The 57,233-nt window shown below is 63.7% G+C and carries 51 protein-coding genes (1 of these 51 running past the window's edge); 37 read left to right on the top strand and 14 right to left on the bottom strand.

What is annotated here, in order from left to right:
- Nucleotides 1–468, top strand: partial view of a 2-amino-4-hydroxy-6-hydroxymethyldihydropteridine diphosphokinase gene (gene folK / locus AKG11_RS05440; protein ID WP_023512199.1) — the 3' portion only. 51 nt of this gene lie to the left of the window's left edge; only the last 468 of its 519 coding nucleotides appear in the window; its start codon lies off the left edge, out of view; it ends in the stop codon at nt 466–468.
- Here folK and AKG11_RS05435 read toward each other — a convergent pair.
- From AKG11_RS05435 to AKG11_RS05415, 5 genes are all read right to left on the bottom strand, one after another.
- The gene (locus AKG11_RS05435; protein ID WP_037408409.1) at nt 461–1,009 is read right to left on the bottom strand and encodes a hypothetical protein; all 549 of its coding nucleotides are present in this window, start codon (nt 1,007–1,009) and stop codon (nt 461–463) included. The genes folK and AKG11_RS05435 overlap by 8 nt on opposite strands.
- 200 nt (nt 1,010–1,209) lie before the next feature.
- Nucleotides 1,210–2,271 carry a YcjF family protein gene (locus AKG11_RS05430; RefSeq protein ID WP_050743196.1) on the bottom strand — a complete coding sequence of 354 codons (1,062 nt, stop codon included), beginning with the start codon at nt 2,269–2,271 and terminating at the stop codon, nt 1,210–1,212.
- Entirely contained in the window at nt 2,268–3,743 is a 1,476-nt protein-coding gene (locus tag AKG11_RS05425; RefSeq protein ID WP_050743195.1) for a YcjX family GTP-binding protein, read from the bottom strand. The genes AKG11_RS05430 and AKG11_RS05425 overlap by 4 nt, the downstream gene beginning before the upstream one ends.
- A 157-nt stretch (nt 3,744–3,900) precedes the next feature.
- The gene (locus AKG11_RS05420) at nt 3,901–4,425 is read right to left on the bottom strand and encodes a SixA phosphatase family protein (RefSeq protein WP_157255822.1); all 525 of its coding nucleotides are present in this window, start codon (nt 4,423–4,425) and stop codon (nt 3,901–3,903) included.
- Between the two features lie 73 nt (nt 4,426–4,498).
- Nucleotides 4,499–6,469, bottom strand: coding sequence for a putative bifunctional diguanylate cyclase/phosphodiesterase (locus AKG11_RS05415; protein WP_050743194.1), 1,971 nt, complete (start codon nt 6,467–6,469; stop codon nt 4,499–4,501).
- A 362-nt stretch (nt 6,470–6,831) separates the two neighbouring features.
- Between AKG11_RS05415 and dksA the strand changes: the two genes are divergently transcribed.
- Nucleotides 6,832–7,251: an RNA polymerase-binding protein DksA gene (gene dksA, locus AKG11_RS05410; protein WP_024271077.1), complete on the top strand. Its 420-nt coding sequence runs from the start codon at nt 6,832–6,834 to the stop codon at nt 7,249–7,251.
- A gap of 173 nt (nt 7,252–7,424) precedes the next feature.
- On the opposite strand, the gene AKG11_RS05405 is transcribed toward dksA, so the two are convergent.
- On the bottom strand, nt 7,425–8,411 hold the full coding sequence (locus AKG11_RS05405; RefSeq protein WP_023516819.1) for a flagellar biosynthetic protein FliO: 987 nt from the start codon (nt 8,409–8,411) through the stop codon (nt 7,425–7,427).
- 313 nt (nt 8,412–8,724) lie between these two features.
- On the opposite strand from AKG11_RS05405, the gene cckA reads away from it, so the two are divergent.
- The 13 genes from cckA to AKG11_RS05340 all read left to right on the top strand — a co-directional run bounded on the left by cckA (nt 8,725) and on the right by AKG11_RS05340 (nt 22,144).
- The gene (cckA, locus tag AKG11_RS05400; protein WP_050743193.1) at nt 8,725–11,343 is read left to right on the top strand and encodes a cell cycle histidine kinase CckA; all 2,619 of its coding nucleotides are present in this window, start codon (nt 8,725–8,727) and stop codon (nt 11,341–11,343) included.
- A gap of 352 nt (nt 11,344–11,695) precedes the next feature.
- Nucleotides 11,696–12,004: an FtsB family cell division protein gene (locus AKG11_RS05395; protein ID WP_023516821.1), complete on the top strand. Its 309-nt coding sequence runs from the start codon at nt 11,696–11,698 to the stop codon at nt 12,002–12,004.
- Between the two features lie 149 nt (nt 12,005–12,153).
- Nucleotides 12,154–13,200 carry a pyruvate dehydrogenase (acetyl-transferring) E1 component subunit alpha gene (pdhA, locus tag AKG11_RS05390; protein WP_023517283.1) on the top strand — a complete coding sequence of 349 codons (1,047 nt, stop codon included), beginning with the start codon at nt 12,154–12,156 and terminating at the stop codon, nt 13,198–13,200.
- Between the two features lie 17 nt (nt 13,201–13,217).
- Nucleotides 13,218–14,603 carry a pyruvate dehydrogenase complex E1 component subunit beta gene (locus AKG11_RS05385; RefSeq protein ID WP_050743192.1) on the top strand — a complete coding sequence of 462 codons (1,386 nt, stop codon included), beginning with the start codon at nt 13,218–13,220 and terminating at the stop codon, nt 14,601–14,603.
- A gap of 15 nt (nt 14,604–14,618) precedes the next feature.
- Nucleotides 14,619–15,968 (top strand): pyruvate dehydrogenase complex dihydrolipoamide acetyltransferase, encoded by a 1,350-nt coding sequence (locus AKG11_RS05380; protein ID WP_024271075.1) that lies wholly within the window; start codon nt 14,619–14,621, stop codon nt 15,966–15,968.
- A gap of 15 nt (nt 15,969–15,983) precedes the next feature.
- The gene (locus tag AKG11_RS05375) at nt 15,984–16,625 is read left to right on the top strand and encodes an SGNH/GDSL hydrolase family protein (protein ID WP_023513283.1); all 642 of its coding nucleotides are present in this window, start codon (nt 15,984–15,986) and stop codon (nt 16,623–16,625) included.
- A 66-nt stretch (nt 16,626–16,691) separates the two neighbouring features.
- Nucleotides 16,692–16,952 (top strand): YdcH family protein, encoded by a 261-nt coding sequence (locus tag AKG11_RS05370; RefSeq protein ID WP_023513282.1) that lies wholly within the window; start codon nt 16,692–16,694, stop codon nt 16,950–16,952.
- Between the two features lie 88 nt (nt 16,953–17,040).
- The gene (gene lpdA, locus AKG11_RS05365) at nt 17,041–18,486 is read left to right on the top strand and encodes a dihydrolipoyl dehydrogenase (protein ID WP_050743191.1); all 1,446 of its coding nucleotides are present in this window, start codon (nt 17,041–17,043) and stop codon (nt 18,484–18,486) included.
- A 90-nt stretch (nt 18,487–18,576) separates the two neighbouring features.
- Nucleotides 18,577–19,554: a lipoyl synthase gene (gene lipA / locus AKG11_RS05360; RefSeq protein ID WP_050743190.1), complete on the top strand. Its 978-nt coding sequence runs from the start codon at nt 18,577–18,579 to the stop codon at nt 19,552–19,554.
- Nucleotides 19,555–19,625: 71 nt separating this feature from the next.
- Nucleotides 19,626–20,189, top strand: a complete 564-nt coding sequence (locus AKG11_RS05355) for a P-loop NTPase family protein (protein WP_050743189.1) — start codon at nt 19,626–19,628, stop codon at nt 20,187–20,189.
- Between the two features lie 10 nt (nt 20,190–20,199).
- The gene (locus AKG11_RS05350; protein ID WP_050743188.1) at nt 20,200–20,763 is read left to right on the top strand and encodes a P-loop NTPase family protein; all 564 of its coding nucleotides are present in this window, start codon (nt 20,200–20,202) and stop codon (nt 20,761–20,763) included.
- Between the two features lie 9 nt (nt 20,764–20,772).
- The gene (locus AKG11_RS05345; protein WP_023513277.1) at nt 20,773–21,222 is read left to right on the top strand and encodes a type II toxin-antitoxin system RatA family toxin; all 450 of its coding nucleotides are present in this window, start codon (nt 20,773–20,775) and stop codon (nt 21,220–21,222) included.
- 58 nt (nt 21,223–21,280) lie between these two features.
- Nucleotides 21,281–22,144, top strand: a complete 864-nt coding sequence (locus AKG11_RS05340; protein WP_050743187.1) for a hypothetical protein — start codon at nt 21,281–21,283, stop codon at nt 22,142–22,144.
- 1 nt (nt 22,145) lies between these two features.
- Here AKG11_RS05340 and AKG11_RS05335 read toward each other — a convergent pair whose 3' ends face one another.
- Together AKG11_RS05335 and AKG11_RS05330 are read right to left on the bottom strand one after the other, a co-directional pair.
- Entirely contained in the window at nt 22,146–22,643 is a 498-nt protein-coding gene (locus AKG11_RS05335) for a CinA family protein (protein WP_088016470.1), read from the bottom strand.
- Between the two features lie 2 nt (nt 22,644–22,645).
- Nucleotides 22,646–23,857 (bottom strand): bifunctional 2-C-methyl-D-erythritol 4-phosphate cytidylyltransferase/2-C-methyl-D-erythritol 2,4-cyclodiphosphate synthase, encoded by a 1,212-nt coding sequence (locus AKG11_RS05330; protein ID WP_050743185.1) that lies wholly within the window; start codon nt 23,855–23,857, stop codon nt 22,646–22,648.
- Between the two features lie 145 nt (nt 23,858–24,002).
- Between AKG11_RS05330 and dusB the strand changes: the two genes are divergently transcribed.
- From dusB to hflX, 9 genes are all read left to right on the top strand, one after another.
- On the top strand, nt 24,003–25,028 hold the full coding sequence (dusB, locus tag AKG11_RS05325; protein ID WP_050743184.1) for a tRNA dihydrouridine synthase DusB: 1,026 nt from the start codon (nt 24,003–24,005) through the stop codon (nt 25,026–25,028).
- On the top strand, nt 25,025–26,173 hold the full coding sequence (locus AKG11_RS05320) for a two-component system sensor histidine kinase NtrB (protein ID WP_050743183.1): 1,149 nt from the start codon (nt 25,025–25,027) through the stop codon (nt 26,171–26,173). Before dusB ends, AKG11_RS05320 begins: the two co-directional genes overlap by 4 nt.
- Nucleotides 26,173–27,627 (top strand): nitrogen regulation protein NR(I), encoded by a 1,455-nt coding sequence (ntrC, locus tag AKG11_RS05315; RefSeq protein WP_023513271.1) that lies wholly within the window; start codon nt 26,173–26,175, stop codon nt 27,625–27,627. The genes AKG11_RS05320 and ntrC overlap by 1 nt, the downstream gene beginning before the upstream one ends.
- A 207-nt stretch (nt 27,628–27,834) precedes the next feature.
- Nucleotides 27,835–30,105 (top strand): sensor histidine kinase NtrY-like, encoded by a 2,271-nt coding sequence (locus tag AKG11_RS05310; RefSeq protein WP_050743373.1) that lies wholly within the window; start codon nt 27,835–27,837, stop codon nt 30,103–30,105.
- On the top strand, nt 30,095–31,459 hold the full coding sequence (locus AKG11_RS05305) for a nitrogen assimilation response regulator NtrX (RefSeq protein ID WP_023513269.1): 1,365 nt from the start codon (nt 30,095–30,097) through the stop codon (nt 31,457–31,459). Before AKG11_RS05310 ends, AKG11_RS05305 begins: the two co-directional genes overlap by 11 nt.
- Nucleotides 31,460–31,489: 30 nt before the next feature.
- Nucleotides 31,490–32,866 carry a Trk system potassium transporter TrkA gene (gene trkA, locus AKG11_RS05300; RefSeq protein ID WP_050743182.1) on the top strand — a complete coding sequence of 459 codons (1,377 nt, stop codon included), beginning with the start codon at nt 31,490–31,492 and terminating at the stop codon, nt 32,864–32,866.
- A gap of 37 nt (nt 32,867–32,903) precedes the next feature.
- Entirely contained in the window at nt 32,904–33,767 is an 864-nt protein-coding gene (locus AKG11_RS05295) for a D-amino-acid transaminase (protein ID WP_050743181.1), read from the top strand.
- 96 nt (nt 33,768–33,863) lie between these two features.
- A complete protein-coding gene (gene hfq / locus AKG11_RS05290; protein ID WP_023514954.1) occupies nt 33,864–34,106 on the top strand; it encodes an RNA chaperone Hfq in 243 nt (80 codons plus the stop codon).
- A 77-nt stretch (nt 34,107–34,183) separates the two neighbouring features.
- The gene (hflX, locus tag AKG11_RS05285; RefSeq protein ID WP_023514953.1) at nt 34,184–35,506 is read left to right on the top strand and encodes a GTPase HflX; all 1,323 of its coding nucleotides are present in this window, start codon (nt 34,184–34,186) and stop codon (nt 35,504–35,506) included.
- Between the two features lie 188 nt (nt 35,507–35,694).
- Here hflX and mazG read toward each other — a convergent pair whose 3' ends face one another.
- Together mazG and AKG11_RS05275 are read right to left on the bottom strand one after the other, a co-directional pair.
- Complete coding sequence (gene mazG, locus AKG11_RS05280) at nt 35,695–36,528, bottom strand: nucleoside triphosphate pyrophosphohydrolase (protein WP_050743180.1); 834 nt, start codon at nt 36,526–36,528, stop codon at nt 35,695–35,697.
- Nucleotides 36,529–36,536: 8 nt separating this feature from the next.
- Nucleotides 36,537–37,124 carry a deaminase gene (locus AKG11_RS05275; RefSeq protein WP_050743179.1) on the bottom strand — a complete coding sequence of 196 codons (588 nt, stop codon included), beginning with the start codon at nt 37,122–37,124 and terminating at the stop codon, nt 36,537–36,539.
- A gap of 197 nt (nt 37,125–37,321) precedes the next feature.
- On the opposite strand from AKG11_RS05275, the gene cysG reads away from it, so the two are divergent.
- The 5 genes from cysG to AKG11_RS05250 all read left to right on the top strand — a co-directional run bounded on the left by cysG (nt 37,322) and on the right by AKG11_RS05250 (nt 42,302).
- On the top strand, nt 37,322–38,761 hold the full coding sequence (gene cysG / locus AKG11_RS05270) for a siroheme synthase CysG (protein ID WP_050743178.1): 1,440 nt from the start codon (nt 37,322–37,324) through the stop codon (nt 38,759–38,761).
- A gap of 1 nt (nt 38,762) precedes the next feature.
- Nucleotides 38,763–39,080 carry a DUF2849 domain-containing protein gene (locus AKG11_RS05265; RefSeq protein ID WP_023512811.1) on the top strand — a complete coding sequence of 106 codons (318 nt, stop codon included), beginning with the start codon at nt 38,763–38,765 and terminating at the stop codon, nt 39,078–39,080.
- 9 nt (nt 39,081–39,089) lie between these two features.
- Nucleotides 39,090–40,763, top strand: coding sequence for a nitrite/sulfite reductase (locus tag AKG11_RS05260; protein ID WP_023512812.1), 1,674 nt, complete (start codon nt 39,090–39,092; stop codon nt 40,761–40,763).
- A gap of 11 nt (nt 40,764–40,774) precedes the next feature.
- Complete coding sequence (locus AKG11_RS05255) at nt 40,775–41,275, top strand: DUF934 domain-containing protein (RefSeq protein WP_050743177.1); 501 nt, start codon at nt 40,775–40,777, stop codon at nt 41,273–41,275.
- A 211-nt stretch (nt 41,276–41,486) separates the two neighbouring features.
- Nucleotides 41,487–42,302: a ferredoxin--NADP reductase gene (locus AKG11_RS05250; RefSeq protein ID WP_023512814.1), complete on the top strand. Its 816-nt coding sequence runs from the start codon at nt 41,487–41,489 to the stop codon at nt 42,300–42,302.
- Nucleotides 42,303–42,355: 53 nt separating this feature from the next.
- Here AKG11_RS05250 and AKG11_RS05245 read toward each other — a convergent pair whose 3' ends face one another.
- Nucleotides 42,356–42,976, bottom strand: a complete 621-nt coding sequence (locus AKG11_RS05245; RefSeq protein ID WP_050743176.1) for a GntR family transcriptional regulator — start codon at nt 42,974–42,976, stop codon at nt 42,356–42,358.
- A 162-nt stretch (nt 42,977–43,138) separates the two neighbouring features.
- Nucleotides 43,139–44,494 (bottom strand): M10 family metallopeptidase, encoded by a 1,356-nt coding sequence (locus AKG11_RS05240; protein ID WP_050743175.1) that lies wholly within the window; start codon nt 44,492–44,494, stop codon nt 43,139–43,141.
- A 186-nt stretch (nt 44,495–44,680) separates the two neighbouring features.
- Between AKG11_RS05240 and AKG11_RS05235 the strand changes: the two genes are divergently transcribed.
- The 6 genes from AKG11_RS05235 to AKG11_RS05210 all read left to right on the top strand — a co-directional run bounded on the left by AKG11_RS05235 (nt 44,681) and on the right by AKG11_RS05210 (nt 53,998).
- Nucleotides 44,681–44,902 (top strand): hypothetical protein, encoded by a 222-nt coding sequence (locus AKG11_RS05235; RefSeq protein ID WP_037408405.1) that lies wholly within the window; start codon nt 44,681–44,683, stop codon nt 44,900–44,902.
- Nucleotides 44,903–45,067: 165 nt separating this feature from the next.
- Nucleotides 45,068–46,402, top strand: a complete 1,335-nt coding sequence (locus tag AKG11_RS05230) for a ferredoxin reductase family protein (RefSeq protein ID WP_245290148.1) — start codon at nt 45,068–45,070, stop codon at nt 46,400–46,402.
- Between the two features lie 106 nt (nt 46,403–46,508).
- Nucleotides 46,509–49,820 (top strand): c-type cytochrome, encoded by a 3,312-nt coding sequence (locus AKG11_RS05225; RefSeq protein ID WP_050743174.1) that lies wholly within the window; start codon nt 46,509–46,511, stop codon nt 49,818–49,820.
- Nucleotides 49,821–49,887: 67 nt separating this feature from the next.
- Nucleotides 49,888–50,781, top strand: coding sequence for an OmpA family protein (locus AKG11_RS05220; protein ID WP_023514239.1), 894 nt, complete (start codon nt 49,888–49,890; stop codon nt 50,779–50,781).
- On the top strand, nt 50,781–52,445 hold the full coding sequence (locus AKG11_RS05215) for a caspase family protein (RefSeq protein ID WP_050743173.1): 1,665 nt from the start codon (nt 50,781–50,783) through the stop codon (nt 52,443–52,445). Before AKG11_RS05220 ends, AKG11_RS05215 begins: the two co-directional genes overlap by 1 nt.
- Complete coding sequence (locus tag AKG11_RS05210; RefSeq protein WP_050743172.1) at nt 52,445–53,998, top strand: caspase family protein; 1,554 nt, start codon at nt 52,445–52,447, stop codon at nt 53,996–53,998. Before AKG11_RS05215 ends, AKG11_RS05210 begins: the two co-directional genes overlap by 1 nt.
- A 46-nt stretch (nt 53,999–54,044) precedes the next feature.
- Here the strand turns inward: AKG11_RS05210 and AKG11_RS05205 are convergent, their stop codons facing one another.
- A complete protein-coding gene (locus AKG11_RS05205) occupies nt 54,045–54,842 on the bottom strand; it encodes a M10 family metallopeptidase C-terminal domain-containing protein (RefSeq protein WP_156334067.1) in 798 nt (265 codons plus the stop codon).
- A 379-nt stretch (nt 54,843–55,221) separates the two neighbouring features.
- Nucleotides 55,222–56,397: a tyrosine-type recombinase/integrase gene (locus AKG11_RS05200; protein ID WP_245290149.1), complete on the bottom strand. Its 1,176-nt coding sequence runs from the start codon at nt 56,395–56,397 to the stop codon at nt 55,222–55,224.
- Nucleotides 56,398–56,679: 282 nt separating this feature from the next.
- On the opposite strand from AKG11_RS05200, the gene AKG11_RS05195 reads away from it, so the two are divergent.
- Nucleotides 56,680–56,889 carry a helix-turn-helix domain-containing protein gene (locus tag AKG11_RS05195; RefSeq protein ID WP_050743170.1) on the top strand — a complete coding sequence of 70 codons (210 nt, stop codon included), beginning with the start codon at nt 56,680–56,682 and terminating at the stop codon, nt 56,887–56,889.
- The gene (locus AKG11_RS05190) at nt 56,886–57,158 is read left to right on the top strand and encodes a hypothetical protein (RefSeq protein ID WP_050743169.1); all 273 of its coding nucleotides are present in this window, start codon (nt 56,886–56,888) and stop codon (nt 57,156–57,158) included. Before AKG11_RS05195 ends, AKG11_RS05190 begins: the two co-directional genes overlap by 4 nt.
- The last annotated feature ends 75 nt before the right edge of the window (nt 57,159–57,233 follow it).

Genomic DNA, 57,233 nt, shown 5'->3' with positions numbered 1-57,233 from the left:
GGCGATCCCGTGCGCTCCATGGCCGAGGCGTTGCAGGCGCTCGACGCGCGGGAGGACTGCCGCGTGACGGCCGTCTCGCGGCTCTACCGCACGCCGCCCTGGGGCAAGACCGACCAGGACTGGTTCTTCAATGCCTGTGCGCTGGTGGAGACGACGCTTGCGCCCGAGCCGCTGCTCGACACCTGCCTTTCCATCGAGCGTGACATGAAGCGCGAGCGCAAGGAGCGCTGGGGTCCGCGCACCATCGATATCGATGTTCTGACCTATGAGGGCGTGGCGCAATCCGGCGGGCGGCTGGAGCTGCCGCATCCGCGCATGACGGGGCGCGGCTTCGTGCTGATGCCGCTTGCCGACGTTGCGCCCGACCTTGCGGTCGGGGGGCGCACGGTGAGGTCCTGGCTGGAGGATGCGGATGTCGCGGGCATCGAGCCGGCGAGCGTCGGCCCGGAATGGTGGAAGGTTACTTGATCGAACCGACGGCGATGTCGTCGAGATTGCGGTCGAGCGAGACGCCGATGACCGGCACCATCTTGTTCTCGACCTTCACCGAGATGGTGATGTTCATCTTGTTGTCGCCTTCGAGACGCGCGATCATCGCGCCGTTCAGCTTCTGGCGGTTGATGCCGACGACCACCTTGTCGCCGTTGACCTGGCCGGAGGTGATGTCGAGGCCCTTGCCGGAAGCGCCGTCGAGGAACTTGCCCTTGTAGGTGCTGCCCGACTTGGTAATGAGCGCGGACATCGGCTGCTTGAAGACGCCGACGCGGCAGAAGCCCTCGAGCTGGATGCCGGCGCCCTTGGCGGGTGCGGTGTCGCCCGTCAGGTCGCAGGCGAACTTGGTGCCCTTGTACTTGCCGGCGACGATCTCGCCCTTGCCCTGCCAGCTGCCGGTGACCTGCTCGAAGAACGCCTTGTCGCGCGAGCCGGCCGAGGCGGGAAGCGCGATGACGGTGGCTGCGAGGAAGGCCGCTACGGAGACGCGGGCGATCAAAGAGGTGCGCGAGTACATGAACGATCCTTGATGGGCGACGGCCATCTGGCCTGCTTGTGTGCTACGAGATTTGCGCGAAAATGGTTAATGGACGGTTTCCGGGCGTCTTGCCCTTCGTCATTTACCGGTCATGCAGGCCCTGAAAACCGGGGTGTTGCAACGAGCCCACAGTTCCAGGACCCCGCCTGCGCGTCGCGAATGATGCACGGTGCCGGGGGTCAGGCGTCGTCGCGCCGGCCGTTCGTCATGCTCGGTGTAAGGTCGCCGATGAAATCGCCGATGCCGGGCCGTTTCAGCGCGCGGAAGGGCATGGGCCGGCAGAGATCCATGGCGGCAATGCCGATTCGCGCCGTCATCAGGCCGTTGATGACGCCTTCGCCGAGCCGGGCGGAAAGTTTCGAGGCGAGCCCGTGGCCCAGCACCTGCTGCACCAGGCTGTCGCCCATGGCAATGGAGCCGGTAACGGCGAGATGGGCGATGACATCACGCATCAGGCGCAGCATGCCGATCTTGCCGGGACGGCCGCCGTACAGTTCCGCCATGCCGCGCACCAGCCGACTGCTCTCGTAAATGACATAGCCGAGATCGACCAGCGCCCGCGGGCTGACGGCGGTGACGATGGAGACCCGCTTGGCCGCGCCGAGGATCAGCGCACGCGCCTCGCGGTCGAGCGGCGCCATCAATTCGCGTTCGGCAAGGTCGACGAGGTGGGCCGCGTCGATGATCTCGCCTTCGGTCTCGGCGAGACGCGCGCGCCCGCGCGCCGTCTGCGGCCGGGCGGCCACGAGATGCACGAGGCGGGCGAGGATGGCGCGGCCGACCGACGGGCTTGGCGACAGGGCGGCTTCGGCGACGTCGTGCTTGAGGTCCTGCACGGCGGCGAGACGGCGCAGGCCGATCAGTTCGCGCGCGACAAGGCCGAAGACGGCGAGAACCGCGATCGCGGCAGCGGCGATCGCGAGATAGCCGAGCCAGTCGTTGCGGCTGAAGAGATCGCGGATCAGCGAATCGACCCAGAGCCCGACGGCGAGCGAGACGAGGAGGCCGAGCGCGCCGAGGGCTATGCGGCCGAGGGTGAGGCGGCGCTTGCGCGGGGTGGCGATCGGCGGTGCCAGATCCGGCAGGTCGGCGGTGGTGGCGATGAAGGGATCCTCGGCATCCGGCGTCAGCGTGACGGCGTCGTCGAAGGCGGCGGGCGCACGGGGCTTTGCATGCTCGGATGGCTGCGGGGAGCCGGCGGGCAAAGCGAAGGCGGCGGGCTTGCGCGGACGGTCGTTCATGCGAGCCGGTCTCCGATCAGGTATTGCAGTGCGCGGTCGAGGCGGATGTGCGGCACGGACAGTTTCAGGCCGCCGCCCGTCTCCTCGATATGCGGCGGGCGGAAGCGCACGAAGTTCAGGAGATGCGGCGCCTCGCCTTCAGGAACGGATTCAAGTTCCTTGAAAAGTGAATCCGGATCCTTCGGCAAGTCCCCGGGAAATATAGCTGTTTTTCGTTCGCCGTCGAAGGTCTCGCCGTTGATCCGCTCGCCGGCCATGGGCACGCCGACGATGACCGGCAGGTCCTCGCCATCGTGCTTGACGGTCGCCTCGCGGGTGGCGCGCACGGAGGCGAGCGCCATCACCTCGATGCCGGCGCCGCTCATGCCGATGCGCTCGATGGCGCGCTCGACGAGGCGGCGGGTGACGGCCTCCAGCCGCGCATGGCTTTCGTGGTGCAGATGGTCCGCCTTGGTGGCGGCAATCACGATGCGGTCGATGCGGCGTGTCACGAAGGAGGACAGAAAGCTGTTCGTGCCGGCGCGGAAACAATCGAGCACGTCGCCGAGCGCGCGCTCCAGGTCGTGTACGGCCTCGGCGCCGCGGTTGATGGCCTGAAGGGCGTCGATCAGCACGATCTGCCGGTCGAGCCGGGCAAAATGTTCGCGGAAGAACGGGCGCACCACATGCGTCTTGTAGGCCTCGTAGCGGCGCTCCATCATGGCATGCAGCGATCCCCTGTCCGGGCGGCCTTCCGGCAGGTTCGGCAGGGGGGCGAAGGTGAGGGCGGGCGAACCTTCGAGGTCGCCGGGCATCAGGAAACGGCCGGGCGGCAGGGTGGAGAGCGAACGTTCGTCGGATTTGCAGGCCCTCAGATAGGCGGTGAAGGCTTCTGCCAGCGTGCGTGCGGTCGCTTCCTCGGCTGAAGCTGCCGGGTCGATGGTGGCCGACAGCGCCAGCCAGTCGCGCGCGAGCTCCGCGCGGATGCCGGACTGTGCGAGCGCCACGGTGTTTGCGCTGAAGGTGCGGAAATCCTGCGCGAGCAGCGGCAGGTCGAGCAGCCATTCGCCGGGATAGTCGACGATGTCGATCGACAGTTTTCCGGGTGACAGCAGGCGACCCCAGCCGGAGGCGCTTTCATAATCGAGTGTCAGGCGAAGCTGCGAGATGGCCCGGGTCGAATCTGGCCAGAGCCGGTCGGCGACCAGCGCGCGGATATGGTCCTCGTACTGGAAGCGCGGCACGGCGTCGTCCGGCTGTGGCTCCAGCCGGATTTTTGACACACGTCCCGAGCGCCCTGCCTCGAACAGCGGCAGGCGGCCGCCATTCAGCAGGTTGTGGACGAGCGAGGAGATGAAGACGGTCTTGCCGGCGCGCGACAGGCCCGTCACGCCGAGGCGGATCGACGGGTTGACGAGGTTGGTGGCGCGGCCGGTCAGCGCGTCGAGCGCGAGCAGGGCTTCGTCGGTGAAGGTGGTCAGGCTAGGGGGCAAGGTCTCTTTCCAGCATCGAAGGCGATATAGGAAACGAAATCCGGCGGAAAAAGAGGCCGCCTTTTCACGCAAACCATGTCACGCAGGAATCTGCAGCGGTTTTGCGCCAGCGCGATGCCGAAAATCAAGAGGCGGCCCCGAGGGATCGCGCTGCGCCTCAATGCGCCGGGCGCGGTGTCATGAAGCCGGCAAGGCAGGCACCGGCATAGTTGTCTTCGGTCGGGCGCTCGTCGAAATCCAGGATGGCAAGGCCTGCTGTCGGATAGCCGAAGGGGGCGGCGGTCTCGGCGATCTCCTTGCCGACGAGACGGTGGAAGAATTCCTCGATCATCGGATTGTGGCCGACGATCATCACGGCGGTCTCCTGCCGGTTCGCGAAGGCGAGTTCGGCATAGGTGTCGACCGTGCCGGAATAAAGGGAATCGACATAATCGATGGTCAGCTCCTCGCTCACCGAGCGATGGAAAGGCTCGGCAGTCTGGCGGCAACGAACCGCGGTGGAGGAGATGATGAGGTCCGGCCTGTAGCCCTGGTCGGCGGCTTCCTCGGCGATCACCTCGGCTTCGGCAAAGCCATCGTCGTCGAGGGCGCGGTCGAAATCCGACTGGCCGGGCTCGGCCCAGGCGGCGCGGGCGTGACGAAGGATGTAGAGCCGGAAGGCCGGCGTGCCGAGAGATGCCAAGTGTGTCCTCCATCCGCCTGCAGCAAACGATCCGTGCCGCATTCCGACTTCATGTCTGTCCTTGCGGGAAAGATCAACCGGTTTTGCGCACGGGCGCGTTCACGATCGTGTCGGATGGCGCCTGATAGGCCAGCGTGTGTTCCAGCCGCTCTGGCCGTGCGAAGTAGTAGCCCTGCATCATGCGGCAGCCGAGGCCGCGTAGCGCAGCGACCTGCTCATGGGTCTCCATGCCTTCGACAACGCAGACGCAGCCGACGTTGCGGGAGAGGTCGACGATCGTCTTGACGATGCTGCGGCTGCGTTCGTTCGTGGCGATATCGACGATGAAGCTGCGGTCGATCTTGATCTTGGTGAGCGGCAGTTTGTGCACGTAGTTGAGGCTCGAATGGCCCGTGCCGAAATCGTCGAGCGCAATGCCGATGCCGCGCTCGGCGAAACGGCGGATGTTGTCGGCGGCGAGCGTGAAGTTGCGCATGACGGCCGTCTCCGTCACCTCGATGTCGAGGCGGGCCGGGTCGACACCGCTTTGCGCGATGATCTCGAGCAGGGCATCGACGGTCTTGTTGGAGACGACGTCGCGGGTCGACAGGTTGACGGAGAGGCGGATGTGATCCGGCCAGCTCCGTGTGGCCGCCAGCGCCTTCTGCACCAGGATCTCCGTCAGCCGGCCGATGATGCCGGCCCGCTCGGCTGCACGGATGAAGATACCGGGCGGCACGTTGCCGAGGGTCGGGCTCTGCCAGCGGGCAAGTGCCTCATAGGCGGAGATGCCGTTCGTGTCCGCATCGACCATGGGCTGGAAGACGAGGTACATCTCCTTCTCGAAATCGGCGGCGCGCAGCGCCTGCTGGATGCGGCCCTGCTCGTTGATCTCGGCCTCGTGCTCGGCGGAGAAGACGACCGTCGTTCCGCGAAAATTCTGCTTGGCGAGATAAAGGGCAAAGTCGGCGCGATCGAAGAGCCTGTCGGCCGTGGTGCCGGCATCACCGAGGATCGAGATGCCGAGCGAGCCGGAAACGCGTGCTGTCTGTCCGTTGAAGACATAGGGTTCCTGGAGGGCCGCGCAGATTTCGTCGCCGATTGCATGGAGCCGCTCTGCGCAGGCCTTGCCCTCGAAGATGATGCCGAACTCGTCGCCGCCGAGGCGGGTCGGGAACAGACCCTGGCCGGCAAAGGCGAGGAGCCGTTCGCCGACCTCGACGAGCAGCTTGTCGCCGATGCCGTGGCCGAAGGTGTCGTTGACGGGCTTGAAACCGTCGAGGTCGATAAGGCCGAGGGCGAGGCCGGTGCGGTTCTTCTCTGCCCGCGCGATCCTCGTTTCGAGCTCGGCACGGAACTGGCGGCGGTTGGGCAGGTTGGTCAGGCTGTCGAGATTGGCGAGGCGATGGTTCTCGTCGCTGAGGCGTTGGGTTTCCGCCTGGCGCGCCTCCAGCTCCTTCTGCGACTGGATGAGGGCGCCGAAATCCCGGTAGTAGGTGAAGAGAATGAACACCATGGCGACGGTGACGAGTGCGACATTGAGAGCGAGCGCGGTGAAGACCGGATTGCCCGAAGTGCCGAAAAAGATGGTGAACGGGCCGAGCACGATGGCCGTCAGCGCGAGCGCGGCCGCCCGCAGGTGCATCAGGCAGAAGATGCAGCCGACGACCGTGTTGGCGATGTAGAAGGCGACATGGGACTGCTGGTAGGCGTTGCCATAGGGATAGAGGCTGAGCGACCAGGCGCAGAAGCCGGCGCCGAGCAGTGCGGTCAGGCGATAGGTCGAGCGCAGCCGGCCGACCGCCTCCGCATGGGTGTAGCGCCGGTTGCGGCTGAACCACCAGTGGACGAGGCGGAACAGGCTGATGGCATAGAGCGCGGAGGGAATGTAGAGGGTGAGAGAGACGGGAGCGGTGCCGAAATGGGTGACGGTGATGGCGACAGTATTCGTCACCAGCATGAAGTAGAGCAGCGGCACCTGCTTGGTAAAGGCGGCAAGCTGCGCCTGGACGAGCTCCGGATTGCCGGATTCGATCGAAAGAATGGCCTTTGCCCTGCTGAACATCAATGCGTGCTCCTGCCCTTACGGCAAGAGAAAAGCATGAGTTGCTAAAATAAGTCTGAATCCAGGGCGCTACAGGTTCGCGAAAGAAAATCGTCCTACCCTTATCCCGGATCGGCAATCGCGTGCCTATATTTGGTGCAGGACGATGCGACAGACAGGCGATAGAGCGCCCTTTGGGCGAGGCGACGGGGATGTTTGGCGGCCGATTTTGCCATCCCGTTGTAATCTTGATGAAATATTAGTCTGGCAAGGTTCAAAACAGAGGCAGACGCGAAAAACCGTGGGTAAGTTTCTACAGGCTTGAAACACGTTACCCGTGGGGATATACAGCGCGCCTTGAGATGTTCTTCAGGAGAATCGCGTTGAGTGAGAAGATCGATCTTAGCAATTTCGTCCTCGATGAGGGCGATGAATTCATGAACGCAAACCAGCGGGCTTACTTTCGAGCAAAGCTGAACGCCTGGAAAAACGACATCCTGCGCGAAGCGCGCGAAACCCTCGACCATCTGGCAGAAGAAAGCGCCAATCATCCGGATCTTGCGGACCGGGCGTCTTCGGAAACCGACCGTGCCATCGAACTTCGGGCACGTGACCGCCAGCGCAAGCTGATCTCCAAGATCGATGCGGCGCTGCAACGTCTCGACGAAGGCACTTACGGTTACTGCGAGGAAACAGGCGAACCGATCGGCCTCAAGCGTCTCGACGCCCGCCCGATCGCCACGCTTTCGATCGAGGCGCAGGAGCGCCATGAGCGTCGGGAGAAGGTGTATCGCGACGAGTAGACCTTTCCTGCGGATCTGAGGAGGTCCGAGGGCAGGCTTCGCGGTAATCGAACACCGGATGTTTCCGGTGCCGGCAGGTTTCGTGTTGTTCGGTGCTGGCAAGACCAAAATTAAAGCCGCCGGAAACCTCGTGTTTCCAGCGGCTTTTTTCTGTGCGGTTCGGACCGGTTGTCTTACGCCTTGCGATTGGCGGCAATTTCACCGAGCAGGCGCGCCATCTCCGCCTCCGTTTCCTCGCGGCTCTTTGCGACGGGCTGTCCATGACCGATCGTGGCGGCGGTCTGCGTCGGGTTGAGCGTCGGCTGGGCGGCTGTGTGAGCGGTCGTGCCGGCGGCGGCACTGCTGGCCATCTCGGCCTCCAGGATCTTTTCGAACTCGCTGACCAGCGCCGGGTTGTCGGCAAGCTGGGGCGTCGGCTTGGCGAGCGTCGGCGTCGCCATCGGGCGCTGCACCGTCTGGCCGGCGGTCGCCTGTGTCGTGTGCGTTACCGTGGACTGGGGCAGGACGCGCTGGCGGTTCTGTTCGAGGACGTCCTCGATGCGGCGCTCCGGCGTACGCTGCTGCATGGCCGTCTGCGCCTGCTGGGTCGTCTGGACCGGCTGGCTCACCGCCTGCGCCGGAGTGGTGCGGGGAGCGGTGTCGTCCTCACCGGCATAGAGCACCCTGGTCATCGCCGAGACGCCCTCCGGCGTTGCCGCCGGGCGGCGCTCCACCGTGCCGTTGGTCGATGCGACAGCACCGGCCGAGGCGGTGGTGCGGGCGGCGATCGCGGGTTCGGCCGCCTTCGCCACTGTTTCCTGCAGCACCGGTGCGGGCTCGGCACGCTCGGTCCTCTGGTTGGTCTTTTCCGTTGGCTGGGTATGGTCAGCCGACGGGAGGGCGATGCGCGTTTCGATGACGATGTCGGTCGGGCCGCCGATCATCAGGAGGTGTTCCACGTCGTCCCGGCGTATCAGGACGAGGCGGCGGCGCGTGTCGATTGCCGCGGCATCGAGCACGGCAAGGCGCGGCGCACGGTTGCGCCCGCCGCGGATGAAGGGCGAGGAGGGGCGGCCCCGGATGATCCAGAGCACCAGCGCGAGGCAGAGAAGGCCGAGCAGCACCACCACCGCGGCGATGACGAACTTCGTGCCGTTCTCTGCGAGAATCTCCTGGAACATGGCGCGGTCACTCCTTCTCAGCAGTTTTGGCCCAGCAGTTCGGCCTTTCGGGCCGATTGGCTGCATTTGACGGCTTTTCCCGGGGTCCTACAAGCGCGGTATACCGGTTGTCCAGCACGGATTGCCGTCGTCATCGTCGCGTAAGTATGGCAGGTTAGGGAAATTGCGATGTTTGAGCCGGGAATATTCCCTGTGAATTCGCGGCCTTGCTTCCCCTCGACGGCTTTTTGCGCTTCCCTCGTGCGGATAAACATGATTCTGGCATCGGGTTCGGGTCAAGCGCAAGACCCGGACTGTTGCAGACGAGGGACTGATGACGACGATGAAGCGGCCGGACGGGGATAATGTGCCGATCGTGGACCGCGGCGTGCGGTCGGCGGTGGCGCTGCGTGTGGTGCTGCTCGCGGTCGTGCTGGCGGCTTCGGCGGGGGCGTTCATCGTCTTCAAGAACCAGCTCGACAACGAGCTCGTGCTCGGAGTTCTCGGCGTTCTCGCGATGGCCGGCATCTTCTTCGTCGTTTCCGCGCTGATCGGCTTCATCGAGGTCATGCCGCAGGCGGCGCGCTCGGATGATCTGGCACGCGCCTTTCTCGATGCGCATCCCGATGGCACGGTCGTCACCGACCGCAAGGGCCGCATCGTCTACGCCAATGCGGCCTATGGCGCGCTGACGGGGGCGAACGGCGCTGCCGAGGTGCAGACGCTCGAGACCCTGCTGTCGCGCAATCGCGACGCGACCGAAGCCGTCTATCGCCTGACCAACGGACTGCACGAAGGCAAGGAAGGCGCCGAGGAGTTCCGCGTCCAGAAGCCGCTCAACCCGGCCGGCTCCGGCGGCTCGGGCGCGCAGTGGTATCGCCTTAAGGCGCGTATCCTGCCGAACCGCGACAAGCCGAAGCAGCCGCTCTATATCTGGCAGATTTCCAACATCACCTCCGAGCGGGACGACCAGGAGCGCTTCTTCAAGGAATTGCAGAACGCCATCGACTATCTGGACCATGCACCGGCTGGTTTCTTCTCCGCGGGCCGCAAGGGCGAGATCGTCTACCTGAACGCGACGCTTGCCGAATGGCTCGGCATCGATCTTGCGAAGTTCCATCCCGGCTCGCTGTCGATCGCCGAGATGGTGGCGGGCGAGGGGCTGGCGCTTATCCAGTCCGTGCAGGCCGAGCCTGGCCTGAAGCGCACCGAATTGCTCGATCTCGACCTGCGCAAGACGAACGGCCAGAGCCTTCCGGTGCGCATCGTGCACCGCGTTTCCACGACGCGCGACGGGGCGCCCGGCGAAAGCCGCACCATCGTTCTTGCGCGCGAGGAGGGGAGCGCGAACGATCAGTCCGCCTCGATTGCCTCCATGCGCTTCACGCGCTTCTTCAACAACACGCCGATGGCCATCGCCTCGGTCGATGGCGGCGGCCGGATCCTGCGCACCAACGCGCCATTCCTGAAGCTGTTCTCGGGCGTCGTCTCGCGCGACGATATCGACCGCGGCGCCAAGCTCGAGACCATCGTGCACGAGACGGATCGCTTGCGCCTGCAATCGGCGCTCGATGCCGCGAAGGACCGGCAGGGCGACATCGCGCCGATCGACTCGCTGCATCCGGCCGACGACGGCCGGCATTTCCGCTTCTATGTGAACGCCGTCATCGACCAGAGCGACGAGGCGCCGGAGGAGGCGGCCATCGTCTATGCCGTCGAGATCACCGAGCAGAAGGCGCTCGAGACGCAGATGGCGCAGACGCAGAAGATGAATGCGGTCGGCACGCTCGCCGGCGGCATCGCGCACGACTTCAACAACGTGCTGACGGCGATCCTGCTTTCCTCCGACCACCTGCTTCTGTCCGCGCGCCCGTCCGATGCGAGCTTTGCCGATCTCATGGAGATCAAGCGCAACGCCAACCGGGCGGCGGTGCTGGTGCGCCAGCTGCTTGCCTTCTCGCGCAAGCAGACGATGCGCCCGACCGTGCTCAACCTCACCGACGTCATCGGTGACCTGCGCATGCTCGTCGATCGCATGACCGGCACCAACGTCAAGATCGATGTCGAATATGGCCGCGACCTCTGGTCGGTGAAGACCGATCTCGGCCAGTTCGAGCAGGTGCTGATCAATCTTGCGGTCAATGCGCGCGACGCCATGCCGGAGGGCGGCACCATCACCTTCCGCACCCGCAATGTGGAGGCCGACGAGGCGGCGGCACGGAACCTGCGCGATCTGCCGCCGGGTGACTATGTGGAAGTGGACGTGGCCGACCAGGGCACCGGCATCCCGCCCGAAATCATCGACAAGATCTTCGAGCCCTTCTTCACCACCAAGGAAGTCGGCAAGGGCACAGGGCTGGGCCTTTCGATGGTCTATGGCATCGTCAAGCAGTCCGGCGGCTACATCTATCTCGATTCCGAAGTCGGCAGTGGCACGACCTTCCGCATCCTCATGCCGCGCCATATCGAAGAGGTGGTGCCGGCGGAAGCGGCGGGCGCGGTGCAGGCACTGTCGCAGGCCGGCGGTCAATCGACGGCCGTGGCCGCGCGGGAAGCGGACAAGGAGCCGCGCGACCTTACCGGCGGTTCGGCCGTGGTGCTGCTCGTGGAGGACGAGGAAGCGGTGCGGCGCGGCGGCAAGCGCATGCTGGAGACCCGCGGCTACACCGTCCACGAGGCCGGGTCCGGTGTCGAGGCGCTCGACATCATGGAAGAGCTGAACGGTGCCGTCGATATCGTCGTCTCCGACGTGGTCATGCCCGAGATGGACGGTCCGTCGCTGCTGCGCGAGCTGCGGAAAACCTATCCGGACCTCAAGTTCATCTTCGTCTCGGGCTATGCCGAGGACGCCTTTGCCCGCAACCTGCCGGCGGACGCCAAGTTCGGCTTCCTGCCGAAGCCGTTCTCTCTGAAGCAGCTTGCCGAGGCCGTGCGGGAAATGCTCGACGCCTGAGCCTTCAGGCAATCGCATAGGGAATTCGACAGTGCCTTTCTTTCCTTCTCCCGGTGGGGAGAAGGTGGCCCGAAGGGGTCGATGAGGGGGGGGACGGATCATTTGCGCCTTTGCCATCCCCTTCATCCGCCTGCCGGCACTTTCCCCCCGTGGGGAGAAGGGGAATGAGGCAGCGGCTTCCTTCCAAATGCGATTGCTCTGTCTCGGCTCCTGACGGCACCGGCCTTTCAACGGAAAAACCGGGGCCGCATCGGCAGATGCGGTTTTTTCTTTGCCCAACCATCATGGTCAATGGTCGGTTAACCGCTTGCCGCTAGTGTCGTACCCGTATTGCGTATCGGGACTGCTGTGCATGTGGACCAAACACCATAAGAAGCGGAAATTCGGCCGGCTGGCGTTGCCGGTGATTACAGTCGCATTCCTTTCCTACTTCGGCTATCATTCCGTCCATGGCGATTTCGGCCTCAGGGGGATGGAGGAGCTCGAACGGCAGAGAGTAGAGCGTCAGGCGCGCCTGGACGTCCTCGTGCGGCAGCGTCAGATCCTGGAAAAAGAGGTGGCCCTGATGAGCGATGGCTCGCTCGAGCGTGACATGCTCGACGAAAAAGCACGCTCCTATCTCAACATGTCCAGAGCCGACGAAATCGTTATTTTCCATTGAAGAAGTCGATTAACCGAAATCTGGTTAATCGTAAATATGCCTTACTAATCAATGGGTTGGGAAGAATATAAGCCATGCATTTATGGCATTGCTGAGGCGGGCTTTCTCCCCTATGGTTTCCTCCAAGAGGCAAACATAGGGAGGAACGAATGGCTCCGCGTAAAACCGCGTCCACGTCCAGCCGCAAAACCGCGGCAAAGCCTGCAAAGAAAGACTTCACCGGCGGCACGATTGCCGAGTTCTCCAAGGAAGACGATCTTCACGCCTATCGCGAAATGCTGCTCATCCGGCGTTTCGAGGAAAAGGCTGGCCAGCTCTATGGCATGGGCTTCATCGGCGGCTTCTGTCACCTCTATATCGGCCAGGAAGCGGTCGTCGTCGGCATGCAGCTGGCGCTGAAGGAAGGTGACCAGGTCATCACGGGTTATCGTGACCACGGCCATATGCTCGCCTGCGGCATGAGCCCGCGCGGCGTGATGGCGGAACTGACCGGACGTCGTGGCGGCCTTTCCAAGGGCAAGGGCGGCTCCATGCACATGTTCTCCAAGGAAAAGAACTTTTATGGCGGCCACGGCATCGTCGGCGGGCAGGTTTCGCTCGGCACGGGCCTTGCCTTCGCCAACCGCTACCGCGGCAACGATAATGTCTCGCTCGCCTATTTCGGCGACGGCGCTGCCAACCAGGGCCAGGTCTACGAGAGCTTCAACATGGCCGCTCTCTGGAAGCTGCCGGTCGTCTACGTGATCGAGAACAACCGCTACGCCATGGGCACGTCCGTTTCGCGCGCCTCCGCCCAGACCGATTTCTCGCATCGCGGCGCATCCTTCAACATCCCCGGTTACCAGGTGGATGGCATGGATGTGCGTGCCGTAAAGGCCGCTGCCGATGAAGCCGTCGAACATTGCCGCTCGGGCAAGGGGCCGGTCATCCTCGAGATGCAGACCTACCGCTATCGCGGTCACTCGATGTCCGACCCGGCGAAGTACCGTTCGAAGGACGAAGTGCAGAAGATGCGTTCCGAGCACGACCCGATCGAGCAGGTGCGCGCCCGCCTTCTGGAAAACAAGTGGGCAAGCGAGGACGATCTCAAGCAGATCGACAAGGACGTCCGTGACATCGTCGCCGACAGCGCCGATTTCGCGCAGGCCGATCCGGAGCCGGATGCATCCGAACTCTACACCGACATCCTGCTGTAATCCGGGGAGGGACACCAATGCCAATCGAGATTCTCATGCCCGCCCTGTCTCCGACCATGGAGGAGGGTACGCTCTCCAAATGGGTGAAGAACGAGGGTGACACCGTCAAGTCCGGCGACGTGATTGCCGAAATCGAAACCGACAAGGCGACGATGGAAGTCGAGGCCGTCGATGAAGGCGTGATCGGCAAGATCCTGATCGCCGCCGGCACCGAGGGCGTCAAGGTGAACACGGCGATCGCCGTGCTGCTGCAGGACGGCGAGAGCGCCGACGCGGTCGCCGCGCCGAAGGCAGCCGCCAAGCCCGCTGAAGCCGAGGCGCCGAAGGCCGTCGAGCCGGCACCTGCCGCCGCTGCCGCGCCCGTTCCGGCGCAGCCGAAGGGCGAAGTTGCCGCTGATCCGGATATTCCGGCCGGCACCGAAATGGTGGCGACGACGGTGCGCGAAGCGCTGCGCGACGCCATGGCGGAAGAGATGCGCCGCGACGACGACGTCTTCGTCATGGGCGAGGAAGTCGCCGAATACCAGGGTGCCTACAAGATCACGCAGGGCCTGCTGCAGGAATTCGGCGCCCGCCGCGTTATCGACACCCCGATCACCGAGCATGGCTTTGCCGGCGTCGGCGTCGGTGCGGCGATGACCGGCCTGAAGCCGATCGTTGAGTTCATGACCTTCAACTTCGCCATGCAGGCGATCGACCAGATCATCAACTCCGCGGCCAAGACGCTCTACATGTCCGGCGGCCAGATGGGCGCGCCGATCGTCTTCCGCGGCCCGAATGGCGCTGCAGCGCGCGTCGCGGCCCAGCACTCGCAGTGCTATGCCGCCTGGTACAGTCACATTCCGGGCCTCAAGGTGGTCATGCCCTACACGGCGGCCGACGCGAAGGGTCTCCTGAAGGCGGCGATCCGCGACCCGAACCCGGTCATCTTCCTCGAAAACGAAATCCTCTACGGCCAGAGCTTCGATGTGCCGAAGATGGACGATTTCGTGTTGCCGATCGGCAAGGCGCGCATCCACAAGAAGGGCAACGACGTCACCGTCGTCTCCTTCGGCATCGGCATGACCTACGCGCTGAAGGCGATTGCGGAACTGGAGAAGGACGGCATCGACGTCGAGCTGATCGACCTTCGCACCATCCGCCCGATGGATCTGCCGACGGTCATCGAATCCGTCAAGAAGACGGGCCGCCTCGTCGTCGTCGAAGAGGGTTATCCGCAGTCCTCCGTCGGCACCGAGATCGCGACCCGCGTCATGCAGCAGGCCTTCGACTATCTCGATGCGCCGATCCTGACGATTGCCGGCAAGGACGTTCCGATGCCCTACGCCGCGAACCTCGAAAAGCTGGCGCTGCCGAATGTCGGCGAAGTCGTCCAGGCGGTCAAAACCGTCTGCTACAAATAAGGGGAGGGCGCCGAAATGCCGATCAACATTACGATGCCCGCCCTCTCGCCCACCATGGAAGAGGGCAACCTCGCCAAGTGGCTGGTCAAGGAAGGCGACACCGTGAAATCCGGTGACGTCATCGCCGAGATCGAGACCGACAAGGCGACGATGGAAGTCGAGGCCGTCGACGAGGGCGTTGTCGCCAAGATCGTCGTGCCCGCCGGTACTGAAGGCGTCAAGGTCAACAGCCTGATCGCCGTCCTTGCCGCCGACGGTGAAGATGTGTCGGCAGCCGCTGCCGGCGGTGGTTCCGCGCCGAAGGCGGAAGCCAAGCCTGCCGAGGCCAAGGCCGAAGCGCCGAAGGAAGCAGAGAAGCCCGCGGCCGCAGCCGCGCCGGCTGCTGTCGCTGCCAGCACCGGCAACGGTCATTTCGTCGGCAACGGCCTCTTCTCTTCGCCGCTCGCCCGGCGTATCGCCAGGGATGCCGGCGTCGACATCAAGTCGGTCTCCGGCTCCGGCCCGCACGGCCGCGTGGTGAAGAGCGATGTCGAGAAGGCGATCGCCTCCGGCGGTGCCAAGCCCGCCGCCGCCGCAGCAGCCCCGGCTGCCGCCGCCTCCGCAGCGCCCGCCGCGGCCCCCAAGGGCATGTCGGAAGAGGCCGTGCTCAAGCTGTTCGAGCAGGGCTCGTACGAGCTCGTGCCGCATGACGGCATGCGCAAGACCATTGCCAAGCGCCTGCAGGAATCCAAGCAGACGATCCCGCACTTCTACGTCTCCGTTGACGTCGAGCTCGATGCGCTGCTGGCGCTGCGCGCCCAGATCAACGGTTCCGCGCCGGAGAAGGACGGCAAGCCGGCCTACAAGCTCTCGGTCAACGACATGGTCATCAAGGCGATGGCACTCGCCCTGCGTGACGTGCCGGATGCCAACGTCTCCTGGACCGACACGAACATGGTCAAGCACAAGCACGCGGATGTCGGTGTCGCCGTTTCCATCCCGGGCGGCCTGATCACGCCGATCATCCGCAAGGCGGAGCTGAAGAGCCTGTCGGCCATCTCCAACGAGATGAAGGATCTCGGCAAGCGGGCCAAGGAACGCAAGCTGAAGCCCGAGGAATACCAGGGCGGCACGACCGCGGTCTCCAACATGGGCATGATGGGCGTCTCGAACTTCGCTGCGGTCGTCAACCCGCCGCATGCGACGATCCTGGCTGTCGGCGCGGGCACGGAGCGGGTGGTGGTCAAGAAGGGCCAGATGGTCATCGTCAACGCGATGACGGTCACGCTCTCCACCGACCACCGCTGCGTCGATGGCGCGCTGGGTGCCGAACTGCTCGGCGCCTTCAAGCGCTACATCGAGAGCCCGATGGGGATGCTCGTCTGATAGCGGAGTGCGGCCATGAAGACGGTTCTCTGCTACGGCGACAGCCTGACCTGGGGTTACAAAGCGGAAACGCTCGACCGGCACGCCTTCGAGGATCGCTGGCCGAGCGTGCTCGCCAAGGCCCTCGGACCGGGTGTCACCGTGATCGCGGAGGGCCTCAACGGCCGCACCACCGCCTATGACGACCACATGGCGGACTGCGACCGCAACGGCGCGCGCATCCTGCCGACCATCCTGCACAGCCACGATCCGATTGACCTCGTCATCCTGTTGCTCGGCGCCAATGACATGAAGCCGGTCGTTTGCGGCACCGCCTTCGGCGCCGTGCAGGGCATGGAGCGGCTGGTGTCGCTCGTGCGCCACCATGCCTGGTCGTTCGGTGACCAGGAGGGGCCGGAGGTGCTGATCGTCTCCCCGCCGCCGCTGTGCGAAACCGCGAACACCGCCTTTGCGGCGATGTTCGCCGGCGGCGTGGAACAATCGGCGATGCTGGCGACGCTCTATGCGGACCTGGCGGACGAAGCCGGCTGCGGCTTCTTCGATGCGGGCGCGGTGGCCGAGACCACGCCGCTCGACGGCGTGCATCTCGATGCGAAGAACACGCGGGCGATCGGCAAGGGTCTCGAGCCGGTCGTGCGCATGATGCTCGGGCTTTGATCGGGATCAAGGAGTGAAGGCGCGGGCGCGCTAGGCTGGCACCATCATCAGAAGAAGGAGATGGACATGCCGAATACCCCGCACCAGCTGGCAGAGGAATTTCCGGAGCACCTGGCCAAGATCCGCCACCTGCGCGAGGTCGATGGTCATTTCCACCGGATTTCCGAGGAGTATCAAGCGGTGAATCTCGCGATCCACCGCGCCGAGACGGATATCGAGCCCGTCGCCGACTTCCACATGGCCGACATGCGGAAGGAGAGGATGCGGCTCAAGGATGAAATCTACGGGATGCTGATGCGGCCGGAAAAGGTCGAGCAGCTTCCCTGAGGGGCGGAGTGCTTCCGCTTCTCGTCAAGGCCGTGGCGGCGGTTGGCCGACTGTGGCGCAGAAGAACAACAGAGGAGTGGAAGCGCTCATGTCGAATGCCTACGACGTCATCGTTATCGGTTCGGGTCCGGGCGGCTACATCGCCGCGATCCGCGCGGCGCAATTGGGCCTGAAGACGGCCATCGTCGAGCGCGAGCATCTCGCCGGCATCTGCTCCAACTGGGGCTGCATTCCCACCAAGGCGCTGCTGCGCTCGGCCGAGATATTCCACTACGCCCAGCATCCGGGCGACTATGGCATCAAGATCGAAGGCTCGGTGACGCCGGACCTGAAGGCGATCGTTGCCCGCTCGCGCGGCATCGCCCAGCGCATGAACGGCGGCGTCGGCTTCCTGATGAAGAAGAACAAGGTCGATATCATCTGGGGTGAAGCCAAGATCACCAAGCCGGGCGAGATCGTCGTGTCCAAGACGACCAAGGCGATCCAGCAGCCGCAGGCGCCGCTGCCGAAGAATGTTCTTCCCGAAGGCACGTACACCGCAAAGCATATCGTCATCGCCACTGGCGCGCGTCCGCGCGCACTGCCCGGCATCGAGCCGGATGGCAAGCTGATCTGGACCTATTTCGAGGCGATGAAGCCGGAAGAGATGCCGAAGTCGCTGCTCGTCATGGGCTCGGGCGCCATCGGCATCGAATTCGCCTCCTTCTACCGCACGCTCGGCGTCGATGTGACGGTTGTCGAGGTGATGAAGACGGTGATGCCGGTCGAGGATGCGGAAATCTCCGCACTCGCCAAGAAGCAGTTCGAAAAGCAGGGCATGAAGATCCATCTGGAGGCGAAGGTCACCAAGGTGGAGAAGGGTGCGAACTCGATCACCGCCCATGTCGAGATGAAGGACGGCAAGGTCGAGAAGATCACCGCCGACCGGATGATCTCCGCCGTCGGCGTTCAGGCCAATGTGGAAAACATCGGCCTTGAAGCCGTCGGCGTGAAGACCGACCGCGGCTTCATCGCCATCGACGGTTACGGCAAGACGAACGTACCGGGCATCTACGCGATCGGCGACGTCGCCGGTCCGCCGATGCTGGCCCACAAGGCGGAGCATGAGGCCGTCATCTGCATCGAGAAGATCGCGGGCCTGCCGAACGTGCATCCGATGGACAAGTCGAAGATCCCGGGCTGCACCTATTGCCATCCGCAGGTCGCCTCGGTCGGCCTGACGGAAGCCAAGGCCAAGGAACAGGGTCGCGACATCCGCGTCGGCCGCTTCCCCTTCGTCGCCAACGGCAAGGCGATCGCGCTCGGCGAAGACCAGGGTCTCGTCAAGACGATCTTCGACAAGAAGACCGGTGAACTGCTCGGCGCGCACCTCGTCGGCGCGGAAGTGACCGAGCTCATCCAGGGTTTCGTCATCGCCATGAATCTGGAGACGACCGAGGAAGAACTGATGCACACGATCTTCCCGCATCCGACCATTTCGGAAACGCTGAAGGAAAGCGTGCTCGATGCCTATGGGCGTGCACTGAACGCTTGAACGTGCTAAAGCCCGCCTCCACATGGAGGCGGGCCCGCTAATTTCCGGTCCGCAAGGGGTGTTGGCGCCCCACAGGAAAGTGGAATCGACATGGTCACCATTCTCGACCGCACCAATCTTGATCCCAACGCCCCGCGCGTTCGCCACCCGGAAAAGGCCCATCGGCCCGACACGGAAGTGCTGCGCAAGCCGGAATGGATCCGCGTCAAGGCGCCAGTGTCCAAGGGCTATCAGGAAACGCGCGATCTCGTGCGCTCCCACAAGCTGGTGACAGTGTGCGAAGAGGCCGGCTGCCCGAACATCGGCGAGTGCTGGGACAAGAAGCACGCGACGTTCATGATCATGGGCGAGATCTGTACCCGCGCCTGCGCCTTCTGCAACGTGGCGACGGGCAAGCCGAATGCACTCGACATGGCGGAGCCGGAGAACGTCGCCAAGGCCGTCAAGCAGATGGGTCTTTCCCACGTCGTCATCACCTCCGTCGACCGCGACGACCTCGCCGATGGCGGGGCGGAGCATTTCGAGAAGGTGATCTGGGCGATCCGCGAAGCCTCGCCGCTGACGACGATTGAAATCCTGACGCCGGACTTCCTGAAGAAGCCGGGCGCGCTGGAGCGTGTCGTTGCGGCCAAGCCTGACGTCTTCAACCACAACATGGAGACCGTGCCGGGCAATTACCTGACGGTTCGTCCGGGTGCACGCTACTTCCACTCCGTCCGCCTCCTGCAGCGCGTGAAGGAGCTGGACCCGACCATGTTCACCAAGTCGGGCATCATGGTGGGCCTCGGCGAGGAGCGCAACGAAGTGCTCCAGCTCATGGACGACCTGCGCACGGCGGATGTCGATTTCCTCACCATCGGCCAGTATCTCCAGCCGACCCGCAAGCACCATGCCGTCATGAGCTTCGTGACGCCGGAGGAGTTCAAGTCCTACGAGACCGTCGCCTATTCCAAGGGCTTCCTGATGGTCTCTTCCAGCCCGCTGACGCGCTCCTCGCACCATGCCGGCGACGATTTCGCACGGCTTCGGGCCGCGCGCGAACGCAAGGTTCTTGCCGCCGCGGAATAGACTTTTCCTCAGCCTTCCTTTAAGCCCCGCCGTCCCGCCCGACGGCGGGGTTTTGCGTTTCGGGGGTGGCGATGACGGTTTCGATCACGATCGACGAAGCGGCCGAGCGACTGGAGACGGCGAACCGTGTGCTGGTTATCGGCTGCTCGGGCGGCGGCAAGTCGACGCTGTCAAAGGCGCTCGCCGCGCGGTTCGGCCTGGAGTACCAGTCGATCGACCGGGACGTGCGCTGGCTGCCCGGCTGGCGCGAGCGCGATCCGGCCGCGCGGCTCGATATCCTGAAAATGCTGGTGGCGCGGGAGCGCTGGATCATGGACGGCAGCAATCCGTCCACCTTCGACCTGCGCGTGCCGCGCTCGGATCTCGTCATCTGGGTGCGCATGCCGCGGCTCACCTGCCTTCTCGGCGTCGCGCGTCGTGTCTGGCGCTACCACGGCACGGTGCGGCCGGAAATGGCGGCGGACTGCCCGGAACCGCTTCCGGACCGCACCTTCCTCGACTACATCTGGAATTTCGAGAGAAAATCTGCACCGGTCTTCATCCGCAAGCTGGAGCAGCATGGCGAAGGCGTACCGCTCGTCACCCTGTCTTCGCGACGTGAGGCGCGCCGCCTGCTGACGCGCGTCGGCGCATAGGAGAACCACCATGATCGCCATCACGAAAGAGACCGCCGCCGCGCGGCTGAACACGGCGGAGCGCGTGCTGGTCATGGGCTGCTCGGGCAGCGGAAAATCGACGCTGGCGCGAAAGCTGAGCGAGCGGCTCGGCCTACCCTATGTCTCCATGGACCGCGAGATATTCTGGCTGCCGGGCTGGATCGTGCGACCGCGTGCGGAGGCCTTGATGCGCCTTCAGGCGATCGTGGCGGAGGAGCGCTGGATCATCGACGGCACCAGCCCTGGCACCCTACCGGTGCGCCTGCCGCGCACGCATCTCGTCCTCTGGCTTCGCCCGCCGCGCTGGGCGTCGCTCTACGGCGTCCTGTCGCGCTGGCTGAAATTCCGCGGCCGGTCGCGGCCGGAAATGGCCGATGGCTGCCCGGAGCGGATGACACGCGAGTTCCTCGCTTACATCTGGAACTTCGAGAAGACGGAGAGCCCGGAAATCAAGGAGAAGCTTGCGGCATATGGACCGGATGTGCCGGTTTGCGTGTTGAAATCGAAGGCCGAGAACCGGGAGCTACTTGCCATCCTCGCGCGGCAATATTAGCTCTCGGCCATGCCACAGTTCGAAACCCGCCGTCCGGTTCCCCATACGCCCGAGCAGATGTACGACCTCGTCGCCGATGTCGAGCGCTATCCGGAATTCCTGCCGCTCTGCGAAGGGCTTACGGTGCGCTCGCGCAAGGAACGCGACGGCAAGGAACTTCTGATCGCCGACATGACCGTCGGCTACAAGGCGATCCGCGAGACGTTCACGACGCAGGTTCTTCTCAACCGCGCCGAACGGGCGATCGACGTCAAGTATATCGACGGGCCGTTCCGCTATCTCGACAATCGCTGGCGCTTCGAGCCGCTGCCGGACGGCGGATGCTCCGTGCATTTCTTCATCGACTACGAATTCAAGAGCCGGATTCTCGGCGCGCTGATGGGCTCGATGTTCGACCGCGCCTTCCGTATGTTCACCGAGGCTTTTGAAAAGCGCGCGGCCACGATCTACGGCGGCTGAACAAAACCGGCCGATCATCCGTCATTCACCCTAGATATCAACGGCCGGGAGGCGGACGATGGGTGCTGTGACGATGGGACGTTTGCGCTGTTTTCTGCTGGCTGCTGCGATCTTCGCGGCCGATGCGGCATCCGCCGAGCCCGATCTGGCACTCCTGCGCAAACCCGGAAGCTATGTGCTGCTGCTCGATGCGGACAAACGTCCGATCGCCGGCAATTACTGGCTGTCCGAAGGGCTGAAGGTGAGCACGCACTCACGCAATCCCGGCTCCTATCCCCAGCCGCTGCTCTACACCGACCGGGATTTTCCGCCCGGCCGCATCGCCAATATGTATCTCTTCCTCAACGGCAAGGAGACGGTGACGCCGGATATCCGCGCGGTGCCGGTCGGGGAGACGGTGACGGTGACGCGCAAGCACGAACCGATGGGCCTGCTTGCCGGAAAGGTCGAGGCGCGAAACCTTACCTACACGCTGACGACCGTCGCCGTTGCCTCGGACATCATAGGGGGCGCAAAACTCCTCAGCCGGATTTACGAGATCGCGCCGGTGGATCCGGCGAACAAGGAGATGGATTGGGGGCGGAGGGTCTATATCGAGACCCTCGATCTCGACATTTCCCGCGAGCAGGCGGCGCGCGTCGCCGATATCGAGACCGGCAAGGCCGGCAGCACGGGCGATTTCGAGGGCATCTATGCCAGCCGTTTGCTGAGCAGCGACGACTACACGAAATGCATGACGGAAAAGCGGGCCGGCAAGGCGTATCAGGACGCCGTTCGCCGCGAAAAGGAGACGAACGACGCCTGGATGGCCAAGGAGTATCTCGCGACCGGCGTTCCCTGGTGGGAAGCGACCGACGCGAAGGTCCGCATGGAGGCCTTGCTCGACGTCACCGGCCTCTGTCTGCCGGGGTCGACGAAATAGCTCAATCGGCCTTCGACAGCTCGATCAGCATGTCGAGGGCGGTCCGCACCGTCGCAAGCCGCACGGCGCTGCGGCCGATATCGCCGTAGCGCATCTCCCGGTGCAGCGTCGCATGGCCCCGGCGGGCGGCGGCGAGATGTACGAGGCCGACGGGCTTTTCCTCCGAACCGCCGCCGGGGCCGGCAATGCCCGTCACCGCCACGGAAATGTTTGCGCCGGAATTGCCGATGGCGCCTTCGGCCATCTCGATCGCGGTCGGGCGGGAGACGGCACCGTGCGCCTTCAGCGTCGCATTGGCGACGCCGATCATCTCGCGCTTCGCCTCGTTGGAATAGGTGACGAAGCCGCGGTCGAAGACGTTGGAGGAGCCGGATATTTCGGTGATCGCGCCGGCGATGAGGCCGGCGGTGCAGGATTCGGCGGTGGCGATCAAAAGGCCGCGCGCCGCAAAATCGGTGACGATCGTCTGTGCGGCCTCTTCGATGTCCTTTGGCCAGATGCTCATGCGTCGGTCCCCTTATAGACGACGGTCGCGGTGGCGATGGCGGCGATGCCTTCGCGGCGGCCGATAAAGCCGATCTTCTCGTTGGTCGTCGCCTTGACCGAGCAGCGATCGATGGAGATGCCGAGGAAATCGGCAAGGTTTTGGCGCATCGCCTCGCGATGCGGGCCGACCTTCGGCGCTTCGGCGATCAGCGAGACATCGGCATTCATGATGACGCCGCCCCTGGCGCGCACGATGCCGGCGGCATGTTCGAGGAAGATGCGGGACGCCGCGCCCTTCCACTGCGGGTCGGAGGGCGGGAAATGATCGCCGATATCGCCCGCGCCGCAGGTGGCGAGCAGGGCATCGGTCAGCGCATGCAGCGCGACGTCGGCGTCGGAATGGCCGGAGAGTTTCTGGTCGTGCGCAATGAAGAGGCCGCAGAGCGTGACGCCGTCGCCTTCCACGAGTTGATGCACGTCGTAGCCGTTGCCGGTGCGAACGTCGGGCAGGGCGGTGGCGAGGCGCTGGTCGGCCATGGCGATGTCCTTCTGTAGGGTAAGCTTGACGTTGCCGGCGCCGCCTTCGACGAGGTGGACGCGCACGCCCGCCCATTCGGCGATCGAGGCATCGTCGGTAAAGTCCGTGCGGCCGGAGGCGCTGGCGCGGCGATGGGCTTCCAGGATCGTCTGAAAATGGAAGGACTGCGGCGTCTGGGCAGCGAAGAGGCCGGAGCGGGAGACGGTTTCGGCGACATTGCCGTTGGCGTCCGCGCGCTTCAGCGTATCGGCGACGGCGACGGCCGGCAGCACGGCGCGGGCGCCATGTTGGAAGGCGGTCAGCGTGCGCTCCAGGATGGCGGGCTCGACGAAGGGGCGCACGGCATCCTGGATGAGGACATGCGTGATGTCGCCTTCCGCAAGCACTTCGAGGCCGGCGAGAACGGACTGCTGGCGCGTCGCGCCGCCGGTGACGACCGTCAGGCGGTCGCCGGCGGGCAAGGATTGCGCGCGTGCATTCTCGAAAAGGGCTACGTCATCGGGATGTATCACGACCACGATACGCCGGGCGGGCAGCCAATTGACAAAGAGATCGAGCGTATGGGAGATGACCGGCCTTCCGCCGATGCGGCGGTACTGCTTGGGGCCTTCGGCATGGCTGCCCGCCCGTTCGCCGCGACCGGCGGCGACGATCACCACACCGCAGGATAGCGCATTTTCCGCCAGCATCTGGTCTCGTAGCTCCCGTTTCAAAGCGATTTGAGGTGGTTTAGCCGGAAGGGTGCCGCAATTCCAGCGCTGTAAGGAAAATTGCGGGCATGCAGGATTGCAGCTTGGCAAGAACGAGAACAATGGCTAAAAATAGTGCAGAGAGATGACTTGCTTGAAAGATGAGCATTTGACGATCCCCAGCCTGTCAGCGCCGCTCGACGTCGGCGGCCGGACCCTGCGCAACCGGGTGGTCCTCGCGCCGATGTCCGGCGTCACGGACCTGCCGTTCCGCGATCTCGCCTGGCGTTTCGGCGCGGGGCTGGTCGTTACGGAGATGGTGGCGAGCCGGGAGTTGGCGCTGAACGCGCGGGAAAGCTGGTCGCGCATTCGCAATTGCGGCATCCGGCCGCATATGGTGCAGCTCGCCGGGCGCGAGGCGCACTGGATGGCCGAGGCGGCGCGGATCGCCGAGGGCGAGGGCGCCGATATCATCGACATCAATATGGGCTGCCCTGCCAAGAAGGTGATCGGCGGTTATTCCGGTTCGGCGCTGATGCGCGATCCCGACCATGCGCTCGGGCTGATCGAGGCGACGGTCGGCGCAGTGAAGGTGCCGGTCACGGTGAAGATGCGGCTCGGTTGGGACCACGATTCGCTGAACGCGCCGCATATCGCCGCGCGCGCCGAGACGGCGGGGGCGGCGATGATCACCGTGCACGGGCGCACGCGCATGCAGTTCTATGAAGGCAAGGCGGACTGGGACGCGATCCGCGCGGTGCGCGACGTGCTGACCATCCCGCTGGTGGCCAACGGCGACGTCGACACGGCCGAGGACGCGCGCGAGGTCCTGCGGCGCTCGGGCGCGGACGCGGTGATGGTCGGGCGCGGGGCGCAGGGCCGGCCATGGCATCCGGCGGTGCTGGCGGGCGCGGCGGCGCATCCTTCGACGGAGGAGATCGCGGCGGTTGCGGTGGAGCACTATCGCATGATGCTCGACTTCTACGGCGTCGAGGCCGGGCTGCGCCACGCGCGCAAACATGTCGGCTGGTATCTGGAGCGTTTTGCACCCGGCTTTACGGGGCCGGCCAAGGCGGAGATCATGACGGCGCGCGACAGCGATGCCGTCGCCGACAGGCTCGCGACGGCGCTGCTTGCGGGTGGCGCAGCAAGGCTCGGAGAGGCGGCATGACGGACAGGCCCTTCGACCAGAATGCCGCGAAGGCGCCGGACCTGGCGCTCGCCGTGCTCAACGCCATCCAGAATCCTGTCATCCTCGTCGATGCGCGCGGGCTGATCGCCTTCGCCAATTGGGAAGCCGAATCCTTCTTCGGGTCGAGCGCCGGCTATCTCTCGCGGCACGACATCTCCAATTTCATTCCCTTCGGCAGCCCGCTGCTGACGCTGATCGATCAGGTGCGCGAGCGCAAGGCCCCGGTCAGTGAATACCGCGTCGACCTGAGTTCACCGCGGCTCGGGGCGGAAAAACTGGTCGATATCTATGTGGCGCCTGTCACGACCGAGCCGGGTTCGGTGGTGGTCGTCATCCAGGAACGCTCGATGGCCGACAAGATCGACCGGCAGCTGACCCATCGCGGGGCGGCGCGTTCGGTGACGGGCCTCGCCTCCATGCTGGCGCATGAGATCAAGAATCCGCTTTCCGGCATCCGCGGCGCCGCGCAGCTTCTCGAAACCTCCGTCATCGACGAGGACCGTACGCTGACCCGGCTCATCCGTGACGAGACGGACCGCATCGTCTCGCTGGTCGACCGCATGGAGGTGTTTTCCGACGAGCGGCCGGTCGATCGTGTGCCGCTCAATATCCATTCGGTGCTCGACCATGTGAAGGTGGTCGCCAAGGCGGGTTTTGCGCGCAACATCAAGATCACGGAACTCTACGATCCGTCGCTGCCGCCGGTCTTTGCCAACCGAGACCAGCTCGTGCAGGTGTTCCTCAACCTGATCAAGAACGCTTCCGAGGCGATCGGCGACCGGCCGGACGGCGAGATCCAGCTTACGACCGCCTATCGTCCGGGCATCCGCCTTTCCGTTGCCGGCACGCGGGAAAAGATCTCGCTGCCGCTGGAATTCTGCGTGCACGACAACGGGCCGGGCGTGCCGGCGGATCTCCTGCCGCACCTCTTCGATCCCTTCATCACCACCAAGACCAATGGTTCGGGCCTCGGGCTCGCGCTGGTCGCCAAGATCATCGGGGGGCATGGCGGCATTGTCGAATGCGACAGCCAGGCCTCCCGGACCACCTTCCGCGTGCTGATGCCGGCCTCCCGCGGCGTCAGCGAAGACGACGACTTTTCCAAGACCAAAGGACATGATTGATGACAGGCGCCACAGTCCTCGTTGCCGATGACGATGCCGCGATCCGCACGGTTCTCAACCAAGCTCTCAGCCGCGCGGGTTATGACGTGCGCATCACCTCCAACGCGGCGACGCTGTGGCGCTGGATCGCCGCCGGCGAGGGCGACATCGTCGTCACCGACGTCGTGATGCCCGACGAGAACGCCTTCGACCTCCTGCCGCGCATCAAGAAGGCGCGGCCGGACCTGCCGGTGCTCGTGATGAGCGCCCAAAACACCTTCATGACGGCGATCAAGGCCTCGGAAAAGGGTGCCTACGACTACCTGCCGAAACCCTTCGACCTCACCGAGCTGATCGCCATCATCGGCCGGGCCCTCTCGGAGCCGAAGCGCAAGCCGGCGCGGCTCGACGACGACACGCAGGACGGCATGCCGCTCGTCGGCCGCTCGGCGGCGATGCAGGAAATCTACCGCGTGCTCGCCCGTCTCATGCAGACGGACCTGACGCTGATGATCACCGGCGAATCGGGCACCGGCAAGGAACTGGTCGCCCGCGCGCTGCATGACTACGGCAAGCGCCGCAATGGACCGTTCGTCGCGATCAACATGGCGGCGATCCCGCGCGACCTCATCGAATCGGAACTGTTCGGCCACGAGAAGGGCGCCTTTACGGGCGCGCAGAACCGCTCCACCGGCCGCTTCGAGCAGGCCGAGGGCGGCACGCTGTTCCTCGACGAGATCGGCGACATGCCGATGGATGCACAGACGCGGTTGCTGCGCGTACTGCAGCAGGGCGAATACACCACCGTCGGCGGGCGCACGCCAATCCGCACCGACGTGCGCATCGTCGCAGCGACCAACAAGGACCTGAAACAGTCGATCAACCAGGGGCTTTTCCGCGAGGACCTTTACTATCGCCTCAACGTCGTGCCGCTGCGCCTGCCGCCGCTGCGCGACCGGGCGGAGGATATTCCCGATCTCGTGCGCCACTTCGTGCAGCAGGCCGAGAAGGAAGGGCTCGACGCCAAGCGCTTCGACCAGGAGGCGCTGGAACTGATGAAGGCGCATCCCTGGCCGGGCAACGTGCGCGAACTCGAAAACGTCGTGCGCCGCCTCACCGCGCTCTACCCGCAGGACGTCATCTCCCGCGAGATCATCGAGGCGGAGCTGCGTGCCGACATTCCCGACAGCCCGATCGAGAAGGCAGCGGTCCGAAGCGGCTCGCTCTCCATCTCGCAGGCCGTCGAGGAGAACATGCGGCAGTATTTTGCAAGCTTCGGCGACGGCCTGCCGCCGGCCGGGCTCTATGAGCGCGTGCTGGCCGAGGTGGAGTATCCGCTGATTCTCGCCGCGCTGACAGCGACGCGCGGCAACCAGATCAAGGCGGCCGACCTGCTCGGCCTCAACCGCAACACGCTGCGCAAGAAAATTCGCGAACTGGGTGTATCTGTATACAGAAGCTCGCGTTCTGCTTGACTTAACGGCAGGGGGCGTTGCATTTTGGCCACAATCTGTTGCTTGAGGGTAACAGAGGGGTTTGCGGCCGAATAGGCTTGCGTGCCTGATCGTCATGGATGCGGGTACGAATGTGGCCGGTCCCTCATGCGGTCGGCGCTACTCCGGAAAACACGAGAAGAACGCCGGCGCCCTTCGGGATGCCCGGCCGGGGAAGCGATGCGGCAGATGACGGAAGGCGTGAGCCTGCTTTCGAACGAGAATGGAAAGGGAGCGACCGGCGATCGACGGGCCTCTTTTGCCCTGCCTGGTCTGGTGCTGGCTGGCGGTGCCCTCGTTGCCGCGACCATCTCGCTGTTCATCCTGCTCGGCCTGACGCCGATCAAGCCGGAGGCGAACGTCGTCATCGCCTCGGCGGCGATCAACGCGGTCTTCATCGTCGGCCTGATGGTCCTGATCGGCCGAGAGATCCTGCGTCTCCTGCGCGCGCGCCGCCGCGGACGCGCCGCTGCCCGCCTGCATGTGCGCATCGTGGCGCTCTTCTCCATCGTCGCGATCACGCCCGCCGTGCTCGTTGCCATCTTCGCCTCCATCACGCTCGATGTCGGCCTTGACCGCTGGTTCTCCATCCGCACCCAGTCGATCGTCAGTTCCTCGCTCAATGTGGCGCAGGCCTACGTCCTGGAAAACGCAAGCTATCTGCAGGGCCAGACGGCGTCGATGGCGAACGATCTCGATCGCAACCGCCAGCTCTACAGCCTCGACCGCACGGGCTTCGTCGATCTGATGACGCGGCAGGCGCGCGGGCGCGGCATGCTCGGCGCCTTTCTGCTGCGGGCCGACGGTTCGACCATCCTGCAGGCCAATATCCAGATCGAGAACCCGCTGCCGGCCGTGCCGGAAGATGCGCTGAAGGCGTCTGCGGCCGGCCAGCCGACGCTCATTCCGCCGGGTGCCACCAATCTCGTCGGTGCCATCATCAAGCTCGACAATATTTCCGACGCCTTCCTCTACACGATCCGCACCGTCGACCCCGAAGTGATGCGCTCCATGCGGCTGATGGAGGAGAACACGGCGGAGTACCGGGCGCTCGAGGCCGGGCGCACGACGCTGCAGATCGCCTTCGGCGTGCTCTATCTCGGCTTCGCCCTCATCGTGCTGCTCGCGGCGATCTGGACGGCGATCGCCGTCGCCGACCGCATCGTGCGGCCGATCCGCCAGCTGATCGGCGCGGCGGACAGTGTTGCCTCGGGCAATCTCGATGTCAGCGTACCGGTGCGTACCGTCGATGGCGACGTCGGCAACCTCTCGCGCACTTTCAACAAGATGATCGCGGAAATCCGCGCGCAGCAGGAGCAGATCCTTGACGCGAAGGACGAGGTCGACCACCGCCGCCGCTTCATCGAGGCGGTGCTTTCGGGCGTGACGGCGGCGGTCATCGGCGTGGAAGACGACGGGCGCATGACGATCGCCAACCTTTCGGCCGAAATCCTGCTCGGGCGAAACGCCAACGACCTGATCGGCCAGCCGCTGACCGCGGTGGCGCCGGAAATCGCGGCGGTGCTGGCCGAGGGGGCTACCCGCCACCGCAACAACTACCGCAAGCAGATCAACATCATGCACGGCGGCAAGGAGCGGACGCTCAACGTGCAGGTGACGCGCGAGGAGGCGAAGGACGCCAAGGAATCCTACGTCATCACTATCGACGACATCACCGATCTCGTCATCGCGCAGCGTTCGACCGCCTGGGCGGACGTGGCGCGGCGCATTGCGCACGAGATCAAGAACCCGCTGACGCCGATCCAGCTTTCGGCCGAACGTATCCGTCGCCGCTACGGCAAGCAGATCGATCCGGAGGACCGCGCGGTCTTCGACCAGTGTACGGACACCATCGTGCGCCAGGTCGAGGATATCGGCCGCATGGTCGATGAGTTCTCCGCCTTTGCACGCATGCCGAAGCCGACGAAGGAGCGGTCGGACCTGCGCAACATCCTCAAGGATGCTGTCTTCCTGCGCGAGATGGGCAATACCCATGTCGATTTCCGCAAGGATCTCGGCGAGGTTCCGCTCGAAGGCCTGTTCGATACGCGCATGCTTGGCCAGGCCTTCGGCAATCTCATCAAGAATGCGGTGGAGGCCATCGAGGCCCTGCCGCCAGAAGTGACGCGCGAGGAGCGGAAAATCCTCGTGCGCGCGACGCCCGACGACGCAGGACGGCGGTTCGTCGTTGATGTCATTGACAACGGCAAGGGGTTGCCGACGGAGAACCGGCACCGGATTCTCGAACCCTACATGACGATGCGCGAGAAGGGCACGGGGCTCGGCCTCGCCATCGTGAAGAAAATCATCGAAGACCACGGCGGGCAGCTGGAACTGCATGATGCCCCGGCGGATTTCGACAACGGCCATGGGGCGATGATCCGTGTGATCCTGCCCTACGAGGAAACGGCGGCCGTCGATGCGGACAAGAAGAGCAAGGAAGTGAGCCATGGCGTCTGATATTCTTGTGGTGGATGACGAAGAGGACATCCGCGAGATCGTTTCCGGCATTCTTTCGGACGAAGGGCACGAGACGCGCACGGCCTATGACAGCGACAGCGCGCTGGCCGCGATCAGCGACCGCGTGCCGCGCCTCGTCTTCCTCGATATCTGGATGCAGGGCAGCAAGCTCGACGGCCTCGCGCTGCTCGACGAGATCAAGAGCCGCCATCCGGACCTGCCGGTCGTGATGATTTCGGGCCACGGCAATATCGAGACGGCCGTCTCGGCGATCCGCCGCGGCGCCTATGATTTCATCGAGAAACCGTTCAAGGCGGACCGGCTGATCCTGATCGCCGAACGGGCGCTGGAGAACTCCAAGCTGCGCCGTGAGGTGACGGAGCTGAAGAAGCGCTCCGGCGACCCGGTTGAGCTGATCGGCACTTCGGTCGCCGTCTCCCAGCTGCGCCAGAACATCGAAAAGGTCTCGCCGACCAACAGCCGAATCATGATTCTCGGCCCCTCCGGCTCCGGCAAGGAGCTGGTGGCGCGCATGATTCATCGCAAGTCGAGCCGGGCGAGCGGGCCGTTCGTCGTGCTCAACGCGGCGGCGATCACGCCCGAGCGCATGGAGATCGCGCTGTTCGGCACCGAGGGCACACCCGGCCAACCGCGCAGGACAGGGGCGCTTGAGGAGGCGCATGGCGGTATCCTCTATCTCGACGAGATCGGCGAGATGCCGCGCGAGACGCAGAACAAGATCCTTCGCGTGCTCGTGGATCAGCAGTTCGAGCGCGTCGGCGGTTCGAAGCGGGTGAAGGTGGATGTGCGCATCATCTCCTCCACCGCCTACAATCTCGAAAGCCTGATCGCCGAAGGCGGTTTCCGGGAAGACCTCTACCACCGGCTTGCCGTCGTGCCCGTGCGCGTGCCGCCGCTTGCCGAACGGCGCGAGGACATTCCCTTCCTCGTCGACATGTTCATGCGCCAGATCAGCGAGCAGGCGGGTATCCGCGCCCGCAAGATCGGCGACGACGCGCTGGCGGTGCTCCAGGCGCACGACTGGCCCGGCAACATCCGCCAGCTCCGGAACAATATCGAGCGGCTGATGATTCTCGCGCGCAGCGACGGTCCGGATACACCGATCACCGCCGACATGCTGCCGACGGAAGTGGGCGACATGCTGCCGAAGATTTCCACGCAGGGCGACCAGCACATCATGACGCTGCCGCTGCGCGAGGCGCGCGAAATGTTCGAGCGGGACTATCTCATCGCCCAGATCAACCGTTTTGGCGGCAACATTTCCCGTACGGCGGAATTCGTCGGCATGGAACGCTCCGCGCTCCATCGCAAACTGAAGTCGCTTGGCGTATAAGGCGCCAAGCGACTTGAGGGATTCTTGGGCATGAAGGTCATCATCTGCGGCGCCGGGCGCGTCGGCTACGGTATTGCGGAACGGCTCTCGGAAGAGGGCAACGACGTTTCGGTGATCGACACGCAGCCCTCGCTGATATCGGCCATAACGGAAACGCTCGACGTCAGCGGCGTCGTCGGTCACGGCGCGCATCCGGAAGTGCTGGCCAAGGCCGGCGCGGACCAGGCGGACATGCTGATCGCCGTCACGCTGTTCGACGAGATCAACATGGTCGCCTGTCAGGTGGCGCATTCCCTGTTCAACGTGCCGACGAAGATCGCGCGTATCCGCTCACAGAGCTACCTTGCGCCCGAGTATTCCGATCTCTATTCGCGCGACGACATGCCGATCGACGTCACCATCTCGCCGGAAATCGAGGTCGGCAAGATGGTGCTGCGGCGCATCTCCTTCCCGGGCGCGACTGATGTCGTGCGCTTTGCCGACGACCGCATCGTCATGGTGGCGATCGAATGCATGGAGGATTGCCCGGTCGTCGAGACCCCGCTGAAGCAGCTCAGCGAGCTTTTCCCGGATCTCAACGCCACCGTCACCGGCATCTTCTCCAATGGCAAGCTGTTCGTGCCGAATTCCTCCGACCAGCTGCATTCGGGCGACCTTGCCTATGTGGTCTGCGACAAGGAGCACGTCCGGCGCACGCTGGCGCTGTTCGGTCACGAGGAGCAGGAGGCGGCGCGTATCGTCATCGCCGGCGGCGGCAATATCGGCTATTTCGTCGCCAAGGCGATCGAGGACTATCAGTCGAAGACGCGGTTGAAGATCATCGAGAGCGACCGCGAGCGGGCGGTCGTCATTGCCGACAAGCTGCGCAACGCCGTCGTGCTGCACGGTTCGGCGCTCGACCAGAAGATGCTGCTGCAGGCGGATATCCAGGATGCGGACCTGATCGTTGCGCTGACCAACAACGACCAGATCAACATTCTCGGCAGCGTGATGGCCAAGCGCCTCGGCTGCAAGCAGAACCTCGTCCTGATCAACGACCCGATGTATCAGGATTTTACCAAGACGCTCGGCATCGATGCGCACATCAATCCGCGTGCAGTAACGATATCGGGCATCCTCCAGCACGTCCGCAAGGGGCGTATCCGCTCGGTCTATGCGGTGCAGAAGGGGTCTGCCGAGGTGATCGAGGCCGAAGCGCTGGAGACCTCGCCGCTCGTCGGCAAGCCGCTGCGCGAGATCGAACTGCCGCCCGGTATCCGCATCGGCGCGATCTATCGCGACAAGACGGTGATCCGGCCGGATGGCAACACCAAGATCAAGGCGAAGGATCGCGTCGTGCTGTTCGCGGCCGCTGCGGCCGTGCGCCATGTCGAGCAGCTTTTCCGGGTCAGCATCCAGTATTTCTGAGCGTTTGCATCCGCAAACGCCTATAACGGGAACATCCATGCCGCGCATCGCCTATGTCAACGGCCGATATGTCCGCCATGCCGATGCGGCGGTGCATATCCTGGACCGCGGTTTCGTCTTTGCCGATGCGGTCTATGAGGTCTGCCAGATCCAGCAGGGTTTTATCGTCGATCTCGGCCGCCATCTCGACCGGCTCGACCGGTCGCTGGCGGAAATCCGTATTCGCCAGCCGATGCCGCGCGCGGCGCTGACCGGCATCCTGCGGCAGGTGTTGCGGCGCAATCTGGTGACGAACGGCATGGTCTATCTCCAGGTGACGCGCGGCGTCGCGAAGCGGGATCATGTCTTTCCGGCGCCAGAGGTGCGCCCGACGCTGGTCGTCACGGCAAAAAGCCTGGATCCGGCGGTGAACGCTGCCAAATACGCCTCGGGCATCAAGGCTGCCACGGTGGCCGACAATCGCTGGGGGCGGGTGGACATCAAGACCGTCGGCCTGCTGCCGAATGTGCTGGCTCGCCAGCAGGCGAAGGAGGCCGGCGCGCAGGAAGCGATTTTTGTGGATGCGGAGGGCCATGTGACGGAGGGCGGCGCGACGAATCTCTGGATCGTCAACCGGGCCGGTACGCTGGTCACGCGGCCGGCCGACCACGGCATCCTCAAGGGCATTACCCGCACGACGCTGATGGATGTCGCTGAAAAGCTGGGCCTTGCCGTCGAAGAGCGCCGCTTTTCCGTGGCGGAGATGCTGGACGCGCGGGAAGTGTTCGTAACCGGGGCGACCACCATCTGTCTGCCGGTCGTTTCGATCGACGGGCGTACGATCGCCAACGGCCATCCCGGCATGACCGCACAGAAAATCCGCGAGGCCTTTTTCGCCGTTGCGGAGAAGACCGCGATTTGATACCAAAATCGGCGGTCCGTCACGTCGTGTCGGGCCTGGGGACATTTATTTTAGTCAACCGGTCTCAAGGGCCGGCAATCAGAAAGAAGCGGCGCGATGGCGGAACGTTCTCAGAACCTGCAGGATCTTTTTCTTAATACCGTTCGCAAGCAAAAGATTTCCCTGACGATCTTTCTCATCAACGGGGTCAAGCTGACCGGGGTTGTCACTTCCTTCGACAACTTCTGCGTGCTGCTCCGTCGCGACGGTCACTCGCAGCTCGTGTACAAGCACGCGATCTCGACCATCATGCCCGGCCAGCCGTTGCAGATGTTCGAGACCGAGGAAAGCGGCTCCTGACAGGACCCAAGACCATTAAGAAATCCGATACAAGCAAGGATTCCATCGTTCCGGAGGCTGAAAAGCACCGGGACGATATGCGCGCCGTCGTCATCGTGCCGGTCCTCAAGGCAGCACGTGGAAAACCGGATCCGACCGTGACCATGCGGTCCGACGAGGCGCGGCTGGAAGAGGCCGTCGGCCTTGCCCGGGCTATCGACCTGACCATCGCTTCCTCTGCCGTAGTGCCCGTCAGCCAGCCGAAGCCCGGTACGCTGCTCGGCACCGGCAAGATCGCGGAGATCAAGGCGTTGCTCGATGAACACGATGCCGGTCTCGTCATCGTCGATCACCCGCTGACCCCGGTACAGCAGCGTAATCTCGAAAAGGAATGGGGTGCCAAGGTCATCGACCGCACCGGCCTCATCCTCGAAATCTTCGGCCGGCGCGCCTCCACCAAGGAAGGCACGCTGCAGGTCGAGCTTGCCCATCTCAACTACCAGAAGGGCCGCTTGGTCCGCAGCTGGACCCACCTTGAACGCCAGCGCGGTGGCGCCGGCTTCATGGGCGGTCCGGGCGAAACCCAGATAGAGGCCGACCGCCGGCTGCTGCAGGACAAGATCGTCAAGCTGGAGCGCGAGCTGGAGCAGGTGCGCCGCACCCGCCAGCTGCACCGTTCCAAGCGCAAGAAGGTGCCGCATCCGATCGTCGCGCTCGTCGGCTATACCAACGCCGGAAAGTCGACGCTGTTCAACCGCATCACCGGGGCAGGGGTTCTGGCGGAAGACATGCTCTTCGCCACGCTCGACCCGACGCTGCGCCGCATGAAGCTGCCGCAGGGCCGCACCGTTATCCTTTCCGACACCGTGGGCTTCATCTCGGACCTGCCGACCCACCTCGTCGCCGCCTTTCGCGCGACGCTGGAAGAGGTGCTGGAGGCGGATTTGATTCTCCATGTGCGCGACATGTCCGATCCCGACAACGGCGCGCAGTCCTCGGACGTGCTGCGCATCCTCGCCGATCTCGGTATCGACGAGAAGGACGGGGCGGAGCGCATCCTCGAGGTCTGGAACAAGATCGACCGGCTGGAGCCCGAAGCGCGCGAGGCGCTGGTGCAGAAAGCCGAGAGCCAGCCGACCGTCATTGCCGTCTCCGCCATCTCCGGCGAGGGCGTCGACAAGCTGCTTTCCGAGATCAACCAGCGGCTTTCCGGCGTGCTGGTCGATCGCGACGTCATCCTGCCGGTCACGCAGCTTCAGCTTCTGCCCTGGGTCTACGATCATTCGATCGTCGATGCGCGCGAGGACCTGGAAGACGGCAATGTACGGCTGGAACTGCGGCTGACCGAAACGGAAGCTGCCGAACTCGACCGCCGGCTCGGCATTGGCGGCAAGAGAGTGGTCGAGGACTGGGAGCGCTGAGGGCGCCGGGCTGAGTGCCCCTCATCCCGCTGCCGCGACCTTCTCCCCGCAGGCGGGGAGAAGGGGGTGTCGCACCGGTTTCCTAAAAACCGAAACGTCCCGGATGAAGAGAAGGCCTTGCATCCTGCCCCTTCGCCCCGCTTGCGGGGAGAAGGTGCCGGCAGGCGGATGAGGGGCCTTTCAGCCCCTTACGTCAACTGCCGCTCGATCCGCTTTGCCGCCTGCCACAACTCTTCCATCCGCTCCAGCGTCGCCGCTTCGAGGCTTTCGCCGTTGGCAGCAAGGTTGTCCTCGATATGCGAGAAGCGGTTGCGGAACTTCGTGTTCGTGCCGCGCAGCGCCATTTCCGGATCGGCGCCGACATGACGGCCGATATTGACCAGCGCGAAGATGAGGTCGCCGAGTTCGTCGGCGACGGCCTTCTTGTCATCGTTCCGCAGCGCTTCCCGCAGTTCGTCGACCTCTTCCTCGATCTTGTCGAGGATCGGCGCCGGTTCGGACCAGTCGAAGCCCACCTTGGCGGCGCGTTCCTGAAGCTTCAGCGCCTCGACAAGGGCGGGGAACGAACGTTGCACGGAGCCGAGATGGCCGCGGAGCGGGTCGTCCGGCAGGCCGCGTCTGGCCCGGCGCTCCTTGCGCTCCCGCTTCTCCGCCTGCTTGATCGCATCCCACTGCAGCTTCACCGCTTCGGGCGTGTCCGCGTCCGAGCGGGCGAAGACATGCGGATGGCGGCGGATCATCTTGCGCGTGACGGCTTCGACGACGTTGCCGAAGTCGAATTCGCTGCGCTCCTCTGCCATGCGGGCATGGAAGACCACCTGAAGGAGGAGGTCGCCCAGCTCCTCGCACAGGTCGCCCATGTCGTTCCGCTCGATGGCGTCGGCGACCTCGTACGCCTCCTCGATCGTATAGGGCTTGATCGTCTCGAAGGTCTGGACGACGTCCCAGGGGCAGCCTGTCTCAGGCTGGCGCAGGGCCGCCATGATCTCGATCAGGCGTTCGATGTCGCGGCTCGGTTCCATCGCGGTTCTCAGTTGAGGGGGATGTTGTTACCGGTCTTGCCGGACTGGTAGGCGTCCGACAGGTCGTCATAGGTGGCGCGGATCTTTGCGTCCTGTGCTTTCAAGGCTGCCTTCGCGGTCTCGTCGGAAGTGGTGATGAGATCGGCGATGGCGGCGGAATGCCAGAAGGCGTTCGTCTTTGCATAACCGCCGGGATCGAGCCGGAAAACTTCCTTGAGGATGCGCAGATCGTGCGGGATCGCAAAGCTGTCGCGCGAATCCTCATGGCTGAAGAAATAGTAGAAATTGTCGAAGCCTGCCCAGGTGATGGCCGAAAGGCACATGGAACAGGGCTCGTGCGTGGAGAGGAAGATGTAGTCCTTCGTGTCCGGCTTCTCGATGCGCTCGTAGAGGCGCTTCAGCGTGTGCACTTCGCCGTGCCAGAGCGGGTTTTCCGTCTCGTTGTTCGTTTCGGCGATCACGAGCGAGAGATCGGCCTTGTTGAGGATAGCCGCGCCGAAAACCTTGTTGCCGGCGGCAACGCCGTCGCGCGTCAACGGCAGAATATCGAATTCGATGACATCGAGGAGGCGCTTTGCAAGGGCGGACTGGTCCATGATGGGAATCCCCGTTGGCGTGACAGTGCCTCCATAGCGGCCGGTGCGGTGGGCAGGCAAGGGTGGCCGGTGACTTATGCTCAAAATGCGGGAGGTGCGAGCAAAACAATACGCGCCCCCGGAGCCATTGGAATTTCTGTTTCTTTTGTTTGTGGCCATTTTTCGCGATAGTGCGCAGACTTCAACCGGACCACACCATGACCGCAGCACACCAGAAGCTTTCGACATTCCCGGCGTTCTTCCGCGTCAGCGGCCGGACGGTCGTTGTCGTGGGTGGGGGTGACGAGGCGTTTGCCAAGGCGCGGCTGCTGTTCAACACGGATGCCCGGATCGTCGTGCTCGCCGAGACGCCGGAGGCCGACTTCGCCCGCTTCATCGCCGACAAGGGGCTGGAGCTGGTGCGTGCATCCTTTTCCAGTGACGCCATTGCCGATGCGACGCTCGTTTTCGCCGCGACGGGCGACGCTGCCACCGACCGGGCGATTTCCACCGCGGCCCGCGCGCTGCGCATTCCGGTCAATGCCGTCGATCAGCCGGACTACTGCGATTTCTTCACGCCGGCGCTGGTCAACCGGGCACCCGTCGCCGTCGCCATCGGCACGGAGGGGGCAGGCCCCGTCCTGGCGCAGATGATTCGCGCGCAGGTCGACCAGATCCTGTCGCCTTCGCTCGGCCGCCTTGCCAGCCTCGCCAACGGCTACCGCGAAGCCGTCGATCGTATCCTGCCGCGCGGCGTGACGCGGCGCGTCTTCTGGCGCCGCTTCTTTCAGGGCGCCGTGGCCGATGCCGTCAACAATGGCGATATCGAACTCGCGCAGCGTACTGCCGATTCCCTCCTGACCTCGCAGGGCAGGGCCGCCGGTCATGTCTGGCTCGTCGGCGCCGGTCCGGGCGCAGAGGATCTCCTGACGCTGCGCGCCCAGCGCGTGATGATGGAAGCCGACGTCATCGTCTTCGATGCGTTGGTGCCGCAGGCCATCGTCGACATGGGGCGCCGCGATGCCGAGCGCCTTTCCGTCGGCAAGCGCAAGGGCTGTCATTCCAAGTCGCAGGAAGAGATCAACGACCTGCTTGTCGAACTCGGCAAGGCGGGAAAACGTGTCGTGCGCCTGAAATCCGGCGATCCCCTGGTCTATGGCCGTGCCGGCGAGGAAATGGCGGCGCTCCGCCAGGCGGGCGTCACCTATGAGGTCGTGCCCGGCATCACCTCCGCCTTCGCCGCGGCTGCCGATTTCGAACTGCCGCTGACGCTGCGCGGCGTCGCGTCCTCGCTCGTCTTCACGACAGGCCACGACCTGACGGGCTCTGTCCTTCCGGATTGGGCGCGGCTTGCGATCTCCGGCGCCACCGTGGCCGTCTATATGGGCCGCACGGTCGCCGCCTCCGTCGCCGCCCGGCTGATGGAAGCGGGCCTGCCGGCCGAGACGACGGTCGCTGTCATTGAGAATGCCAGCCGGCGGGAAAAGCGGCTGCTGCACGGCACGTTGAAGGACCTGCCGGGCCTTGAGCACCGCGACGAGCTGACCGGTCCCGTCATGGTGATCATCGGCGACGCCGTTGCCGGCGCCAATTTCGAACATTCCGAGTCGCTCGCTGTCCGCGAGCCGGTTCGCACCACAGCAGTATTGGGAGCATGACATGGCCGACAAGGTTCTGACAGCCAACCGCCTTTCCGACGGTATTTCCGTCTGGCTGGATGCGAGCGGCACCTGGAACGAGCAGCTCCAGGCTGCCTTCGTCGCGCGCCACAAGGAGGCCGTCGACGCGCTGGAAGCGACCGGCAAGCAGGCCTTCGCCGACAACAAGGTGGTTGACGTGAATGTCGTCGATGTCGAAGAGATCGACGGCGTGCTGCGGCCGCTGCGCATGCGCGAGCGCATCCGTGCCGCCGGCCCGACCATTCCCTATGCCGCCGGCTATGCCGGCTTGACTGCGACGGCCGCTTCGGCCGCCTGAGGAACGCCTATGTATCGCTACGACGAATTCGATCACGCCTTTGTTTCCGGCCGGGTGGAGCAATTCCGCGATCAGGTGGGCCGCCGCCTGTCCGGGGAACTCGCCGAGGATGCCTTCAAGCCGCTGCGCCTGATGAACGGCGTCTATCTGCAGCTCCACGCCTACATGCTGCGTGTCGCCATCCCCTACGGCACGCTGAATGCGCGCCAGATGCGCATGCTGGCCTATATCGCGCGCAAGTATGACCGTGGCTACGGCCATTTCACCACGCGCCAGAACATCCAGTACAACTGGCCGAAACTGTCGGAACTGCCGGACGCGCTGGCCGATCTCGCGACGGTCGAGATGCATGCGTTGCAGACCTCGGGCAACTGCATTCGCAACGTCACGGCCGATCATTTCGCCGGCGCTGCGGCCGATGAGGTCGCCGATCCGCGTCCCTATGCGGAAATCCTGCGCCAGTGGTCCTCCGTGCATCCGGAATTCTCCTTCCTGCCGCGCAAGTTCAAGATCGCCGTCACCGGCGCAGAGCGCGACCGCGCGGCGATCCAGGTGCACGACATCGGCCTGCACCTGAAGAAGAACGACAACGGCGAGATCGGCTTTGCCGTCTATGTCGGCGGCGGGCAGGGCCGCACGCCGATGGTCGCCAAGAAGATCCGCGATTTCCTGCCGGAAGAGGACCTCCTGTCCTACACGACTGCGATCATGCGCGTGTACAACCTGCATGGCCGGCGCGACAACAAGTACAAGGCGCGCATCAAGATCCTCGTGCACGAAACCGGCGCGGAGGAACTGGCGCGGCAGGTGGAGGTGGAGTTCGCCGAACTCAGGAACACCGAGCTGAAGCTGCCTGAAAGGGACATCGCCGCCATCACCGCCTATTTCGCGCCGCCGGCACTTGCCGCGCGTGCCGAAGGCTGGGCGAGCCTTGCACAGTGGAAGAAGGCCGATGCCGACTTTGCCCGCTGGGTGCAGCACAACGTGCATCCGCACAAGCACCCCGACTATGCCAGCGTGACGATCTCGCTGAAGCCGATCGGCGGCATCCCGGGCGATGCGACGGATGCGCAGATGGAGGCGGTCGCCGACATTGCGGAGGAATACGCCTTTGACGAGATCCGCGTCAGCCATGAGCAGAACCTGATCCTGCCGCATGTGGCGCTGGCCGATCTCGAGCCGATCTATCGCGGCCTTGTCGCCTCCGGGCTTGAAACCGCCAATGCCGGCCTCATCACGGATATCATTGCCTGTCCCGGGCTGGACTATTGCGCGCTGGCCAATGCACGCTCGATCCCGGTCGCGCAGGAGATCTCCACCCGCTTCGGCTCGCCCGAGCGCCAGGCCGAGATCGGCGAGCTGAAGATCAAGATTTCCGGCTGCATCAATGCCTGCGGCCACCATCATGTCGGCCATATCGGCCTGCTCGGCGTGGAGAAGAAGGGCGAGGAACTCTACCAGATCACGCTCGGCGGGTCCGGCGACGAGAACACGTCGATCGGCGAGATCATCGGACGCGGCTTCGAGCCGGAAAAGGTGACGGATGCGATCGAGGTGATCGTTGATACCTATCTCGGCCTGCGCCTTGAGCCCTCCGAGACCTTCCTGACCGCCTATCGCCGCGTCGGGCCGCAGCCGTTCAAGGATGCGCTCTACGGCGACAAGACCGCCGCGGCAGCCTGAGGAGACCGGTGATGACGAAAATCTGGAACGAAACCGGCTTCGTGACCGACGATCCCTGGGTGGTCGAAACTGAAGAGACCAAGGCCGGCTCGAACGAGAAGGCGATCCTCGGCCTCGGCGATTTCCTCGCGAAGGTCTCGGAGACGGACGAGGTCGGCCTCGGCGTGCTGATCAATCCGGCGGATGACGTGCGCAAGCTCGAGGGTCATCTCGACCGCATCGGGCTGGTCGCAGTCGCTTTTCCGGCCTTCAACGACGGGCGGGCCTTCAGCCATGCCTCGCTGCTGCGCGCGCGCCTCGGCTTCAAGGGCGAGGTGAGGGCGGTGGGCGACGTGCTGATCGACCAGATCCCGCTGATGCTGCGCTGTGGTATCGACAGCTTCGCCGTCACCAATGCGACGGCGCTGAAGCGGCTTGCGGAAAACCGTCTGCCGGGCATCGACAACCACTATCAGCCGACTGCGCGTCCGTCCGGGGACGCGGGTTCCTACAGCTGGCGCCGCCGGGCCTGATGCGGGCGCCGGCCGGCGAATAGCCGCAATTTCGTGGCAGCTTTGCGCGAGATCAAGGCCGGACGGCCGGCCTTGCGCAAAAACGACATGAGCGGCAAACTATTGCGCGGCCAATCAGCGCATTGGAACGGAATACCTTCCTTTGCTGCTCAGGATGTAATATCTGCCTATCGTCAAATTTTCTCGACGCGAAGCCAGGACCGATCCCGAAATGAACGCACCTGCCAAGACCGAAGATTTTGTGGCCTCCGCCATTCCCGCCGGCGTTTTCGCCGAGACGGTGACGAGCGTGCAGCACTATACGGACCGTCTGTTCCGCTTTCGCATGACGCGCCCGGAAAGCTTCCGCTTCCGTTCCGGCGAATTCGCCATGATCGGCCTGATGGTCGGCGACAAGCCGGTCTATCGCGCCTATTCGATCGCCAGCCCGTCCTGGGACGAGGAGCTGGAGTTCTTCTCGATCAAGGTGCCGGACGGCCCGCTGACCTCCCATCTCCAGCAGATCAAGCCGGGCGACACGGTGCTGATGCGCAAGAAGCCGACCGGCACGCTGGTGCTCGACGCGCTGACGCCGGGCAAGCGGCTCTACATGTTCTCGACCGGCACGGGCATCGCGCCCTTCGCCAGCCTCATTCGCGATCCGGAAACCTACGAGAAATTCGACGAGGTCATCCTGACGCATACCTGCCGCGAGGTTGCGGAACTGAAATACGGTTTCGACCTCGTCGAAGAGATCCGTAACCACGAGTTCCTTGCGGAAGTCGTCGGCAACAAGCTGCGCCATTATGCGACGGTGACCCGTGAGGACTATCCGTTCCAGGGCCGCATCACCGACCTCATCCGCAACGGCAAGATGTTCGCCGATCTCGGCGTGCCGCATTTCGACCCGGCGGTCGATCGTGGCATGATCTGCGGCTCGTCGGCCATGCTGAAGGAAACCAAGGTGCTCCTGGAAGAGGCTGGCCTGATCGAAGGCGCTAACAACAAACCCGGCGAATTCGTCATCGAACGCGCCTTCGTCGATTGAGCGAACGCCGGTCTTGAAGATTGATGGGCGGCCTTCGGGCCGCCCTTTTCGTTTCAGCCGGTGAGGTCGTCGATGAGGGTCGCCATGGCGGCGGCGGCGGCGGGGCCGTCGGCGTTTCGGATGGCGCGGATCACCTTCACATGCAGGTCCACCGAGCGGTCCATCTGCCGGCTGTCGGCACGCGCGAACCAGAGGCGGCGGGCATGGGTCTGCAGCGGGGCGAGGGCGGTTGTCAGGAAGCGGTTGGGACAGGCCGCCTCCATGATCTCGTCGAAAGCCTTGTCGGCGGCGAGAAAGCCTTCGATGTCGGAATGGATCGAGCAGGCGGTCATCGCCTGCGCGCAGGCGACGAGCGATTCGCGGTGCGCCTCGTCCGCATTGCGGGCGACAAGCTCGGCGGCAAGCGGCTCCAGCTGGCGGCGCGTTGCCATGACCTCGGCGTGGTCCTCGGGCCTGATCGCGGTGATCTGCAGGCCGGCCCGCGGGCGCACGACGATCAGGCCCTGCCATTCCAGCTTCTGGATCGCCTCGCGCACTGGCGTCCGGCCGTGGCCGGCAAGCGCGATGAGCTGGCGTTCCGTGACGAGCGAGCCGGGTTTCAGCTTGAGCGTGACGAGCAACCCTTCGAGGGCGAGATAGGCGAGGTGGGCCTGCGAAGCCGCGCTTTCCGTCATTTCGTGTCCCTGTTTGATATATCACATCGTCGCATGCCGTGAGGCCGCTGTCCATTGTTGTGATATATCACTGACGTTTCCGCCGGCTTCGGGCCGTGAAAGGCATGAAAAAGGCCGGAACGTGCGTTCCGGCCCATCTTTGCCTGAATTCTTGCTGGGAAATCAGAGCAGGAAGTCGCGCGCGTCGAGATCCTTCAGCTTGAAGTCGTCGAGGATCAGGATGTCGGTGGCCGAGAGCTTGATATGCACATCGTCGCCGACCTGCGAAGCCTTGCTGAGCACGCTGCTCACCTTGGAGAAATTGTAGGAGCGAAGATCGATATCGTCGACATTGTCCTTGAAGTCGGTAACCGTGTCGCGGCCGTAACCCTTCTTGAAGATGAAGTCGTCGTTGCCGGCACCGCCGGTGAGCACGTCGTTGCCGGCGCCGCCATCGAGCTTGTCGTTACCGACCATGCCGAAGAGCTTGTCGTTGCCGGCATTGCCCTGCAGCGTGTTGTTCGCCTGGTTGCCACGCAGGACGTCATTGCCGCTGCCGCCCTTGGCGTTCTCGATCAGCGAGCGGGTGTCACCCTTGAAGAGGAGTGCGTTGAAGATGTTGCCACGGGCATAGGCATCGCTTTCGAAGTTCAGCAGGGCAAGCTGGACGTCGCTGAATTTCGAATGCTGACCGGGGCGAAGATCGACATTGACGCCGGTTTTGTAGGCGGAGAGGTCGTAGGTATCCTTGCCGCCACCGTCCCAGATGGTGGCGAAGATCCGGTTGCCTCCGGCGTCGATGGCGACCTTGCCATTGACCAGCGTATCGCCGCTGCCGGGCTTCCATTTGTAGACCGTGTTGCCTGAATTGGTTGAAAAGTCGGCGCCGTACATGCGCTGCAGGGCGGCAATGTCGGCCATCATGTAGGACTGGGCATAGTCGAATTCGCCGTTCCTGTAGCCGTCCGCCGGGCCGCCGATGTTGGAACGATAGGTCATGATGGAATACTCCATCGAATCCTTGTTGCCCGGCAGGGCAGGGAAACCGTCGTCTGTCTCATGGCCGTGCTTCAGGCCGAGCGCATGGCCGATTTCGTGCAGCATCGTGGCCCAGGAGTAGTTGCCGGCGACGGGCGAGCGATAGTCGAACGAGCGGCCGAACCAGAGGTCGCCATCGCCGTTGGTCGTGCCGGGATAATAGGCCCAGGCCGTATCCGGGTCGTTGGATTCGGCAAAACGCAGGTTGGAACTCGTCGTGCTTCCCTGTGAAATGGAAAGGCCCGTGAACCCCTCGACCGAAAAACCGTTGTTCGCCGCGCTGCCGAAGCTCGTATCGAGTGCGAAACGGGCAGCGGATTGCTGCATGGAGGATATCGAACCGAAGCCGTTGTCTTTTTCACCGGCATAGGTGTAGGCGGACGACGACGTGGGGAACGCATAGGTCACCGAGCCCGACCAGGCCTTGCCCGACAGAACGCCGTCAATCATCGATATGCCGGTCTCGCCGATCGTCTTGGTGGTCTTGCCTGTACCTGTCATGTCGCATTCTCCTCGTCTGCTTGGTGTCTCGGGTGCGTGCCTTGGATAGACCGCAATTCAGGTCGATTCTGTGAACACTTGAACCATGCACGCTTCCCGTGGTGAAATGGAAGCCCGTAGAACAGGACGGACAATTGCCGAATGGTATTCGACCGGAGGTTAAAATTGCTATCAAAGATATCTATCGTGGCGACCACCAGCCTTGTCCTTGCAGCGGCTGGTGAGGCGCCGGCCGGCACTGGCGGCATCATGGCAAAGCCCTCCGATCCCGAGAAGGCCGTACAGGCTGAGTATGAAAATCTGAAGTCGAAAGGGACGCGTGACGCGCTGGAATTGTTTATCGCGCGCCATCCGAAGCATCCGCTCGCCGACCGGGCGCGTGAGGAGATCGAGCGGCTCGGAAAGTAGACCCGCTCACGAAGCCGACTAAAAAAGAAGGGCGCCGCGAGGCGCCCTTTGCACATTCGCATGCAGCATCGATGTTACCTCCGGCGCTCTTTCCAGACGTTTCCCTTTCCTAATAAACCATCCCGAATAAAGCCGTGCGCCCGCCCGTCGATAGGAGGAATGCGGTTGACGAACGTCATGGGCCTTGCCAGCATGCCCCTGGATTTCGGACCGGACCAGTTGAATTTGTGGGGGCATACGTTGACTGCGGGTTCCATCGTCGCGACGCTTTTGATCATTTTTGCCGGGCTGCTGGCTGTTCCAGCCGTCAGCCATACCAATGCGGGAACCACCTTCTCCCTGATGGCCTCCTCCATGGCTTTCGTTGCCATGGGTATCGCGCAGTTCATGGCGACCCGCCCGCCTTTCATCGAAAGACTGTTCGGCGGACTCGACCGCATCTACCAGTTCCATCGCAAGATCGGCATCGCGGTGCTCTGTCTTATCCTCGTGCACTATTTCGTCGCGCCGGATTTCCAGGGCCTTTCTGTGACCAGCGGCCTCAACCTGCTTGCAAAGACGGCAGGTGAGTGGGCCTTCTACGGCTTCGTCTTCCTGCTCGTCCTCAGCCTGGTGAAGGTGATCCCGAAAACACGTTTCCAGATTCCCTACCAGTACTGGCGCATCACCCACCGTTTCATCGGCCTGCTCTTCGTGCTCGTCGCCTTCCACCAGATGTTCATCAAGCGGCCTTATGACGGCACGGTGCTGCTGGCGGTCTACCTCAACCTCTTTGCCACGCTGGGTATCGTCAGCTATGCCTATACCCAGCTCCTGCCCTGGCTGCGCACGCGGAAATACGAGGTGGTGAATGTCGAGCGCCATGACGGAGCGACGATCATCTCGGCCAGACCCACAGGCCGCAAGCTCCGGGCCATGCCCGGCCAGTTTGGTTTTTTCCGCGTCAACAAGCCGGGCCTGCGCGAGCCGCATCCCTTCACCATCGCCGGCATCGAGGACGACGGATCGGTGCGTTTCGCCATCAAGCCGCTCGGCGACTACACCAAGGCGCTGCGCGAGACGGTGGCCGTCGGCGACGCGCTGACGCTGGAGGGCGGCTACGGCCATTTCAACCACAAGCGCGGTGGCAAGAAACAGATCTGGCTAGCCGGCGGCATCGGCGTCACGCCGTTCCTCGCCATGGCGAGCAGGCTGAAGGGCGACGAGGGGCAGGATATCCACATGGTCTACTGCGTGCGCGACGGGGCCGAGGCGATCGGCCTCGACACGTTTCGGGCGCAGGCGGAAAAGCTCGAGAACTTCAATTTTGTGCTGCACAATTCGGCGACCGACGGCCGCTTCGACGCCTCGAAGCTTGTTGCCGGCACGAGCATGAACCCGGCGGAGGCCGATTTGTGGTTCTGCGGCCCGCCGCCCTTGCGGATGGCGATCGAAAAAGGACTGAGGGAACTCGGCAAGGCGCCGCGCCGCGTCGAGTTCGAGCGTTTCGAATTTCGGTAGGGCAGTTTCCAAGGAAACTGCGAAGCGGTTTCTCTTTCGGAATTGTGGTTCAAGTGTTTGCATTTCCAGCCGGTGCGCCGGCTTCATGGAGCGAAAGGAACAAGCCATGCGCATGTTCAGGACATCATTCTTCAGCCCCGGCGCCCGGCTTGCCGCTGCCATCGGCCTTGCCGTGGCGGCGTTCTGTCCCACCGGAGCGCTCGCCATCGACCAGTTCGCGGCCAATGCCTACGGCACCTACAAGGCGAATGCCGAAAATGGCAAGCTGCTGTTCGGCGCAGCCGGCTGCGGCGCCTGCCACGGCTCCGGTGACAACACCGAGCTGCTTTCGGGCGGCATGGAAATGCAGACGGCGATCGGCAAGTTCTTTGCGCCGAACATTTCCGCCCATCCGAACGGTATCGGCGGCTGGTCCAATGCGGACTTCCTGAATGCCGTCATGGTGGGCCTCAAGAAGAGCGGCGACAATCTCTATCCGGTCATGCCCTACACGTCCTATGGTGGCATGAAGCCGGAGGACGTGCTCGACATCAAGGCCTATATCGAGACGCTGCCGCAGTCGGATGCCGCCTCGAAGGAACATGAGATCGCCTTCCCCTTCAGCCGCCAGACGACGATCACGCTCTGGAAGCGTAGCCATTTCACCGTGCCGGCTTACCAGCCGCGCGAGGAAACGCAGATGGAGCGCGGCCGCTACCTGGTCGAGAATGTCGGCGGCTGCGGCGATTGCCATACGCCGCGCACCACGACCTACGGTCTCGATCTCGCCCGCGCCTATGAGGGCGAGAAGGGCCTGACCGGCGCCGTCGCGCCCGATATCACCAAGGCCCGCATGGCCGGCCTTGCCTCGCACGAGGTCTTCACCAAGGGTCTGATCGACGAAGGAAAGAAACTCTCCGGCTCGCCTTTGGCCGATCCGGTCATGCGCCGTATTGCGCAAGGCCTTTCGACGCTGTCGGATGAAGACAAGCAGGCCATGTATGCCTTCCTTGCAGACCGCGAGGTCAAGGTGACACCGGTCGAGACCAGCACCGCGCCGGTCTGCAGCGAAGCGACCGCCGAAACAGCGCTCGCCGCCGGTGGCGGCAGCGCCGAATTCGCTTCGGCGGCCGACGCTTTCATCGGCAAATATTGCCGCAACTGCCATGGCCCGGGCGAAAGCTCGCAGGGTTCCTTCCCTTCGGGTGATCTTGCCTCGATTGCCGCCAATCCGGCCTTCGTGACGCCGGGCGATGCCGCCAAGTCGCTGCTCTACACCAGCGTCACCAGCGGCCGCATGCCGCTCGGCAAGCGCCCCGATGATGCGGAAGTGCAGAGCCTTGCCAACTGGATCAACTCGCTGAACAAGGATGCTATCCCGACAGCAGTGTCCGCGACGAAGACCGAGCGCTCGCGGCCGATGCTGAAATATCTCGATTTCGTCGAACTGGCGCTGCGCGATGTTTCCAAGGTCGATGAACACGACCAGCCGTTCATGCGCTACTTCAGCTATCGCGACCAGTACAACGGGATGATGAGCTGCGAGAGCCATGAAACCTTCCTGAAGCGCATGAAGGTTCTGGCGGGCGGGTTCAAGAAGCTGCTCAACTCGCTCTCTTACGGACCGGAACTGGTACTTCCGGAAGAAGTGGAAGGTTCCGACGGCTTGCTCGTGCGTGTCGACCTGCGCGATCTCGAATGGAGCCAGGAGGACTACGACTTCCTGATCAACGAATACTTCTATGGCGTGGACCCGGCCAGCGACGCCCAGCTGCACTCGCTTGCCAAGGCGACGCAGACGCAGTTGCCGATCATGCGCGTCGACTGGTTCATGAGCAACGGTGCCCGGCCGAAGGTCTATAACCGTCTCATGAAGCTGCCGACGAACATTTCCGAGCTGGAAAAGCGCTTCGGTGTGCCGGTCGACCAGAACATCGAGCGCCGTCGTATCGTCCGCGCCGGCTTTGCCGATGGTTCCTCCGGCGTTTCCGACCACAACCGCATGCTGGAGCGGCACGACATGCCCTTCGGCGGCTACTACTGGAAGTCCTATGACTTTGCTGGCGATGTCGGCAAGCAGGTGCTGAAGCGCTTCCCGGCAGGACCGGAGGGCGTGCGCCTCAAGGCGGGCCTCGAACCCTTCGATCATGACGGCGGCGAAATGATCTTCTCGCTTCCGAACGGCATGCAGGGTTACTATCTGTCGACCGACAAGGGCGACCAGCTCGATATCGGCCCGACGGCGATCGTCTCCTTCCGCAAGCGGCCGATCGGCAAGGGCGTCGAGATCATCAATGCACGCTCCTGCTTCGACTGCCATTTCGACGGCATCCTCTCCAAGCGTGACCAGCTGCGTGAACATATCGAAACGTCGACGCTGTTCTCGAAGGACCAGCAGGACGAACTGCTCGCCGTCTATGTTCCGCAGGAGGAACTGAACGAGGTGTACAAGCGCGACACCGATCGTTTCGTCGCCGCGCTCGATCGCCTCGGCATCACGGAAGCGACGGCCGGCGGCGGCAAGACCAGCCTGAAGGCTCCCGGCGGCGCCGAGATCTTCACCTACTTCGCCGACAAGTACGAGGACGAGCTGAACTTCGAGCAGCTGGCGGCCGAATTCGACATGACGCCGGAAGAGTTCGCCTCCGATATCCGCCGTCTCACCGATGTCAATGCGCTGCGTATCGGCATCGACTGGGTGGCGACACTCGAATCGGGCGCGACGATCCCGCGCGTCGAGGTCGAAGAGCAATACGCCTTCATGCTTCAGCCGCTTCTCCAGCTCGAGCCGCTGAAGCGCGGCGTCAACCCGGAGGGCAATGCCGGCCAGCAGTCCGCCGACAACAGCGGCTACCAGCAGCCGGAGCAGAAACCGGAACAGAAGCAGGAACAGGCCGGCACCGACTACCAGCAGAAGCCGGCCGATCAGGCCACGGGTGGCGACCAGTATGCCAAGCCCGAGGAGAAGGTCTATGTCCCGCCCTACAAGCAGGACGACAAGGCGCAGGAGAGCAAGGTGAAGCTTGCCCTGCATGTGCCGTCGACAAGCGCGAAGGTTGGGGATTACCTTGCCTTTGAACTCAGCACGAACCATGCCTGCGAGCTGCAGGTGATGTATGTGGAAGACACCGGCAACGTGGAGATCATCCCCGACGTGATGATCGGCAGCACCACGCTCAATCCCGGTGAGCGCCGCCTGATCCCGCAGCCGGGCACGGGCAACCTGACCTTCGATTCGCCGTCTCCCGGCGAAACGATGATCGCCTACTGCCGCATCGGCGGCCTTGGCGACCAGAAGCTGACGGCCGAGAAGGCCAAGGAACTGGCCGCAAGCACGAAGCAGCCGCTGACGCGCGGCATTGCCGTCAATCTCGCCAAACAGGCCGAGAAGGACAACGGGGCAAGCGGCGTCCAGATGGTGACCTTCGAGATCAAATGACGTGAGGGGCGGGGGCCTGCGGGCCCCTGCCCATTTCTTACATGAGGACATGAAGGCTGGACCGACAATGCTGATGCGATCCCTTGCAGCGACACTCTTCGTACTGGCCGGAGCGGCGCCTGCCGCCGCGGCCTGTGAGGCCTTTACCGGTGTCGTCGAGGCGCTCAATGCAGGGGACGAGCAGAAGGCACGCGCGCTTGCGGAAACGGCGGGCACGGCCAATTGCAGCGCCAACGAACGGGCGCTCACCGGCCGTATCGCAGCATTGACGACCTTCAATCGCATCGCGACCGCCGTCGGCAGCGGCGGCCGGCTTTCCGATCATCGGCAGGCGCTGGAAGACCTGCAGCGCCAGTATGGCGGTCCCTGGCAGGTGCTGGATGCGCTCGGCGATCTCGCGCGCGAGCGCAAGGACTATGAACAGGCCGCGCGCTTCTACCAGCTTGCCCTGGAGGACGGCTCGAACGAGACGCTGACGCCGGACTGGATGGCGCCGGACGAGCAGTACATCCTGCGCCTCGACAGGCTAGCCAGCGAAATGCGCCTTGCCGCACCGCGGCCCGTGCAGTTGGCCATGCGGGGCGGTTGCAAGGTTTCCTTCCGCGGCGTGAAGATCAAGAAGAAGTCGACGCCCGTGCGCTACGTCTTCGGCACGGCGGATTTCACACCCGAGGGCATCGAGGCCGCAAAGGATCTCTCGGAATGCCTGAAGGCGGTCAAGCCTGGTGCGATCACGCTGATCGGCCATACCGATCCGGTCGGTTCGGCGGAGGCCAACTACAGGCTCTCCGTCGCCCGCGCAGAGACGTTGAAAAGCTATCTCTCCAGCAACGGCTATGCCGGCGCGATCACCGTGGAGGGCAAGGGCGAGGACCAGCCGTTCAAGCCGGATGATGCCAGTGCCTATGATACGGAAACGCTGAACCAGCTGCACCGCCGGGTGGAAGTGGACGTGGAGTGATGAGAGTGCTGCCCCGCCTTCTGGAGCCTGTCTGCCTTGCCTTTGCCTCGAAGAGCGACGGCGCTCCCGTTTGCCGTGTCCGCGTGCTGTTGCGTCGTTCCCTTGCCGGAACCGCGCTGGCGCTTTGCCTTGCTGCCGCTGCGCCGCTTCCGGCCTTTGCCGCGCAGACCCACGCGCTTGTCGTCGGTGCCGATCAGTATCCGAACGATGTCAGCCTCGACGGCGCGGTGCGCGATGCGGAGGACGTCTACCGGGCGATGAGCGCTGCCGGCTTCACGGTCCGGAAGTTTACCGATGCCGAGGCCCGCAAGGACGACATCCGCAAGGCCTGGATCGACATGGTGGCCGAGGCGGCGGCCGGTGACACGATCATCTTCACCTATGCCGGCCACGGCGCGCAGATGCCCGAACTCGTCGCCGGCGACGAGGCCGACGGGCTCGACGAGTTCCTCCAGCTGCCGGGCTTCGACCGCAACCGCTATGCGGAGACCTCGAACGAGATCATCGTCGACAACGAGATGAATGCCTGGTTCGGCGAGGCGGAAGCCAAGGGCGTACATGTGCTCTTCGTGTCCGACAGCTGCTTTTCGGGCGGCATGAGCCGTTCCGTCACCGGCAAGACCCGGTTGGCGCCAGCCGTCACGGTCAAGCTCGCACCGCCCTCGCAGGAGGCGCTCGCCGGCGCCAACCTCAAGGAAATCGATTTCAAGCAGGTAACCGTGCTTGCCGCCTCGTTGGAAAGCCAGCCGACGCCGGAGGTCATCATCGACGGCGAGCCGCGCGGCGCCCTCAGCTGGAGTTTCGCGCGTGCCCTTGAAGGGAGCGCAGACCGCGACGGCGATGGTGTCATTACCCGTATCGAACTGGAAGACTACATCTTCTCTAACGTGAAAAACCGCTCGGAAGCCTTGCAGGTGCCGAACTTCATGCCGCAGGTGGCCCGCTCGGAGAGCGAGGTCGTCGTGCGGCTGACGCGTGGCATTCCGGTCGAGAATGCCACGGTGGCGACGACGGACACCGGCAGCACTGCGGCCGCGCAGAAGACCATCAAGTCGGCCAAGGAGCTCGGCTGGACGGGTAGTATCGCGCTCCAGGTCGATGGCGCGGCCGACAAGCCGAAGAACGCGGATGGCAGTGGCACACCCTATCGCTGGGATGTGGCGAGCGGCGTCTTCTACACGCCGAACGGCGACGTGGCGGCGGAAAATGTCGGGGCGGACCGTATCCAGGCCGTGGTCGACAAATATGTCCTGCTCGATTTCCTGAAGGCGCTTGCGAGCCAGAATCCCGGCTCCGTCTCGCTGACGCCGGTCAAGGACATCTATGCCGCCGGAAACCGCCTGCGCTTCGATGCTCCGCCCGGCCGCTATCCGAACATGCTGGTCTTCAATCTCGCCAATACGGGCGAGGTGCAGTTCCTCGACATGCAGGCAGCCGGCACCACCAGCTCGCAATTCAAGCTGACGGATGTCGAGGTGGTCAAACCCTTCGGTGCCGATCACCTGATCACGATCTGGACCGGCGAGCCCGTCGATGCGATCGGCGCGGTGCTTGCCGACAAGACCGTGACCGCCGAAACCCTGCTGCAGGCGCTGCTGACGCGGCTCGACGGCAAGGAGGCAAGTGTCGCCATCCAACCCCTCTATACGCGGGAAACGCTCTGATGATCCGTTACGCCGCCGCTCTTCTCCTCTCGCTCTGCCTGGCTGCCACCGCCGAGGCGGCCGACAGGGCGCTTCTGATCGGCATTGGCACCTATGCCACGCTGCCCGAAAAGATGTTCCTCGAGGGGCCGAAGAACGACGTGCCGCTGATCGAGAAGCTGCTCAAGGAAAAACAGGGTTTTGCCCCGGAATCGATCCGTATCCTCCGGGACAAGGATGCGACCAAGGCAGCCATTCTCGCCAGCATCGAGGAATGGCTTGTCGCCGGCACCCAGCCCGGCGACCGCGTCTACTTCTATTTTTCCGGCCACGGCCTTCAGGTGAAGGACCAGAATGGTGACGAGGAGGACGGGCTCGACGAAGCGCTGTCCACCTTCGACATCGCCGCCGGCGATGGGGACTGGACCAACGTCATTCTCGACGACGAGATCGACGCGATGCTCGCCAAACTGAAGGACCGTGCCGTCTCCATCGTCATCGACGCCTGCCATTCGGGCACGATCTCGCGCTCGCTTTCCACCAATGTCGGCGAGGCGCTGGAAAGCGCGCGTTTCCTGCCGCGTCCCTTCGCCAAGCCGGTCGAAGCGGTGAAGACACGCGGCCTGCGCATCGACGTCGCGGTGGTCGACAAGCCCGAAATCGCCAAGCAGAACGGCGTCGAGGCCTGGAGCGCCGCCTCGTCCTACCAGGTGGCCTGGGACGACACGCGCCTGCCGCCGGAAGAACGCCACGGCGTCTTCACGCTTTCCTATGTGAACGGCCACGAGATCGCCGCCGGCGACAGCAACGGCAACGGCATCGTCTCCAATGCCGAGCTGCTGGAATATGTGAAGAAGCAGTCGCAGACCTATTGCTCTGCGCAGACCCAGTGCCAGGGCCTAGACCCGCAGCTGGAGGTCAACTACGCGCTGCTCGGTTCCAGCGCCACCACGCCGACCGTCGATGCCACCGCCCAGCAATACCAGCAGCCACAGACGGGCGGCGACACCCAGCAGCAGACGCCCGATTACGGCAAGGTCGAGGAGGTGAAGGTCGAGAACACTCCGCAGACGGTCTATGTCGCCGCCGACCCGGTGGATGCCGTTGGTGACATCCTCGGCAAGGCCGAGACGGGCGACGTCAAGGTGGCGCTCTCCTCCGACAGCCTGAAGAATGGCGACGTCTTTAAGATCACCGTGACCAGCAGTACGGGCGGGCACCTGATCCTCTACGACGTCGACAGGGACGGCAAGGCGACCCAGATCTTCCCGAACGAATCGGCCCAGAAGATCACGCCGCTGACCGCCAACACTCCGCTCACCATTCCGGACGACTACTATGGCTTCGACTTCGAAGCGGAAGGCCCGAGCGAAAATGTGCTGGTCGCCATCGTCATCGCCGACGACGTCGATCTCACCAAGGTCGCTCCCAGCGACTACGGCCTGACCAAGGAGCTCGATGCCCGCACCACCATCGCCGACATTGCCGGCACGTTGCAGCAGACCTGGACCCGCGATACGGAAAACCGCAGCGTCAACTGGTCGCTCGGGCTGCTGAAATACGCGGTCTATTGAGCGTTCGCTTGCGGGATTGCCGATGGTGGCCGCACGCGCGGCCGCCTCAGAACTCGAAAAGGTCGAAGTGGAAGATGAGCGAGCCTTTGAGACGAACCATGAAGTCCGCCTTTCCGTCACCATTCGTGTCGCCCAGCAGCAGCGTTTCCCTGCCGCTCTTTTCGTAACGCAGTTCTCCGGCCTCCTTCGAGAACTTGTCCTGCGCGATGAACTTGAAATCCTGGGTTCCCGGTCTCTTTGTATTGGCGTCCCAGAGGTGCAGGTCGATCCTGTCGCCATCCTTCGCACTGAAATCCGTAATCAGGTCGGCCGTTTTCTTTGTCTTTCCGGTATCGCCCTTGCGGAAAATGAACAGGTCGGCGTCTCCCCCGCCCGTCAGCACATCCGCGCCTTTGCCGCCGGTGATGTAATCGATGGTTTTGCCACCTTTCAGGACGTTGGCCTTGGCGGTGCCGTTCATTTCATTGGCGAACAGCACATCGATCCTGACATAGCTCTCTTTCGTGAACGAACCGCCCCGCCAATCGATCAGCATCCATTCGCTTCCGTAGGCGATATCGGATCGCTCGAGCCAATGCAGGTTCGTATCCAGACGGAAGCCAGCGATCGGCGGCAGCTCGTTGTTCACGTCGAGGATATGCGGCCCGTTCGGTACATAGAGGGTGAACAGGCCCGTTTCATAGAACTTGATGCTGATGCCGGAACCGGTGAAGTCCATCGAAAAAATGCCCCCCGTCGGGTTCTTTTCCCAGCCGCCCGGCGAATCCGACGCGCTTTGCGTCTGGGCCGTCGTGATTTCCTCGCCAAGGCCGACTCGCTTCAGACCCCAGCCGGCATAGGGCATGCCCCAGAGATGCTTCGGATCCGGTGTGTTCACTCCATTGACGCGATAGAACCAGTAATCGATCTGAATAGTCTTGTTATCAAATGACATTTTATGCGCTCGAATGCACGAATCTAGAGCGCAAGGTTAGAAGCCCCATGCTTGCCGGAAACTTAACGGGCGCAATTATGGGTAGCCGCCGAAAGGTTGCACAGCCGCATCGTGATCGGGCCTTTAGAAAGCCTGGCTTCTAAGGGCGATACGCCGAATTTTGTCGATGTCACTGGGGTCTTGTGGTGAGCGCGCAGGGATTCGAACCCTGGACCTACTGATTAAAAGTCACAAGGTTAAGGCTTGTTTATCAGGCGTTATGGTGTGGCGTGTGCCAAGTATGTGCCAATCATGACAATGCGTCGGCGAGCTTGTCGAAGGCTTCATGGTGGCTTTCGCTAGGGAAGAGGTGGCCATAGCGATTCATCGTGATTGCGTAGCTCGCATGACCGGCGAGCTTCTGCACGGCTTTTGGCTGGAGGCCCGCCTCGATCCAGGTGCTGACGGCGAAGTGGCGGAGAGCATGCCATCCGATAGGCTCGATCTCGGCCGCCTTCACAAGCGGATTCCATAGGCGCTTGGTGTGATTGGTGTGGCGGGTGAAGTTTCCTCGGCTATCCGGGAAGACGTAGTCGTTGTCGCCCTTGAACTTCGCTGTCTCGCGATAAGAGGTGAGGGCGGTTACCATTGCCTTCCCCAATGGGACCGCCCGCTTGCCTGCCGCGCTCTTCGTAACGTCGATCCCGCCGAACGCATCTAGGCGCTGCTCGACCTTAACCAGCGCCTTGTCTAGATCGATATGTTTCCATTGGAGCGCCCACTGCTCAGAAGCGCGCAGTCCGGTCGTGGCAGCGAACGTGACGCGAAGCTTCGCGCTGCCCTCCGCCTTGGCGAGCAGTTTGGCTATATCGGACTTGGATGGCGGGGTTACCTTCTCGCCGTCTTCATCACGGGTGCCGATGACGCGGATTCCCTTGGCGACGTTGATCGTCGCGAGATCGCTTTCGACGGCGTGCTTCAGTATCCTCGAGAGTGTGCCGAGAACCCGGCGGGTGGTCACGACGCCGGCGCCATGCTTCCGCATTTCATCTCGGAACTTGATCACGCGCGCAGCGGTGAGGTCGGCGAGCTTCACCGCGCCGATGCCGCCTTTGAACCCTATCCCGTCCTTTCGTTCCTGGCCGGCGCGGCGCATCACGTAATCATGGGCAGGGTCTATCCAGTTCTCGCAGTGCTGGCGGGTCGTGCGCAGATAGGTCTCCGTGACCTTCTCGCCGCGGTCACGGCGGTCCGTCATATAGGTGCAGAACGCCTCGCACGCTTTCGCCACGTCCGCCTTGTCGGCCAGGGGGCGATAGGTTCCGGCGCGGGTTGTGCCTTGCAATTCCGCCAGGCGGTTCTCGGCATCGCGTTTAAGGTTGAATTGCTCCCTGTGGCGCTTCCCGTGCCGGTCGGTGAAATCCATCTGCCACGCCTCATGCTTGCCGCTGGCATTGGTCCATATTCTCTTCTTGATTTTTGCCATTGTGACCTCCTGAAATTTACGGCACACGATGACACATGGAAGAAGGAAAGAAAAGGGCTTGACAAACTTGTAAATGTAGTATATGAGATGCGCGTTCGATTTTCTGTGGTGGAGTCGAATGCGCGGGGTGGTGCCCGCACCTAGCTTGGCTTCGGCCTCATGCGGTTCATACCGCGTAGCAACCCCAACCCGGCCACTCTGGTCGGCAACCGAACCTTCTCATTTTTCACGCTATTGAACCGACGCTTGGATTCCGTCCTGCGCTCGGGAGAGGAGACCACAATGAATCCATCCGCAAGCAATGATAATTTCCCCGGTGACCTCCTGCTTGGTGCAAAAGCCATCGGCGACTATCTGGGCATCACGGCCCGCCAGACTTATCGCCTGACCTATGACGGCCTTCTGCCCCATTTCAAACTGGGCGGGACCGTAGCGGCGCGCCGCACGGCTCTGACAAAATGGCTAGACGAGCAGGGCAGGGCCTCCGCATGAGCCGTCTCATCGACCTCGACGCGGCCCCGGAGTTCGTGCTGACCGGTGACGGCCGGCTTGTCGACAATCGCAGCGGCATAGACCTGCAAGGCTCGTTAAGGGAAATCTTGTTCACCGTGACGGGCCTGCTGGCTGATGCAGTAGACCTTGATCTTCCGGAAGTGGACATGGTGGAGGAACAGAAGGTCAGCGCTGCTGAAGCGCTGAAGCGCTGCGCCGAAATTTTTGAGGCTTATGCTGGCGACTTCCGTAAAGCCACTCGGTCTTAGAGGCTGCCTCAAAAAGAGGTGGGTGATTTCAACAGGTTATGATTCCTTCGGATTTGCGAGATTCGATGGAGTTCA

This window comes from Shinella sp. SUS2, from assembly GCF_001262505.1.
In the GTDB taxonomy this organism is placed as follows: Bacteria; Pseudomonadota; Alphaproteobacteria; order Rhizobiales; family Rhizobiaceae; genus Shinella.
This window is presented reverse-complemented; position numbering and strand designations above follow the sequence as displayed.

Excerpts from the sequence above, each read along its gene's own strand:
- AKG11_RS05375 (WP_023513283.1), top strand. The coding sequence starts at position 15,984 with ATGAAGACGGTTCTCTGCTACGGCGACAGCCTGACCTGGGGTTACAAA.
- AKG11_RS05210 (WP_050743172.1), top strand. The coding sequence starts at position 52,445 with ATGATCCGTTACGCCGCCGCTCTTCTCCTCTCGCTCTGCCTGGCTGCC.
- hfq (WP_023514954.1), top strand. The coding sequence starts at position 33,864 with ATGGCGGAACGTTCTCAGAACCTGCAGGATCTTTTTCTTAATACCGTT.
- cysG (WP_050743178.1), top strand. The coding sequence starts at position 37,322 with ATGACCGCAGCACACCAGAAGCTTTCGACATTCCCGGCGTTCTTCCGC.
- AKG11_RS05355 (WP_050743189.1), top strand. The coding sequence starts at position 19,626 with ATGACGGTTTCGATCACGATCGACGAAGCGGCCGAGCGACTGGAGACG.
- pdhA (WP_023517283.1), top strand. The coding sequence starts at position 12,154 with ATGGCTCCGCGTAAAACCGCGTCCACGTCCAGCCGCAAAACCGCGGCA.
- AKG11_RS05330 (WP_050743185.1), bottom strand. The coding sequence starts at position 23,857 with ATGCTGGCGGAAAATGCGCTATCCTGCGGTGTGGTGATCGTCGCCGCC.
- hflX (WP_023514953.1), top strand. The coding sequence starts at position 34,184 with ATGCGCGCCGTCGTCATCGTGCCGGTCCTCAAGGCAGCACGTGGAAAA.
- AKG11_RS05190 (WP_050743169.1), top strand. The coding sequence starts at position 56,886 with ATGAGCCGTCTCATCGACCTCGACGCGGCCCCGGAGTTCGTGCTGACC.
- AKG11_RS05205 (WP_156334067.1), bottom strand. The coding sequence starts at position 54,842 with ATGCCCTATGCCGGCTGGGGTCTGAAGCGAGTCGGCCTTGGCGAGGAA.
- lipA (WP_050743190.1), top strand. The coding sequence starts at position 18,577 with ATGGTCACCATTCTCGACCGCACCAATCTTGATCCCAACGCCCCGCGC.
- AKG11_RS05430 (WP_050743196.1), bottom strand. The coding sequence starts at position 2,271 with ATGAACGACCGTCCGCGCAAGCCCGCCGCCTTCGCTTTGCCCGCCGGC.
- AKG11_RS05215 (WP_050743173.1), top strand. The coding sequence starts at position 50,781 with ATGAGAGTGCTGCCCCGCCTTCTGGAGCCTGTCTGCCTTGCCTTTGCC.
- ntrC (WP_023513271.1), top strand. The coding sequence starts at position 26,173 with ATGACAGGCGCCACAGTCCTCGTTGCCGATGACGATGCCGCGATCCGC.
- AKG11_RS05395 (WP_023516821.1), top strand. The coding sequence starts at position 11,696 with ATGTGGACCAAACACCATAAGAAGCGGAAATTCGGCCGGCTGGCGTTG.
- AKG11_RS05255 (WP_050743177.1), top strand. The coding sequence starts at position 40,775 with ATGACGAAAATCTGGAACGAAACCGGCTTCGTGACCGACGATCCCTGG.
- AKG11_RS05220 (WP_023514239.1), top strand. The coding sequence starts at position 49,888 with ATGCTGATGCGATCCCTTGCAGCGACACTCTTCGTACTGGCCGGAGCG.
- AKG11_RS05265 (WP_023512811.1), top strand. The coding sequence starts at position 38,763 with ATGGCCGACAAGGTTCTGACAGCCAACCGCCTTTCCGACGGTATTTCC.
- AKG11_RS05435 (WP_037408409.1), bottom strand. The coding sequence starts at position 1,009 with ATGTACTCGCGCACCTCTTTGATCGCCCGCGTCTCCGTAGCGGCCTTC.
- AKG11_RS05380 (WP_024271075.1), top strand. The coding sequence starts at position 14,619 with ATGCCGATCAACATTACGATGCCCGCCCTCTCGCCCACCATGGAAGAG.
- AKG11_RS05260 (WP_023512812.1), top strand. The coding sequence starts at position 39,090 with ATGTATCGCTACGACGAATTCGATCACGCCTTTGTTTCCGGCCGGGTG.
- AKG11_RS05305 (WP_023513269.1), top strand. The coding sequence starts at position 30,095 with ATGGCGTCTGATATTCTTGTGGTGGATGACGAAGAGGACATCCGCGAG.
- AKG11_RS05415 (WP_050743194.1), bottom strand. The coding sequence starts at position 6,469 with ATGTTCAGCAGGGCAAAGGCCATTCTTTCGATCGAATCCGGCAATCCG.
- AKG11_RS05320 (WP_050743183.1), top strand. The coding sequence starts at position 25,025 with ATGACGGACAGGCCCTTCGACCAGAATGCCGCGAAGGCGCCGGACCTG.
- AKG11_RS05275 (WP_050743179.1), bottom strand. The coding sequence starts at position 37,124 with ATGGACCAGTCCGCCCTTGCAAAGCGCCTCCTCGATGTCATCGAATTC.
- AKG11_RS05340 (WP_050743187.1), top strand. The coding sequence starts at position 21,281 with ATGGGTGCTGTGACGATGGGACGTTTGCGCTGTTTTCTGCTGGCTGCT.
- AKG11_RS05195 (WP_050743170.1), top strand. The coding sequence starts at position 56,680 with ATGAATCCATCCGCAAGCAATGATAATTTCCCCGGTGACCTCCTGCTT.
- lpdA (WP_050743191.1), top strand. The coding sequence starts at position 17,041 with ATGTCGAATGCCTACGACGTCATCGTTATCGGTTCGGGTCCGGGCGGC.
- AKG11_RS05385 (WP_050743192.1), top strand. The coding sequence starts at position 13,218 with ATGCCAATCGAGATTCTCATGCCCGCCCTGTCTCCGACCATGGAGGAG.
- AKG11_RS05200 (WP_245290149.1), bottom strand. The coding sequence starts at position 56,397 with ATGGCAAAAATCAAGAAGAGAATATGGACCAATGCCAGCGGCAAGCAT.
- AKG11_RS05245 (WP_050743176.1), bottom strand. The coding sequence starts at position 42,976 with ATGACGGAAAGCGCGGCTTCGCAGGCCCACCTCGCCTATCTCGCCCTC.
- AKG11_RS05295 (WP_050743181.1), top strand. The coding sequence starts at position 32,904 with ATGCCGCGCATCGCCTATGTCAACGGCCGATATGTCCGCCATGCCGAT.
- AKG11_RS05225 (WP_050743174.1), top strand. The coding sequence starts at position 46,509 with ATGCGCATGTTCAGGACATCATTCTTCAGCCCCGGCGCCCGGCTTGCC.
- dusB (WP_050743184.1), top strand. The coding sequence starts at position 24,003 with ATGACTTGCTTGAAAGATGAGCATTTGACGATCCCCAGCCTGTCAGCG.
- trkA (WP_050743182.1), top strand. The coding sequence starts at position 31,490 with ATGAAGGTCATCATCTGCGGCGCCGGGCGCGTCGGCTACGGTATTGCG.
- mazG (WP_050743180.1), bottom strand. The coding sequence starts at position 36,528 with ATGGAACCGAGCCGCGACATCGAACGCCTGATCGAGATCATGGCGGCC.
- AKG11_RS05345 (WP_023513277.1), top strand. The coding sequence starts at position 20,773 with ATGCCACAGTTCGAAACCCGCCGTCCGGTTCCCCATACGCCCGAGCAG.
- AKG11_RS05310 (WP_050743373.1), top strand. The coding sequence starts at position 27,835 with ATGACGGAAGGCGTGAGCCTGCTTTCGAACGAGAATGGAAAGGGAGCG.
- AKG11_RS05250 (WP_023512814.1), top strand. The coding sequence starts at position 41,487 with ATGAACGCACCTGCCAAGACCGAAGATTTTGTGGCCTCCGCCATTCCC.
- AKG11_RS05240 (WP_050743175.1), bottom strand. The coding sequence starts at position 44,494 with ATGACAGGTACAGGCAAGACCACCAAGACGATCGGCGAGACCGGCATA.
- AKG11_RS05350 (WP_050743188.1), top strand. The coding sequence starts at position 20,200 with ATGATCGCCATCACGAAAGAGACCGCCGCCGCGCGGCTGAACACGGCG.
- AKG11_RS05370 (WP_023513282.1), top strand. The coding sequence starts at position 16,692 with ATGCCGAATACCCCGCACCAGCTGGCAGAGGAATTTCCGGAGCACCTG.
- AKG11_RS05405 (WP_023516819.1), bottom strand. The coding sequence starts at position 8,411 with ATGTTCCAGGAGATTCTCGCAGAGAACGGCACGAAGTTCGTCATCGCC.
- cckA (WP_050743193.1), top strand. The coding sequence starts at position 8,725 with ATGACGACGATGAAGCGGCCGGACGGGGATAATGTGCCGATCGTGGAC.